The 54,123-nt window shown below is 43.5% G+C and carries 48 protein-coding genes; 30 read left to right on the top strand and 18 right to left on the bottom strand.

Going from position 1 to position 54,123, the window contains the following annotated elements:
* The first annotated feature begins 246 nt into the window (after nucleotides 1-246).
* The 5 genes from DD657_RS13395 to DD657_RS13375 all read left to right on the top strand — a co-directional run bounded on the left by DD657_RS13395 (nucleotide 247) and on the right by DD657_RS13375 (nucleotide 8,296).
* On the top strand, nucleotides 247-954 hold the full coding sequence (locus DD657_RS13395) for a hypothetical protein (RefSeq protein WP_287050352.1): 708 nt from the start codon (nucleotides 247-249) through the stop codon (nucleotides 952-954).
* Nucleotides 955-1,238: 284 nt separating this feature from the next.
* The gene (locus DD657_RS13390; RefSeq protein WP_021989249.1) at nucleotides 1,239-2,423 is read left to right on the top strand and encodes an efflux RND transporter periplasmic adaptor subunit; all 1,185 of its coding nucleotides are present in this window, start codon (nucleotides 1,239-1,241) and stop codon (nucleotides 2,421-2,423) included.
* Complete coding sequence (locus DD657_RS13385; protein ID WP_068691014.1) at nucleotides 2,420-5,581, top strand: efflux RND transporter permease subunit; 3,162 nt, start codon at nucleotides 2,420-2,422, stop codon at nucleotides 5,579-5,581. The genes DD657_RS13390 and DD657_RS13385 overlap by 4 nt, the downstream gene beginning before the upstream one ends.
* A gap of 84 nt (nucleotides 5,582-5,665) precedes the next feature.
* Complete coding sequence (locus tag DD657_RS13380; RefSeq protein ID WP_287050348.1) at nucleotides 5,666-7,024, top strand: efflux transporter outer membrane subunit; 1,359 nt, start codon at nucleotides 5,666-5,668, stop codon at nucleotides 7,022-7,024.
* A gap of 276 nt (nucleotides 7,025-7,300) precedes the next feature.
* Nucleotides 7,301-8,296 (top strand): MBL fold metallo-hydrolase, encoded by a 996-nt coding sequence (locus DD657_RS13375; RefSeq protein WP_021989247.1) that lies wholly within the window; start codon nucleotides 7,301-7,303, stop codon nucleotides 8,294-8,296.
* Between the two features lie 178 nt (nucleotides 8,297-8,474).
* Here the strand turns inward: DD657_RS13375 and DD657_RS13370 are convergent, their stop codons facing one another.
* Together DD657_RS13370 and DD657_RS13365 are read right to left on the bottom strand one after the other, a co-directional pair.
* Nucleotides 8,475-9,002, bottom strand: coding sequence for a chromate transporter (locus tag DD657_RS13370; protein WP_287050344.1), 528 nt, complete (start codon nucleotides 9,000-9,002; stop codon nucleotides 8,475-8,477).
* Complete coding sequence (locus DD657_RS13365) at nucleotides 8,999-9,547, bottom strand: chromate transporter (RefSeq protein ID WP_021989245.1); 549 nt, start codon at nucleotides 9,545-9,547, stop codon at nucleotides 8,999-9,001. The genes DD657_RS13370 and DD657_RS13365 overlap by 4 nt, the downstream gene beginning before the upstream one ends.
* A 176-nt stretch (nucleotides 9,548-9,723) precedes the next feature.
* Here DD657_RS13365 and DD657_RS13360 point away from each other — a divergent pair, with 176 nt between their 5' ends.
* Nucleotides 9,724-11,010: a peroxiredoxin family protein gene (locus tag DD657_RS13360; protein WP_287050341.1), complete on the top strand. Its 1,287-nt coding sequence runs from the start codon at nucleotides 9,724-9,726 to the stop codon at nucleotides 11,008-11,010.
* 106 nt (nucleotides 11,011-11,116) lie between these two features.
* Here DD657_RS13360 and DD657_RS13355 read toward each other — a convergent pair whose 3' ends face one another.
* Nucleotides 11,117-11,662: a cupin domain-containing protein gene (locus tag DD657_RS13355; protein WP_287050339.1), complete on the bottom strand. Its 546-nt coding sequence runs from the start codon at nucleotides 11,660-11,662 to the stop codon at nucleotides 11,117-11,119.
* Between the two features lie 916 nt (nucleotides 11,663-12,578).
* Here DD657_RS13355 and DD657_RS13350 point away from each other — a divergent pair.
* The 8 genes from DD657_RS13350 (at nucleotide 12,579) to DD657_RS13315 (ending at nucleotide 19,554) form a co-directional block, all read left to right on the top strand.
* Nucleotides 12,579-13,259 carry a hypothetical protein gene (locus DD657_RS13350; RefSeq protein ID WP_287050337.1) on the top strand — a complete coding sequence of 227 codons (681 nt, stop codon included), beginning with the start codon at nucleotides 12,579-12,581 and terminating at the stop codon, nucleotides 13,257-13,259.
* A gap of 222 nt (nucleotides 13,260-13,481) precedes the next feature.
* Nucleotides 13,482-13,850, top strand: a complete 369-nt coding sequence (locus DD657_RS13345; protein ID WP_287050335.1) for a 3TM-type holin — start codon at nucleotides 13,482-13,484, stop codon at nucleotides 13,848-13,850.
* Nucleotides 13,829-14,428: an N-acetylmuramoyl-L-alanine amidase gene (locus tag DD657_RS13340; RefSeq protein WP_287050333.1), complete on the top strand. Its 600-nt coding sequence runs from the start codon at nucleotides 13,829-13,831 to the stop codon at nucleotides 14,426-14,428. Before DD657_RS13345 ends, DD657_RS13340 begins: the two co-directional genes overlap by 22 nt.
* A 41-nt stretch (nucleotides 14,429-14,469) precedes the next feature.
* The gene (locus tag DD657_RS13335) at nucleotides 14,470-15,111 is read left to right on the top strand and encodes a DUF6266 family protein (RefSeq protein WP_287050331.1); all 642 of its coding nucleotides are present in this window, start codon (nucleotides 14,470-14,472) and stop codon (nucleotides 15,109-15,111) included.
* A 169-nt stretch (nucleotides 15,112-15,280) separates the two neighbouring features.
* Nucleotides 15,281-15,919, top strand: a complete 639-nt coding sequence (locus tag DD657_RS13330; protein WP_287050329.1) for a DUF6266 family protein — start codon at nucleotides 15,281-15,283, stop codon at nucleotides 15,917-15,919.
* A 10-nt stretch (nucleotides 15,920-15,929) separates the two neighbouring features.
* Nucleotides 15,930-16,115, top strand: a complete 186-nt coding sequence (locus tag DD657_RS13325; RefSeq protein ID WP_287050326.1) for a hypothetical protein — start codon at nucleotides 15,930-15,932, stop codon at nucleotides 16,113-16,115.
* Nucleotides 16,116-16,465: 350 nt separating this feature from the next.
* The gene (locus DD657_RS13320; protein WP_287050323.1) at nucleotides 16,466-18,382 is read left to right on the top strand and encodes a DNA cytosine methyltransferase; all 1,917 of its coding nucleotides are present in this window, start codon (nucleotides 16,466-16,468) and stop codon (nucleotides 18,380-18,382) included.
* On the top strand, nucleotides 18,382-19,554 hold the full coding sequence (locus DD657_RS13315; RefSeq protein ID WP_287050320.1) for an MvaI/BcnI family restriction endonuclease: 1,173 nt from the start codon (nucleotides 18,382-18,384) through the stop codon (nucleotides 19,552-19,554). The genes DD657_RS13320 and DD657_RS13315 overlap by 1 nt, the downstream gene beginning before the upstream one ends.
* Here DD657_RS13315 and DD657_RS13310 read toward each other — a convergent pair.
* Nucleotides 19,487-20,020: a very short patch repair endonuclease gene (locus DD657_RS13310; RefSeq protein WP_287050317.1), complete on the bottom strand. Its 534-nt coding sequence runs from the start codon at nucleotides 20,018-20,020 to the stop codon at nucleotides 19,487-19,489. The genes DD657_RS13315 and DD657_RS13310 overlap by 68 nt on opposite strands.
* 223 nt (nucleotides 20,021-20,243) lie before the next feature.
* Between DD657_RS13310 and DD657_RS13305 the strand changes: the two genes are divergently transcribed.
* The 3 genes from DD657_RS13305 (at nucleotide 20,244) to DD657_RS13295 (ending at nucleotide 22,781) form a co-directional block, all read left to right on the top strand.
* The gene (locus DD657_RS13305; RefSeq protein WP_287050314.1) at nucleotides 20,244-21,371 is read left to right on the top strand and encodes a hypothetical protein; all 1,128 of its coding nucleotides are present in this window, start codon (nucleotides 20,244-20,246) and stop codon (nucleotides 21,369-21,371) included.
* Between the two features lie 162 nt (nucleotides 21,372-21,533).
* Complete coding sequence (locus DD657_RS13300; protein WP_287050312.1) at nucleotides 21,534-22,451, top strand: competence protein CoiA family protein; 918 nt, start codon at nucleotides 21,534-21,536, stop codon at nucleotides 22,449-22,451.
* 78 nt (nucleotides 22,452-22,529) lie between these two features.
* A complete protein-coding gene (locus DD657_RS13295) occupies nucleotides 22,530-22,781 on the top strand; it encodes a hypothetical protein (RefSeq protein ID WP_287050310.1) in 252 nt (83 codons plus the stop codon).
* A 584-nt stretch (nucleotides 22,782-23,365) separates the two neighbouring features.
* Here the strand turns inward: DD657_RS13295 and DD657_RS13290 are convergent.
* Complete coding sequence (locus DD657_RS13290) at nucleotides 23,366-23,596, bottom strand: helix-turn-helix domain-containing protein (protein ID WP_287050308.1); 231 nt, start codon at nucleotides 23,594-23,596, stop codon at nucleotides 23,366-23,368.
* A 173-nt stretch (nucleotides 23,597-23,769) separates the two neighbouring features.
* Here DD657_RS13290 and DD657_RS13285 point away from each other — a divergent pair, with 173 nt between their 5' ends.
* The 5 genes from DD657_RS13285 to DD657_RS13265 all read left to right on the top strand — a co-directional run bounded on the left by DD657_RS13285 (nucleotide 23,770) and on the right by DD657_RS13265 (nucleotide 30,339).
* Nucleotides 23,770-23,991, top strand: a complete 222-nt coding sequence (locus DD657_RS13285; RefSeq protein WP_287050307.1) for a hypothetical protein — start codon at nucleotides 23,770-23,772, stop codon at nucleotides 23,989-23,991.
* Nucleotides 23,992-24,399: 408 nt separating this feature from the next.
* A complete protein-coding gene (locus DD657_RS13280) occupies nucleotides 24,400-27,660 on the top strand; it encodes a SusC/RagA family TonB-linked outer membrane protein (RefSeq protein ID WP_287050305.1) in 3,261 nt (1,086 codons plus the stop codon).
* 4 nt (nucleotides 27,661-27,664) lie between these two features.
* Entirely contained in the window at nucleotides 27,665-29,203 is a 1,539-nt protein-coding gene (locus DD657_RS13275) for a RagB/SusD family nutrient uptake outer membrane protein (RefSeq protein ID WP_287050303.1), read from the top strand.
* A gap of 43 nt (nucleotides 29,204-29,246) precedes the next feature.
* Nucleotides 29,247-29,855: a fasciclin domain-containing protein gene (locus DD657_RS13270; RefSeq protein ID WP_287050302.1), complete on the top strand. Its 609-nt coding sequence runs from the start codon at nucleotides 29,247-29,249 to the stop codon at nucleotides 29,853-29,855.
* Nucleotides 29,856-29,898: 43 nt separating this feature from the next.
* Nucleotides 29,899-30,339, top strand: a complete 441-nt coding sequence (locus DD657_RS13265; protein WP_287050300.1) for a hypothetical protein — start codon at nucleotides 29,899-29,901, stop codon at nucleotides 30,337-30,339.
* Between the two features lie 156 nt (nucleotides 30,340-30,495).
* Here the strand turns inward: DD657_RS13265 and DD657_RS13260 are convergent, their stop codons facing one another.
* The 3 genes from DD657_RS13260 to DD657_RS13250 are packed head-to-tail and all read right to left on the bottom strand — an operon-like array spanning nucleotide 30,496 to nucleotide 31,960.
* Complete coding sequence (locus DD657_RS13260; RefSeq protein WP_287050299.1) at nucleotides 30,496-30,987, bottom strand: hypothetical protein; 492 nt, start codon at nucleotides 30,985-30,987, stop codon at nucleotides 30,496-30,498.
* 11 nt (nucleotides 30,988-30,998) lie between these two features.
* On the bottom strand, nucleotides 30,999-31,310 hold the full coding sequence (locus tag DD657_RS13255; RefSeq protein ID WP_502696228.1) for a hypothetical protein: 312 nt from the start codon (nucleotides 31,308-31,310) through the stop codon (nucleotides 30,999-31,001).
* 59 nt (nucleotides 31,311-31,369) lie between these two features.
* A complete protein-coding gene (locus tag DD657_RS13250) occupies nucleotides 31,370-31,960 on the bottom strand; it encodes a hypothetical protein (RefSeq protein WP_287050297.1) in 591 nt (196 codons plus the stop codon).
* Nucleotides 31,961-32,098: 138 nt separating this feature from the next.
* Between DD657_RS13250 and DD657_RS13245 the strand changes: the two genes are divergently transcribed.
* Nucleotides 32,099-32,326, top strand: coding sequence for a DUF4372 domain-containing protein (locus tag DD657_RS13245; RefSeq protein ID WP_287050296.1), 228 nt, complete (start codon nucleotides 32,099-32,101; stop codon nucleotides 32,324-32,326).
* A gap of 16 nt (nucleotides 32,327-32,342) precedes the next feature.
* Here the strand turns inward: DD657_RS13245 and DD657_RS13240 are convergent, their stop codons facing one another.
* The 3 genes from DD657_RS13240 to DD657_RS13230 are packed head-to-tail and all read right to left on the bottom strand — an operon-like array spanning nucleotide 32,343 to nucleotide 34,979.
* Entirely contained in the window at nucleotides 32,343-32,777 is a 435-nt protein-coding gene (locus DD657_RS13240; RefSeq protein WP_235837439.1) for a hypothetical protein, read from the bottom strand.
* Nucleotides 32,767-33,870 (bottom strand): RHS repeat-associated core domain-containing protein, encoded by a 1,104-nt coding sequence (locus DD657_RS13235; protein WP_287050295.1) that lies wholly within the window; start codon nucleotides 33,868-33,870, stop codon nucleotides 32,767-32,769. The genes DD657_RS13240 and DD657_RS13235 overlap by 11 nt, the downstream gene beginning before the upstream one ends.
* Before the next feature lie 17 nt (nucleotides 33,871-33,887).
* Nucleotides 33,888-34,979 (bottom strand): hypothetical protein, encoded by a 1,092-nt coding sequence (locus tag DD657_RS13230; RefSeq protein WP_287050293.1) that lies wholly within the window; start codon nucleotides 34,977-34,979, stop codon nucleotides 33,888-33,890.
* A gap of 207 nt (nucleotides 34,980-35,186) precedes the next feature.
* Between DD657_RS13230 and DD657_RS13225 the strand changes: the two genes are divergently transcribed.
* Nucleotides 35,187-35,435 carry a hypothetical protein gene (locus DD657_RS13225; RefSeq protein ID WP_287050292.1) on the top strand — a complete coding sequence of 83 codons (249 nt, stop codon included), beginning with the start codon at nucleotides 35,187-35,189 and terminating at the stop codon, nucleotides 35,433-35,435.
* A gap of 93 nt (nucleotides 35,436-35,528) precedes the next feature.
* On the opposite strand, the gene DD657_RS13220 is transcribed toward DD657_RS13225, so the two are convergent.
* From DD657_RS13220 to DD657_RS13195, 6 genes are all read right to left on the bottom strand, one after another.
* A complete protein-coding gene (locus DD657_RS13220; protein ID WP_287050290.1) occupies nucleotides 35,529-36,605 on the bottom strand; it encodes a linear amide C-N hydrolase in 1,077 nt (358 codons plus the stop codon).
* A gap of 17 nt (nucleotides 36,606-36,622) precedes the next feature.
* Nucleotides 36,623-37,405 (bottom strand): 7alpha-hydroxysteroid dehydrogenase, encoded by a 783-nt coding sequence (gene hdhA / locus DD657_RS13215; protein WP_068690976.1) that lies wholly within the window; start codon nucleotides 37,403-37,405, stop codon nucleotides 36,623-36,625.
* 207 nt (nucleotides 37,406-37,612) lie between these two features.
* Nucleotides 37,613-39,097, bottom strand: coding sequence for a metallophosphoesterase family protein (locus tag DD657_RS13210; protein WP_068690974.1), 1,485 nt, complete (start codon nucleotides 39,095-39,097; stop codon nucleotides 37,613-37,615).
* Complete coding sequence (locus DD657_RS13205; RefSeq protein WP_287050287.1) at nucleotides 39,090-39,575, bottom strand: bifunctional adenosylcobinamide kinase/adenosylcobinamide-phosphate guanylyltransferase; 486 nt, start codon at nucleotides 39,573-39,575, stop codon at nucleotides 39,090-39,092. Before DD657_RS13205 ends, DD657_RS13210 begins: the two co-directional genes overlap by 8 nt.
* 5 nt (nucleotides 39,576-39,580) lie before the next feature.
* Nucleotides 39,581-41,788 (bottom strand): HAMP domain-containing histidine kinase, encoded by a 2,208-nt coding sequence (locus DD657_RS13200; RefSeq protein WP_068690971.1) that lies wholly within the window; start codon nucleotides 41,786-41,788, stop codon nucleotides 39,581-39,583.
* 17 nt (nucleotides 41,789-41,805) lie between these two features.
* Nucleotides 41,806-43,044 carry a hypothetical protein gene (locus tag DD657_RS13195; RefSeq protein WP_068690969.1) on the bottom strand — a complete coding sequence of 413 codons (1,239 nt, stop codon included), beginning with the start codon at nucleotides 43,042-43,044 and terminating at the stop codon, nucleotides 41,806-41,808.
* A gap of 626 nt (nucleotides 43,045-43,670) precedes the next feature.
* Here DD657_RS13195 and DD657_RS13190 point away from each other — a divergent pair.
* Complete coding sequence (locus DD657_RS13190) at nucleotides 43,671-43,871, top strand: hypothetical protein (RefSeq protein ID WP_148453324.1); 201 nt, start codon at nucleotides 43,671-43,673, stop codon at nucleotides 43,869-43,871.
* Entirely contained in the window at nucleotides 43,849-44,871 is a 1,023-nt protein-coding gene (locus DD657_RS13185) for an LPO_1073/Vpar_1526 family protein (protein WP_287050284.1), read from the top strand. The genes DD657_RS13190 and DD657_RS13185 overlap by 23 nt, the downstream gene beginning before the upstream one ends.
* A gap of 136 nt (nucleotides 44,872-45,007) precedes the next feature.
* Here the strand turns inward: DD657_RS13185 and ettA are convergent, their stop codons facing one another.
* Nucleotides 45,008-46,696, bottom strand: a complete 1,689-nt coding sequence (gene ettA / locus DD657_RS13180) for an energy-dependent translational throttle protein EttA (protein ID WP_068692285.1) — start codon at nucleotides 46,694-46,696, stop codon at nucleotides 45,008-45,010.
* Nucleotides 46,697-46,929: 233 nt separating this feature from the next.
* On the opposite strand from ettA, the gene DD657_RS13175 reads away from it, so the two are divergent.
* The 4 genes from DD657_RS13175 to DD657_RS13160 all read left to right on the top strand — a co-directional run bounded on the left by DD657_RS13175 (nucleotide 46,930) and on the right by DD657_RS13160 (nucleotide 53,856).
* The gene (locus tag DD657_RS13175; RefSeq protein WP_021989212.1) at nucleotides 46,930-48,372 is read left to right on the top strand and encodes an alpha-amylase; all 1,443 of its coding nucleotides are present in this window, start codon (nucleotides 46,930-46,932) and stop codon (nucleotides 48,370-48,372) included.
* 28 nt (nucleotides 48,373-48,400) lie between these two features.
* Nucleotides 48,401-50,077: a glycoside hydrolase family 13 protein gene (locus DD657_RS13170; RefSeq protein ID WP_287050280.1), complete on the top strand. Its 1,677-nt coding sequence runs from the start codon at nucleotides 48,401-48,403 to the stop codon at nucleotides 50,075-50,077.
* A gap of 285 nt (nucleotides 50,078-50,362) precedes the next feature.
* Nucleotides 50,363-52,087: an ABC transporter ATP-binding protein gene (locus DD657_RS13165; RefSeq protein WP_068690966.1), complete on the top strand. Its 1,725-nt coding sequence runs from the start codon at nucleotides 50,363-50,365 to the stop codon at nucleotides 52,085-52,087.
* A gap of 2 nt (nucleotides 52,088-52,089) precedes the next feature.
* On the top strand, nucleotides 52,090-53,856 hold the full coding sequence (locus DD657_RS13160) for an ABC transporter ATP-binding protein (protein WP_287050277.1): 1,767 nt from the start codon (nucleotides 52,090-52,092) through the stop codon (nucleotides 53,854-53,856).
* Nucleotides 53,857-54,123: the final 267 nt, after the last annotated feature.

The raw sequence follows: 54,123 nt of genomic DNA, 5'->3' as shown, positions 1-54,123 counted from the left end.
ATAAAAACGAACCTTTTAATTGCAGATTTTAAATTGACGATTTGGGACTGAAAGAATTGATAACGAATCAGGTTGTCAGGTAATTTAAAATTTACAATCTAAAATTTACAATTTATATGACCTTTAAAGTTGTTTAGCATTATATGCAGTAGGTTCCGGATATGTGCAAATGGTATTTCCGGCGTATAAAATGAAGTACCGGCATTTGAGAATAAATACGTGCTGAAATAGAAACGTAATATAGTTATGGGAAAAACCATAAAAGGTATGGGGTTGGGTTGGATTCTGGGGGGCATTAGCGTAATCGAATTTGTTTTATGGGATCTGGTGCGCTTGCGCACAGATGTCAATGAAACAACCGAATGGCTTACGCGTGCCGTATCCTTAACTCCGATTGTGGCTGTAATCGGTTTGTTTACGCTTTTGATATATGGGTGGCGGGTTTGGATGTTAGCGAGGGGGCGGCGGATAAGTCCCGAAGAGAAAGCGGTACATATTTACATCGGGATATTGCTGCATATATTTGTATATATCTGGTGGGGTATCGGGGTATTTATTCCTGTGGAATACATATACATAAACACCGAATATTGGTATATACCCCAGGGGCTTATCGTGATAGGATGGGTGTTGCAGAGAATCAGCTTAAAACAGGCCATCCTGTCCGCCAAATCCCAAAGGATGCTCCGGACTGGAGGCGGTAAATTGCAGGGACTCACTTATCTTATAGCCTATCTTTTTGTCATATCATTGGCTTTGTCTTCCGTAATATTTTATATGTTTTCTTCTATCTTTGAGGATGAGGCAGATGTCCAGATTTCAGCTATGATCCGGTCAGCCTGGTTATTGACATTCTTTATAGCTAATATCGTATCTTTCAATCTGGTCATACACAACTGGAAAAATATTTTATCGGTAAGTCGGAGTCCGGCAAAACAGACTTGTCCGTATTGATTTCCGGTAGATATAATTTTGATATTCCCTTGGATAAATTGTAAATTTACGATTCCTTTTTTTGCAGGGAAGGATTGTGAGTATAATCTGAAATCGTCAATCTGCAATTATACAGGTTCTTTTTTTAAGAAAAAATCCACATCTGTGGGGAATTTTTCTACAGTTGCCATTATAACATGAAATAACTAAATATATTTAATCTGCTTGAAATAAGTATATTATCTTCGCAGCTCCATTTTGGCATATTATTTTCAAAAGATAAGGAATTAAACAATAAAAGGTATATGAACAGAAAGTATATGATTGTGGCAGTGGGGATGACTGCCCTTTTGTTAGGAGGATGTAAAAAAGAAAAAGAACCGGAAAAGGTCGTGGTGAAAATGGAGAAAGTGGGGACGGACAATATGGAAATTTATGGGGAATATGTGGGACGTATCCGCGCCAAGCGGTTTGTGGAAGTGCGTGCCCGGGTCGAAGGCTATTTGGAGAATATGCTTTTCGAGGAAGGGAAACGGGTACACCGCGACCAGCCCTTATTTATTATTAACCGTGCCCAGTATAAGGCCCGGGCCGACAAGGCCGATGCCCAACTGAAAAAAGATTTGGCACAGGAAGCGAAAACCGCCAGGGATGTAGAGCGCCTGCGCCCCCTTTATGAGCAGAAGGCAGCCAGCCAGCTGGATTTGGACAATGCCGTTGCCGCTTATGAAAGTGCAAAGGCAAGTGTTGCCATGAGCCGGGCCGATTTGGCTCAGGCAAATCTGGAATTGGGTTATACAACGGTTAAGTCGCCGATTACAGGCTACATCAGCGAGCGTTACGTCGATGTCGGTACCTTGGTCGGACCGGGAGCCAAATCATTGTTGGCAACGGTGGTCGACAGCGATACCGTATTGGTGGATTTCAGCCTTACCGCCCAGGACTATCTCCGTAGCCTGCAACGGAATGTGAAATTGGGCGAGCGGGACACTTCCCGCTCCTGGCAACCGAATATTACGGTAACCCTGGCCGACAATTCCATCTACCCGATCCGGGGATGGGTTGATTTTGCCGAACCCCAGGTCGACCCGAAAACGGGTACGTTCAGCGTACGTGCCGAACTGGGAAATCCCGAGCGGAAATTATTGCCGGGGCAGTTCACAAAAGTGAAATTGCTGCTCGACGTAAGGGAAAATGCGGTTGTGGTGCCTGCCAAAGCCGTTGTGATTGAAAAAGGGGGAGCCTACGTATATGTCGTTCGCCGCGATAGCACAACCGAAAAACGTTTTATCGAAACAGGGCCGGAAGTGGGCAACCGTATCGTTGTAGAACGAGGATTGGGATTGGGCGAGACGATTATCACCGAAGGCTACCATAAGCTGGCTCCGGGTGTATTGGTTATTCAGGAGGAAGCGACGGTGCCCGGTGAGAAAAAAGATTCGGTCGCTGTGGCGGCAGTCGTGAGAAAAGAAGAAGGAGGTAGCCGATGAAGCCTACATTCTTTATCGACCGTCCGATTTTTTCGGCGGTATTATCCATATTGATCGTCATTGTCGGGTTTATCGGTTTGTTTCTGTTGCCGATAGACCAATATCCTCAGATCACCCCTCCGGTGGTGAAAGTATCGGCTTCCTATCCCGGGGCCAGTGCGCTGACCGTTTCACAGGCCGTTGCCACGCCTATCGAACAGGAACTCAACGGTACGCCGGGGATGTTGTATATGGAATCGAGCAGTAATAATTCCGGCGGTCTGACAATAGATATTACGTTCGATATTTCAGCCAACCCCGAATTATCGGCCGTAGAAGTGCAAAACCGGGTGAAACTGGCCGAATCGCGCCTGCCGGCCGAGGTGATCCAAAACGGTATCAAAGTCGAAAAACAATCGGCCAGCCAGTTGATGACCATCGCCCTGAAATCGTCCGACGAACGTTTCGATGAAATCTACCTGAGTAATTTTGCGACAATCAACGTGCTCGACATACTCCGGCGTATTCCGGGAGTGGGACGGGTGTCCAACATAGGCAGCCGCTACTATGGGATGTGTATTTGGGTGATGCCCGACCGTCTGGCGAATTTCGGACTGACGGTGAAAGATTTGCAGAATGCCTTGAAAGACCAAAACCGCGAGTCGGCTGCCGGGGTGCTGGGGCAACAGCCCATCACCGGTTCCGATATCACCATCCCCATTACAACCCAGGGCCGTTTGTCGACGGTGCAGGAGTTCGAGGAAATTGTCGTGCGGGCCAATCCGGACGGTTCGGTGATACGTATGCGCGATGTGGCGCGCGTGTCTCTGGAGGCTTCTTCCTATGCTACGGAAAGCGGTGTGAACGGGGAAAATGCGGCCGTACTCGGAATTTATATGTTGCCCGGGGCAAATGCCATGCAGGTGGCCGATGATGTCAAAGAGGCCATGAAAGGCATCAGCAAGGATTTTCCGGAAGGATTAAGCTACGATATCCCTTTCGACATCACCACCTATATCGCAGAATCCATACACGAGGTATATAAAACTTTATTCGAAGCCCTTGTGCTCGTTATCCTGGTGGTGTTCCTGTCGTTACAAAACTGGCGTGCATCATTGGTGCCCCTGGTAGCGGTTCCGATTTCGCTGATCGGTACGTTCGGGGTGATGCTGGTGCTGGGCTTTTCTCTAAACATGCTGACTTTGCTGGGATTGGTCCTGGCCATCGGTATTGTGGTCGACGATGCGATTGTGGTTGTGGAAGCTGTCGAAAGCTATATGGAAAAAGAGGGACTATCCCCCTATGAAGCCACCAAAAAAGCCATGCACGGACTGACGGGGGCACTGGTAGCCACCTCCCTTGTACTGGCGGCTGTGTTTGTACCGGTAAGTTTTCTCGGGGGCATCACAGGTATGCTCTATCGCCAGTTTGCCGTGACGATCGTAGTGTCGGTACTGATTTCGCTGGTCGTGGCTTTGACATTGAGTCCTGCTATGTGTGCCATCCTGCTGCGGCCTGCCAGAGGTGATAAAAACCGGTTTTTCCGCAAAATCAACGAATGGCTGGCCAAAGGCAATCACAAATACACGGGATTGGTGGAAAAGGCTGCCCGTAATTCGCGCCGTGTACTGGCAGGTTTCGGGATGGTGTTGGTGCTGATCTTTGTCCTGAACCGTGTCGTTCCCGGAAGTTTTATCCCGGAAGAAGACCAGGGTTATTTCAAGGTAGAGCTCGAATTGCCTGAAGGGGCTACCCTCGAGCGCACACGTGCGGTCACCGACCGGGCGATAACCTACCTGCAGGGGCATCCGGCTGTCGACTATGTGTTGAATGTAACCGGTTCCAGTCCGCGTGTCGGGACAAACCAGGCCCGCTCCGAACTGACCGTGATACTCAAGCCCTGGGAAAAACGCAAGGGGGGACGTATGGGGGTAGAAGATGTAATGACCGACGTACGCGAAGAATTCTACCACTATCCCGAGGCAAAGGTATATTTGTCCAAACCGCCTGTAATTCCGGGACTGGGAACGGCAGGAGGATTTGAATTGCAATTGGAAGCCCGTGGCGGCGCTTCGTTCGAACAATTGGTGACGGCTGTCGACACCTTTATGATGTATGCCGGCAAAGAAAAGGCGTTGACGGGGCTTTCTTCCTCCTTACAGGCTGAAATACCCCAACTCTATTTCGATGTCGACCGCGACAAGGCCAAATTCCTGGGCATCCCGATGGCCGATATATTCTCGACCATGAAGGCTTATACGGGATCGGTATATGTCAACGACTTCAATATGTTCAACCGTATCTACCGCGTATATATACAGGCAGAAGCCCCCTACCGGATGCATGCTGACGACATCAACCTCTTTTTCGTGCGTGCGGCTTCGGGCGAAATGGTGCCGCTTACGGCTTTGGGAACGGCCGAATACACCACCGGACCGGGAAGCATGAGGCGTTTCAATATGTTCTCTACGGCTGTCATCCGCGGCAACACGGCCCCCGGATATAGTTCGGGCGAAGCAATGCGTATCCTCGAAGATGTGGCTAAAAAATACCTGCCCGAAGAGATTGGGGTGGAGTGGAGCGGACTCTCTTACCAGGAGAAAAAAGCCGAGGGCCAGATGGGACTCATTATGCTGCTGGTGTTCGTATTCGTATTCCTGTTTCTGGCTGCGTTGTATGAAAGCTGGCTGGTGCCGGTGGCCGTATTGTTGTCACTGCCTGTGGCTGCATTGGGAGCCTATCTGGGAATTTGGGTGTTCGGTTTGGAAAACGATGTTTATTTCCAGATCGGACTCGTAACCCTGATCGGACTGGCGGCTAAAAATGCGATATTGATTGTCGAATTCGCCCAGGTTGAAGTGCAGCGTGGCGTCGATGCCTTGCAGGCTGCCCTGACGGCTGCCAGCTTGCGGTTTCGCCCGATCCTGATGACTTCACTGGCCTTTGTATTGGGGATGTTGCCGTTGGTATTGGCTTCCGGGCCGGGTTCTGCCAGCCGCCATTCCATAGGCACGGGCGTATTCTTCGGGATGTTGGCCGCAATTACGGTCGGGATTGTCATGGTGCCGTTTTTCTTTTACCTCATCAACCGGGCAAAGGAAAAAATGGGGCGTAAAATTCGTCGTCTCGGCCTGAAAGAAAGATGTGAGAACAAAGTAAAAAGTTGGCTTAAAAAATAGCACGGGGAAAGATTCTTGCTCTGTGCCGGGAATGCAATGTTTATCTGATAAAACCGCAGGATATGCGGGAAATAAAGGGGAATTATGATGTATAAATTTATAATGATCGTTTTGTTATCGGGAGTCGCGCTGACTTCCTGCAAAATCGGGAAAGAATATACCCGTCCGGAACTGGGATTGCCGGACCGGATCGAAGCCGGGGTGAAAACCGATTCGGCTTCGGTAAGTGATTTAAAATGGTGGGACTTATACACCGATACAGTCTTACAGGGATTGATCCGGCAGGCGTTGGCTTACAACAAAGACATGCAGATCGCGGTTGCCCGTGTCAGGGAAACCGAAGCCTCCAGGCGGATAGCCAAAGCGGATATTTTTCCGCGGGTCGATGCAAGGGTTGGGGGACAGCGGGATTACGACTATACGCCCGAGAATAATTTTGAAATCAAAGGAATGTTATCCTGGGAAGCCGACTTATGGGGACGTTTACGTTGGGGAAACCAGGCAGCGATAGCGCAATACCTGCAAACCATTGAAGGCCGTCGTGCCCTGCAGATGACCATTATCGCCCAGGTGGCCCAGGCTTATTTCGAATTGAGCGCCTTGGACGAAGAACTCAAAATCGTACGCCGTACTCTGGCAGCCCGTGAGGAAGGGGTACACCTGGCCAAACTGCGCTATGAGGGAGGATTGACCTCCGAAACCTCCTTGCGCCAGGCTCAGGTGGAATTGGCGCGTGCGGCCACCCTGGTGCCCGATTTGGAACGGAAAATCAAACTGAAAGAAAACGATATCTGCCTGCTTACGGGGCAATACCCCGGCACGGTCAGCCGGGGAGAGGGCATCCGTCAGCAGGGATTGCCCCGGTTGCTGCCTGTAGGGGTTCCTTCTGCTTTGCTCGAGCGCCGTCCGGATATCCGTCAGGCCGAATACCGGCTCAAAGCGGCTGTTGCCAAAAGAGGGATGGCTTACACCAATATGTTTCCCAAACTGACCCTGTCGGCCCAGTATGGCTTGGAAAATAACCACTGGGAGAACTTCTTCCAGACGCCTTTCTTTTTCCTGGGCGGACAATTAGCGGCTCCCCTGCTCAATATGGGTAAAAACCGGGCCCAGTACAAAGCGGCTCAGGCGGTGGCCGAGCAGGAAGGCTATGCCTATCAGCAGGTCGTACTCACGGCTTTTAAAGAAGTAAACAATGCGCTGGTATCCAGCCGTAAGATCGAGGAAATCCGGCAGTCGCGTGCCAATCTGGAAGAGGCTGCCCGTTCCTACCTGCAACTGGCCAACCTGCAATACATCAACGGTGTCATCGGCTACATCGACGTGCTCGACGCCCAGCGTGGTTATTTCGATGCCCAGATCGGCCTCAACAATGCCGTCCGCGACGAACTGATCGCCGTTGTCAACCTTTACAAAGCCCTCGGCGGCGGTTGGGAAAACTAAAGCAATTTACGATTGTTGATTGACGATTTACGATTCTCTTTTGGGCAGGGGAAAATTGTAGGTATAACCAACAATCATAAATCATAAATCGTAAATCTACAATCTACAATCATAAATCGTAAATCTACAATTCCCCCCCTGCTGCCAACCGCCCTTGCGCCTGGTTTTTTCCGGCGGGAAAGCTCTTTGTGAGAAATTTAATTTTTTTTATATTGTGATAACTCGGAATACTCCCGTCGGCTGTCTATTTTTGTATCGTTAAATGATTGAACGAAAATGGGGGAACATATATCTTTCCGGAAAAACGAAGGACTGCTTACCGTAAAGCCATATTGGCGGGGAAATCCGGTTGTAAGGGGGCGTTTTGTCAATCGCCAGCACCGGGCTGCAACCGGCATCGGGAACGTCCTCAAATGGCGTTTGTCACTCAATCCCCAGCGCAAGGAGAAGCGCCGCGAAAAATGGGATCCCCGGATGAACTACCTCCACTCCCTCGAAAATATAAAAGGCGATTCGCTGGTGTGGTTGGGGCACAATTCTTTTTTTATGCAGTTCGGCGGCAAGCGGCTCATGTTCGATCCCGTGTTCGGCAACATCCCTTTTGTGCGTCGCCGCAGCAAGTTGCCTGTCGACCCTTCGGTGTTTAAAAATATCGACTACCTGCTTATCAGCCACGATCATTTCGATCATATGGATAAAAAAAGCATTACTCTTCTGTACCGGAACAATCCGGAGATGAAATTATTCTGCGGATTGGGCACCGGCAGCCTGGTAAAAAGCTGGTTCCCGGAAATGGAGGTCATCGAGGCCGGATGGTACCAGCAGATCGAGGACAACGGCTTGAAAATAACCTTCCTGCCATCCCAGCATTGGAGCAAACGCTCTGTACACGATGGCGGGCAGCGCCTTTGGGGGGCTTTTATGTTGCAGGCCAACGGTTTGTCGGTGTATTACAGCGGAGACACCGGCTATTCCAGGCATTTTACGGAGATACCCGAGCTTTTCGGTGCGCCCGATTATGCGCTTTTGGGTATCGGGGCCTACAAACCGCGCTGGTTTATGCAGCCCAACCACATCTCTCCCTACGATTCGCTGACGGCATCGGCCGAAATGAATGCCCGGGTAACGATCCCCATGCACTACGGCACTTTCGACCTGTCGGACGAACCGTTGAGCGATCCGCCCAAAGTGTTTGCCGAAGAAGCCCGCAAACGCAACATCCCCGTTGCTATTCCTGCATTGGGAGAAATTGTTCCGTTGAAAAAAGGATAGGGGTTTTGATGTTGATTTATCATTATTGGTTTGTCCTTATTGGCCGGCAGTCAGAAAAGCGTAGGGTTTGGCAGGTGCAGGGCATTGGAGGTAAAATCCGGCAAACCTTTTCAGGAGTGATTATTCTCTGATCGGCTTCCCCGCTGAAACCGTAAACCAATAACCGCACGCCCTTTTTTTACCAGTACAAAATCACTCCGGCCACTCCGGCCATACAGATCATCAGGATGGGGTGTACCTTGTATCTCCACGTCAGGTAAAAGGTGGCCGCAAAAATCAGGACACTTTTGTAATCGATAAAATTCTCGCCGTTCATCATAATCAGGGCAGCGGCGGCAATCAGCCCTACCGTCATCGGCCGCAGGCCCGTAAAAGCGGCAGCTACGTATTTGTTCTTTTTAAACCTGGCAAAAAAGAATGAAATCAGCAACACCAGCAGGAAAGAGGGGAGGCATACTGCAATCGTGGCGATAACCGATCCCCATACATTGCCTGTCACCGTATAGCCGATGTAAGTGGCGCTGTTGATACCGATGGGGCCGGGTGTCATCTGCGAGATAGCGACCACGTCGGTAAATTCCTGCAACGACAGCCAGTGGTGCTTATCCACCACCTCATACTGGATAAGCGACAGCATGGCATATCCGCCACCGAAGCCGAAAAGGCCGATTTTCAGGTACACACACCACAAATGCCAGTAAATCATCCTTTGTCCTTTCTGATTTTATCCTTGATCCAAAACGTATAGGCCAGTCCTCCGGCAATCCCTGCCAGCACGATATAGGCGGGCGACACCCCGGCCTTCCAGATCAGCACGGCCCCTGCCAGCGGGAAGATGAGTTCCGCCCGTTTCAGTTTTACAGCCTGGGCAGCCGTAATACAGGGCACCAGGATCAGGGCCACCACTGCCGGGCGTATGCCGTTGAAAACCTTCATCACCCATACATTGTCCTGAAAGCGGTTAAAAAACAGGGCAATTGCCAGTATGATAAAAAAAGAGGGCAGTATGGTGCCCAGGGCGCAAACAATGCTCCCTTTCACCCGTTTCAGCTTAAAGCCCACGAATATCGAAATATTCACCGCGAAAATTCCCGGCAGCGACTGGGTTACGGCAAACAGGTCTATAAAATCCTGTTTGTTCAGCCATCCCCGGTTCACCACCTCCCGTTCGATCAGCGGGATCATGGCATATCCTCCGCCGATGGTAAACATCCCGATCTTGACAAATGTTATGAAGAGCCTCCAGTACATGCTGTTTTCTTAAATCCGCCGGTGTATCTGCGGTCGCACCCGATAATGGCGCAAAGATAGGGAAAATGAAGCAAAAGCCCTTGTAAACGGGCGGCTAATTCCTGCCGGATAAAAAAGATGCTTTTAGTTGTTAAAAAATAAAAATACATTTATCTTGCATCTAAAATTCTGATAATATGAAAAATTGCATTATACTGTTTATCTTCGCTTGCCTGGCAGGTTGCACAGGGAGGCAGCAGGCGGATACGGATGTCATCCATCTGACGCTTACAAAATCGCAGGACACGGTTTCGCGTCCGCGTTCGGCCAGCGGATTCCTTTCAGAAGAAAAAAATCCTTTTCCCGGTATTCATCCCGAAACCGTAACACGTATTCCCGGTTGGAAAAATTCGCAATTGTATTATAACGATATCGACTTTCCGCAGCTCCTGTTCCAGGCGTATAAAGCCGGGCGGGTTAGCCAGGAACTCTGTATGGAATATTTCAGGGGATGGGGAAGGGATACCAATTCTTGTTCCCCTGTCGAACGCAAAGGCTATTTCGCCCTGTTGACGGGAGAAGGTGAGGACGGTTTGGAATATGTTGTGGCCGACGGTAATGGGAACTTCGACTTTACCGACGACCGGGTGCAACCCCTCTCCGCTGCCACTTCCCCGGTAAAAGTTGTCTTCGAGCGATTCGACGGCAACCGCCCTGTAACCGATTCGTCCTGGATCCTTCCCAAGCGGCTGTCCGGTGATGAAGCTTTTTTGTACGTACAATACCGGGAAAAAACAGAAACAACCTTCTCTCTGGAGGGGAAAAACTATATTTGCCGGATGATCCCTTCCGGCCTGCAATACGGGGAACAACGCACATCGATCGAATGTGAGTCGTCCGACACCCTGCTTAAATGTGCGCCCAATGAATATCTGAAACTGGGCGATGCCTATTACAAAGCCGACAGCGTCGGCGACGACGGCCGCTACCTTCGTTTGTCCCGCGTAAAGGACACGGCGTCGATGGCCGGCACTCAGGTCGGTTTCCCGCCTATTCCTTTCACCGTTACGGCCACTGATGGGCGCATCCTTCGTTTCCCCGGGGATTTCAAGGGTAAATATGTCTTGCTTGATTTCTGGGCAACCACCTGCGGCCCTTGCCGTGATGAAATCCGGAATGTCTATCCCGCTCTTTACGAGCGCTACAAAGCACAGGGATTTGAAATTCTGGGCATAGCCGCCGACAATGCTGCCGATATTGCCGCTTTCAGCCGCACCGTTCCCCTGCCGTGGCCTGTCGTCGCCGAACGCGACCAGCAGACGAAACCCGGCCGGCTGTACAACATCAACGGCTATCCTTCCCTTTTCCTGATCTCTCCCGGGGGGCGTATTCTCTATAAGGGCGATATCCTCCGGGGCGAAATCCTCAAAATGATTCTGGACAGGATATTTAAACCGGAACAGCCGAAAACCGAACGGCTGTGATAATTTACGATTGCTGATTTACGCTTCCTCTTTTTTGCAGGGAGGGATGGCGGGTATAATCAACAATCGTAAATCATAAATCTAAAATCTTCTGAACGTCGGCAAACTACACCTCTTCATATTTCAGCCCTTTCAGTGCATCGTCCGAATAGATATGCAGGCTGTGGGCGGTTTCGCTCAGGCAGGTAATACGGTGGATGTGGTTGGTAAATTTTCCGGCTTCGCCGATGGCGTAGAGCCCCGATTGTCCGGTGATATGGAGTTGTTGTACGGGGTGGGCGCCTGTTCCGCGGGGTTCGAATATTTCCACCAAAAACTCGCCGTCGGCAAACGTGTATCCGGCAAACTGCGGGTGGCTGTGAATGGCTGTCCGGTTGCCCTTTTTCCAGCACATCACAATGGCTTCCCATCCTGTTCCGGCATCCCTGCCGATATAGTCCCTCACATACGTTTCGTCCGAAAACCGGTTAAACCCGCCCAGGTCGTGTTCCTCCACAAATCCCAGGGCATACGTTTTAATCTGTTCTCCCAGGAGGGCGCCTATCTCTTTACCGTTCACCAGTTGCAACAGCCCTTCCATAAACCCTCCGTATCCGTTGCTCACCACCCGTTCGCCCCCGAAATCTTCCGCCAATGTTTTGTTTGTTTCCATAGATTCTGTTTTTTGTAAAATTACTCCGATTCCACTTTCCTTACAGGTGTATTAATACCTATTTCCCGGGGAGACAAATGCGGATTTTCAAATGCGGAGAGATTTTGTTTGTTGGTGCAAAAACGGTAAAAAGGGATTTTATGTTATATAGAGTTTAAATTTCTTTTGGGGTGGTAATTGTTTTTTCTGTAACTTGTAAAAGCATGCAAAAAATTCTACGCGTCGTGTTGAAATGTTTAACAATTTAATTTTTCCAGTTATGAAAAAAAAGATGTTTGTAGGTTTAGTCGTTATTTTTCTGTCGTTGACTGGTTTTACACTCGAGTCCTCAAGTGAACTTGTAACAGTCAGTGGTTTTTGCCGCAGTGCCGGTGGTTCGGCGATTTCAGGTGTTAACATTTCTATGCAGAACATATCGACCGGAGATGTTTATTCAGCCTCCAGCGATAATTTGGGCTTTTACACTGCGGAGGTAGATGCAAATTCTACTTTTAATTGTACATACACTTGGGGTACAATAACAAAGCAGGTTCGGAATAGTTCCGGGAGTTCCAGTACTTCGTTTCAAGATGTTATTTTCTGAATTTTTTAATTAAGGGTGGTTTAAGCCACCCTTTTAATGTGGTAATCCTACGTTTTCATTCTGCTATAATTTTGAAATTAAGGGGATTTTACACTGAGTGTCGTTTGGAAGGTTGTACAAAAATAGGAGGGTGCCAGAGGCACTTTTTTTATATCTGTAGATTAGGCAACCTTCGCTGTGCGTATACTTATGGTTATATATACAACGTTACAGGAACGGTATTGCTCCGGTATAAGAACGGTCTCCGCCGGAGTTGTACCGGAGTTATACCGGAGTTGTACCGGAGTTAATAAGGCGAATCCCCGGCGAATCTCCGGTTAATCCTATGCGGGAATGTTACTGAAAGCTTTTGATAAATATATCACCGAATTGATGTATGCAGAAGTCTATTTTCCTTCGGCCGGAAATATGCGTGCTTGCGTGTTCAATCGTTTCAGGAGCAGACGGCAATATATTTATTCGTGGTTACAGCTTTCGCAGCAGGTACTCACCGAATTGAATAAAACCGGCCTTCCTTGCCACCATTGGCAGTATGTGACGGTCAGGTTGCAGGAAGCCGGAAAGAATTTCATATCTGAAAACGGGCGGGTAGTATTACATCGCAATATACTTGTTTATCGGTGTGGTGTCGCGGTCGGTGTGGCTGAGCTTGACGTACAATCGCGTCATATTCTGGCGGCTTATCTGTCAGTGCAATATTCCGCATGGGTGGAAATGTGCAGTTTATGCGAATCTTTTTTTTCAGTTTACCGGGGAAATTATTTATGGCAGGGGAAGGAAATCGAACTGCTTGAATTGTGTGATGCCCTTTGGGTGTCAGAGCGTGTACGTCCTTTGGCTGCGGAAAGAACAAAGAAACAGTATTTCCGGCGGCTGTTCGGTTTTTTCAATCTTCCCCTTCCCGACGATCCCTGCCACCGTCTCGGCGAAATTAGTTTGAGGGCCCGGCCTGATTTATTCCTTTCGTGGCTTCGTGACAATTATCTTGTTTACTGGGAAGACCGGGAGGTCTGAAACTGTCAGTTTTTTTCTTTTTTTTCAAAAATCAGTCCTTTATTATGTTTCTTGTTATCGGGGATTGTTTGTATAAAATATTTATAGATAGTGTGTTGCAAAATAGAATAATGTTTTTTACAAATTCGGACAGGACTATAGTCCGATAGGATGGAGGTTGTTGTAATTTACCGTACAGATAAAAATCCCGGGAAATTGGTTAATCATTAAAATCAGGAAATTATGAAACTATTATCAGGATTGGTTGGGGAGATCGGCTCGGTAATCAGTACTTTGTCGGTTTCTTCCAAAGAGAAAAAACAGATCGAAGCCGATCTTATTGCGGCGGTTTGCCGTCAGGAAGAAGAGTTGAGCCGTAGCCGTTCGGCGATCATCCGGGCTGAAGCCGGGGGAAATTGGTTGCAGCGTTCGTGGCGGCCTGTCGTTATGCTTGTTTTTGCGGCTATCGTATTGGTCGGCACTTTTTTCGATCTTCCGATATTGGCCGATACTTCCCGGTTCTGGGATTTGTTGGAAATCGGTATCGGCGGTTACGTCGTTGGGCGGAGTGCTGAAAAAATCACCGGCCATTGGAAGGGAGGCCGCAAATGAAGATCGAGGCCCATCGTTTAACCGGCTGCGGGGTTGAATATCTCCATTGTGCTAAATGCAGCCGTTTGATGGAGATAGTCGATACCATTGTGCTGCATTCTACCGACGGGGCTAATGCCATGTCGTCAGCCCGTTATCTGGCGCGTAGCGATACGTCGGTTTCCGCCCATCTTGTCGTAGCCCGTAGCGGTCATGTTATCCAGCTTTTGCCTTTTAATGTCCGGGCGTGGCATGCCGGAATTAGTGAACACAAAGGACGACGGGGGCTGAATGATTTTTCTGTCGGCATCGAAATCGATAATGCCGGACGGCTTCACCGCCGGGGCAACCGTTTTTTTTCGTGGTTTAACAAAGAGTACCCGCCGGGAGAAGTATTTACTACGGTAGAGAACGGTCATGCGGCCTATTACCATCGTTACACCAATGCACAGGTCGGCATGGTGGCCGGGATTTGTGCGTTGCTTCGTAAACGCTATCTGATTCGCTGGCTTTTGCGTCATTCGGATGTTACATTCCGTAAAATCGATCCCGGGCCGGCTTTCCCTTTTGATGATGTAAAATATATGTCAGGATTTTAGGGCATTTAAAAATGTAAGTTAATAGATTTAATACCACGACAATGGCACATATTAAAAACGGCTTGTTTACACAGATGAAAGGAAGGTTGCGCGATTTGATATTTTTTAACCGGAGAGGCCATACGTATGCCCGTAGCCGTCCGAAAGAAATGTCGAATCCGAATACTCCGTTGCAACGGTTACAGCGTAACCGGATGAGGGATGTCGTTGCCTTCTATATGGTTGTGCGTCAGAGTCCGTTGCTCGTCGTCTGGCAACGGGCCGGGAATGAAAGGGGAATGTCACGGATGAATCTTTTTGTAAAGTTGAATATTGCGGCTTTTGACGGAAACGGTCGGGTAACTGATTATGAAAAATTGCATTTTAGTTACGGTTCTTTACCGCAGGGCGACTGTTTCCGGGCGGTTTGGCAGCCTTCGGACGGCACCATCGGAATCAGTTGGGACAATGCGACGTTGCTTAATGAAAAACGTTATGCCGACCGTTTTATGGCAGTCGTATTGTATGAGGACGACGGATTTACGGTGTTTGCAGGCGGGGAAGGTTACAACAGGCGCGATGGCCGGGCTTGTCTTCGTCTGCCGGAAGGCTGTTTGCCCCCGGCCGGTGTTTATTGCTTTTTTGCTTCCTCCGGCTGTAGGGCATATTCCGGCGATGTTTATTGCCGTTTGGGTCCTGAATGATATATAAATATATCGGTAATAATTACTGAAAGGGCGTATAGGATATAAGAAACTCTACCGGAGAGAATAATCCGCTCAACCGTATTCCGCTCCTGCGGGATACCTGTGAAAATTTCCGTAGTGGGATTACTTTGATAAAATAGGGTAGTAATGTTTAAAACTTTTTATTATGGCTATATTCAGGTCTTTTTTGTTGGGTGATGTGAAAAAATCAGTAGCAAACCTGACGATGTATATTGCAAAGGGGGTAAGCATTGTAAGGGGAAAACCCCTCAATGTCCACAATCCCCGCACCGACAAGCAACGGGTTCAGCGGGCTAAAATGAAGGCGTTGGTCGGATTGGTCAGTGGCTTCGGGCCGGCGCTTCCGGTGGGTTATCCTCAGGTAACGGGTCTTGTCAGCGCTAATAACCGCTTTGTGCAGGATAACATGGAGGCTGTGACGGTCGGTGATGCTTTCAAAGCCACTGTCGATTTTACAAAACTGGTATGTTCGTCCGGACGGTTGAAAGTGCCGAAAGTGACGGTAAGTTTTAATGAATCCGGGCGGCAGTTTGTTTTCACGCAGGCGGTGCAGCAACAAACACTAACTTGTAATCCGGCGGATATTGCCTGGGTTGTGGTGTACGAAAAAGTACAGTGCGAATCCGAGGTTTATCCCTTGAAATCCCGCAAAGAGGGCGGGGAAGTTACGGCCGGCATGCCGGAGGATTGGGCGATCGGCAATTGCGAATTCTACACCTTTGCCCGGAATCCGGAGGGGACACAGGTCTCTCGCACTTCTTACCTGCCATTGACTACAGTCTGAATCTCGCGTTATGGACAGGTTGGTTAATTTTATAACGGGTTGGCTGTCCACCTTTGGCATGAGCAGTGCTATCGGCGGACAGGGCATGGAACTTTGGCGGGAAAACCTGCTTAGCTTGATCGGAGGCATTTGTAGTGCCATCATCATCGCCTGGCTCCGTTGGCGCTGGGAACACCGTGACCGGCAGGATACGTGAGCATAGTGGAATCCTATTGTTTAATCCTCCCTGACAATAAAGGTCGGGGAGGTTGTTGCATTAGGTTATATAAATAACTTCAAGTTTAATTTTTAATAAGGTGGAAGAATTAGTGTTGGCTTGTTTCTAAAACTAAAAGAATATTCTTATATTTTTAGGTATTAATTGTGTGAATTTAATTAATGTGTATGGTGCTAGGTTAGATGATTAATAATATAAAAATGTTTATCTTTGGAGGGGCGTTCATTTTAGGGATAATGTTTGTTGATTATAAAGTTTCAAAATGGAGGAAACTATGGGGTCCCAGCCTAATATTATGGTTATATCTTAAATTTTGTTTGAATTAATTGATGGAGGAAATTGTTTTAATGGAAAATTCTGTTGTAAAGGATGGTGTTGGAAGTGGCATTCCGGTAACTTTTGTGGATCTTTTTGCTGGGGCGGGAGGTTTTAGTGAAGGTTTTTTACAGGCTAGTTATTCCCGTAAATATTTTAAATTTTTATTGGCAAGTGATATAAATGAAAATTGTGAATTAACACATATTGTACGGTATAATAAGCAATTAGGACTAGATGTCAAATTTTTGAGGCAAGATATTACAGAAACGGATTTCTTAGTCAAGTTATTGGCAGATTTAGATGGGCAAAAGGTTGATGTTCTGTGTGGAGGGCCTCCTTGCCAGAGCTTTAGTCTTGCAGGCAAAAGGAGAAAATATGACAAAAAAGATGATCTATTTAGCCATTATTTGGAAGTAATCAAGGTACTACAACCGAAATATTTTGTAATGGAAAATGTAAAAGGGATTTTAACCAAAGAGGGGGGGAAAATCAAAGAGATGATAATTAATAAGATAAACTCTATTGTAGATATAAAAGTTGTGGGAAGATTGTTGGATTTCATAAGTAAGAATAAGGAGGGTATGCATATGGATGGGTTTATTGTAGATTGCTTGGTTAAGAAGATAAATATTGAACGGTTAACTGGTCCAGATGTGGAAAAGGGTAAGGAACTCTATATTAAAGCAGTTGGATTGCGTTTTAAGCAATTGACTCCCAAGATTGTAGCTTATAAGGAAAGTAAGACAGATTGCCGTATTAACACAATAAGGCATGGGTTCTCTTTGTTGGGACGCACAAAGGAACTTTTTAGGTTGCAAAAAGAATTTATCAAGGAGAAAGATCTGTGCAATATTGATAATGATTATTATGTGGATGGGTTCAATGATTTCTTGGATATGTTGGTGCCAGAGGCGATAATTTCCCAAATGGAAAAGGCTTTTAATGACTTGGGGATTGTTGGAGAGTATAAGCAAGAAGTATGGCGTATCATAGAGGCCTTGCATATTTTCATAGGGACTTTTGATGATTGTGTGCGGAAGTTGGAAATTGCGGCGGGGGAAAATATAATTGGGGAATTGGAAAAGCTAATCTCAGGAATTCGGCTTTATAGGATTAAAAAACCTTTTATTGCTAATGCCTCTGATTATGGGGTTCCACAAAACAGGGAAAGGGTGTTATTTATAGGTTGTCGTAAAGATCAACATTTTATAGAAACAATTCCGCCGACAGTCAAAGACAGTGAAAAAGTCAATGTCTTTGAAGCTTTGTATGATTTGGATTTTCTTGGAAATGACGATGAAACTTTGGACTATAAGGCCATTGATCTGGATAGGCAGTATGGAGAAAAGGCGAAAGATATGTATGCTTTGTTGCTGAAGAGAAATGTTGCGGGTAAGCCCTCTGTAAAAGGGAAGTTATTTGCACAATGGGCTAGGGAAGGTAGGCTTGGGGCACGTTATAAAGTCACAGCCCCCTTTTATGTCCGTGATACGATGGCTTTGGCAAATAACCAGTTGAATTACGGCGTATTACATAATCATAAGACTAGTAAGCAAAACGGGGATGTCATAAAACGTTTGGGGATTATTTTGGATAAAGGGGGATATGATGAAGCTCAGGAAAAATTGGTTGCAGAAGGCTTGGCTTCTGATAAACGTAATTATAATGTTTTGAAGGCAGGCTGTTTAAGCCCGACAATCTTGACAATACAGGATGATTATATCCATTATAATGCTCCCCGTTCTTTGACTGTCAGGGAGATGGCTAGGATACAGTCATTTGATGATTCTTTTGTATTCCAAGGGAAACGTTCTACTGGGGGAGAAAAACGCAAAATGGAAATTCCACAATATACTTTAGTCGGCAATGCAGTCCCTCCCTTGATGGCAAAAGCAGTTGCTACGGAATTATTGAAATATATAAAGTGATGAGATCATTGACGAAAACAGAACAAGGACGTTTAGCTTTTTTAACTAGTAAGTCTGTCGCTGTTACTTTAATCCAGCCCACAGGTAATGGTTTAAAAAAATCGATCATGGATGCTACGGCTCCCGTACGTTTATTTTTGAAAAATAATGGGGTACATGATTATGGAATACAGTCGCAAGGTCCAGAAAATAAAGTTAAAGTAGAGTCTTATCTTGTTAGGGAATGGTCAATGGACAAAAGTGTGGCATCATTATATAGGCCTCATACTAAAAAAGGGGACCCACGTATATGGTTTACTGGTTTAAAAAATTATGCAAAGGCTGATGATATATTAGCCATGATGGTATTTGAGGAAAAATTGTATGTAATTAACCTTACGCAACTGCCTGTTGTTGAATTTGTGGAGGGAATATTGGCAACACCATTGAAAGAGGTGGTGGAACAGTTGAGCTATAATGTGAATGCTGTAGCCATAGAGTTATTAAATAAATTGAAATCTTTGGCACATCAGGGTTTTATTTCTTCTCCAGTTGACGCAGATACTGCTGTTGGGCGAGTATTGGAATCAGCCTTGGGTATTCAAATCAATTGTTCAAAAAAGCCTGACTATAAAGGAATAGAACTAAAGGCTTTCAGGGAAAGGAGGACTAACCGTAAAAATTTGTTTGCACAAGTGGCAGACTGGGACTTGAGTAAATTGAAAAGTTCCGAAGAAATATTAGAACATTTTGGTTACAAGAGAGGGAATGAATTTAAATTGTATTGTACAGTTTCTACAATTAAGAAGAATTCCCAAGGGCTTATTTTCCGTATGGACAATAATTTGGCTCAGCTAGTAGAAAATAGTGTTGACATAGGTGATTTTGCCGTGTGGAGACTTGAGAAACTTCATGCCCGGTTGCTTGAAAAGCATAATGAAACATTTTGGATTGCGGCTGAAACGAAGAGGATAGACGGTGTGGAATGTTTCCGTTATAATAAAGTGGAACATACATATAAGCCAATTGTTTCACAATTTGATGTATTATTGGAACAAGGTATGATTACAATGGATCACGTAATAAAACGTTCCCAAGGGAAAGTATGTGAAAAAGGTCCCCTTTTCAAAATCCATCCCCAGTCGTTGAACCTATTATTTCCCCCGAGCAAAGTTTATGATTTGTTAGGTTAATTTTTTTAGCTAAGGAATTCGTTGCTTTGATTTTATAGTCTTCCAAATAGGCTTTATCTAAGAGATCTACAATTCCTTGCATGGTCGTTTGCCGTTGTTTGGGGACTAATTGGCACTCCCATACAACCATTGTGTGCCATCCCATTCCTTTTAATTTTCTCCTGTTACTATTGTCCCTTTCTATGTTCCGGTTGATTTTCTTTTCCCACCATTCTGTCCGGGTTTTAGGAAGATGGGCTATTTTGCAATTTCCATGTCCATGCCAAAAGCAACCGTGAATAAAAATCACAGTCCGGTATTTGGGCAATACTATGTCCGGGGTGCCAGGGAGTTTTTTTACATTTACCCTGAAACGGAGACCTTTACTGAAAAGGTATTTTCTTACCATGATTTCGGGTTTTGTGTTTTGGCTCCTGATTAGGGACATTAGGTAACTCCGTTTTTCTTTGGAATAAATATCTGCCATATTCCTTGTTTGGATGTATCCCAAAGATAAGGAAATTAGTGGAAGTATTGAATAATTTGGTATATTTCTATTGTAATTGTACTTGTTTTTATTTTGTAATGATATAATGCAGTGCGATAGAGGTTGAATAATGATAGATAATATTACTTAATTTTTTATTTATGTAATTATTTATAATTTGATAATAAATTTGTAATTATTTATGGATAAAATTTGCAAACCAATGAATCATATATTTAATAAGAGATTTAACAGGTATGAAGGTGATCTGGAAAATATGTATTTGTCTATTTATGGTCATCAATTTGACATATCTTGTAAATTTAATGCATATATAAAATGTCGGTTGGTTCATAGTATTGATGATTCTGTCATTGAGCCGGATCAAATATTTGTAATGACTTCAGATAAAGGCTTTGTTTGGTTCCAACCTTTTACATTCTTCGCTAATTTGTTGGTGAAAGATGATACTGGAATTCATGTTTTATTATTTGTTGATATTTCTGGTGGACATACAATGAAGATAGTGTTTGATAGTACAGACTGGGTAATGAATTATCTTGATAATTCATCCCTTTTTAAATGTATTGTTTATGGCCCGTCGGGTTTAATGGAATATAGTACAGGTATTGGTTATTTTGAAAATGATATTCCATATTTAAAACTCTATCATCATACGAAGAATGAAGTTAAAGATCTTATTTTGGGAAGCAATAAAATGTTGGCTTCATTTTGGAATATCCAAGGGACAAAAAAAATGAAAAATATTCATTATTGTTATTTTACTTCTTTGGACAAGATTTTAAAACCAATGGATTTGAATCAAATAGCAATGGCTTCTGATGGTATAATTAGATTCTGTGTTGATAATTTTGATTTGCCATTTGTATCTGAAGAAAAAGATTATTCAAAATATCCTGATAAGATTCTGGAGCTTAAAGTTTATAGGGAGAGTACAGTTAATAGAATTGGAACTTTAGAATTTTTTATAGACTCTACAATATTATCTCCAAGGCATTTATGGAAACACATGCCCCAGAATCAGTTATGTTATTACGAAATATGTATGCCGTATATATACAGGATAGGTGTAAAACCCGGAGAGTTTATAAAATTCGGAAATGGAGTAATTAAAAGAACTGCCAATGTTATGGTAATGGATTATCAAATTATTGGCCTTGCTACTAATGTTGATGGGTTGATGGCACCTAATGATGAGGAAAATACTACTTTCATTTTTAAAATGGAGTTGCTTGACAAAAATATGAATATTATTGATTTTTGGTTTAATAATACGAATACTGATCAGTTTAGTAATAAAAATGTTATATTGCAAGAATTTGATAGATAACGGAAATTAGATATACATGGATATTTTAGATTTTTTGTAATTTGGGCTACGAGGTTGGTAAATATTAATGGGAAAAGGAATGGGATTTTGAAAATGGTTTAATGATCAGTATTATATATTCTTTGGTATTTGCAAATTGTCTAAGTAATGTGGAGATAGATTATGAAAAAAGAAATATTATACACAACAGCTCTTGATGAGAATGGACTTTTAATTTTTATAGATGATGCAGAAAAAAAGAATGAATATTTCTGTCCTTCTTGTGGGCAAAAATTCATATTGAGGAAGAGCGGTAAAACAGGGAAAGGCCACCGTCGGCCGCACTTTGCACATAATGAACTGCAGCCTAATTGCACACCCGAAGGAGTCCTTCATTCTTCATTTAAAAAATTGACAATTGAATTTCTTGAGAAATATATTTCAGAAAATAAGCCTTTAAAGCTAACTTGGAATTGTCGTTTTTGTGACGGAAGTTATTCTGGAAATTTGCTTGCAAAGGCTAAAACTGTAAAAGAAGAATATACAGTTGGGAATTGCAGGCCAGATATTGCGCTTTTAGATAAAAGTGGGAACGTTATCGCAGCAATAGAAATTGTAGTTACTCATAAACCTGAAGAACAGGTATTACAATATTATAATGACAACGGTATTGTTTTAATACAAATAAATCTATTGTCAGAAGAGGATTTGAAAAACATAGGTGAAAAATTATCCAAACCTGATATTGTTGATCTTTGTTTTGTTCATCAATGCTTGGGATATAAGAGTACAAAACTGGAGAGAGAGGTTGTTTCTGATAAAATTAGATGTAAACGTTGTCAAAAAGAAATTTTTCGATTTTATATCAGTATTGGGAGTGTATTTGGTATTTGTCGATCGCATAATTTTACTCAGGAAGAAATATTGCGTGTGAAATCAGAAAAACCAAATGTAAAGGTGAATATAAAAAAATCAAATGAACTACCATTTCAATATCCGATAATGCAATGTGGTTGTATGAAAATCCATTATAGGAGATATAAGGAATCAGGATATTATATGACTAAAAATGGAAATTTCAGGAAAAAAAGACGTTTTTGATAAAGAGAATAAATAACTGGGAAGAATTCCTGCAATATCACTTGGATAAGGTTTTTAAGAAATAAAAATGTATTGATTATGAATGAGAAATTGTTGTTTGAATGTTTTATCGATATTTTGGGGCATAATGTAGGGGTTAAAATTTACAAGGATGAAGATATTTATTCGTTCACATTATCCGATTATTTCCAAGATGAAAGCCAAATGGATGTATATAGGCCGGGCAGTGGCTCTTTTGCCGGTTCATTGGATGGGCTATTTTTTAAAATTAATGCTTATAAAAATCAAATTCGTAAAATTGTAAAAATAGAACATAACGATTTGTTTTAAAGATAAAAGCAGAAATACAAAGGATGACTTTTATTGCAGAGGCTTGAATCGTATTAAAATTTGTTGTAACTTGTGAATGTTAACCCAAATAATCTAGAAATGAAAAGGCCGGAGGTTTAGAAGAGTGCCTCCTGCCTGGGATGGAAAGTGGGGATGATGGCGCAGGTTATCTTTCGCGACTCGCTTGTACAATAGCTTCCCTCCTTATTGATCTGCGCCATATTTTTAAATACGAAACAAAATTTTGGAAGTTAAGGAATTTTTAATATATTTGCAATTATCAATGAATTAAATAGTTACAGTACGAAACAGAAAGTAAGTAATAAATAATGAGAAAACCGTTCCTTTTTCAGAAACGGTTAGAAATATAAAAGTAAAAACTTTTGTCATATTAGACTTGTACTGAAAAATCGCCAATTTTTACACCTTGCAAGTCGATAGACGAATAGTTTCATTCCATTTTGGCGTGGACTATGAATTCTATCAAGTAATGCAAGGTCGGTGTTTGGCGATACCTTCAGTACGTGAAAGATAGTTGAAGTAATTCACGCCTTAATCTTTGTAATAAGTTTTGAATTACTTATCTAATCAATAGGGTATTGAGGAAGTAGATCCCATATAGAGCATTTAAAAACTTTTGCAATTTCATTAAGATGATTTATGCTGTACTTTGCTCCTTTTCGACCACCCTCAATGTCACCTATGTAACCGTGAGATAAATTGATAGCATCAGCAAATTCTCGTTGCTTTATATTTCTATCATTTCTCATTTTTCGGACTTTGTCAATTACGTATTGTTCAATGGCTGTACTCATTATATATGAATTATTTACGTGTGCAATTAAGGTATTTTTATGCCTACAATGGTCGTAAATAGCGAGCAAAGAGTGGGAATGATAAAATTTGTAAGTATAGAACAGGAAACTAGTAAGTTATAGAGGAAATTTAAGTCAAATCAATTTATTGATTAACCATAAGAACTAAATCAATGACTAATAACAAAAAGCCTAAAATCAAAACACGTCGTCCTGTCCGTCGCCGGCGGATCATAAGAGGACAACGGCTACTTTACGGAAGCTGTGATTATGAACTATGCCTCCGGCTGATGGGGTGGTGGATGCGGGGCAAAGGGTTTTGCCCGGGCGACAGGATTGTGATCGGTGTGGAACTGGGGCGGCTGTCGGTCTACAAGGAAGAAGCGATACAATAGTAACTTATACGGGCGGCGCCTGTTGCGGGCTGCACATGGCCTTGCCTGTGGCCTTGCTGCGGCAACCTGGCCGTGGACAGGGCCGCCCGTTAACCCTGAACAAAGAAAGGAGGTGGGTTGATTTACGATTTTAGATTTATGGTTTTTGATTGGGTGCGTAAGCCGGTAATTGAAATATTGTAGATTTAAAATTGAAGTTGGCGCTAAGCGTTCCTATAGGGACGGAATCGTAAATCTGAAATCAAAAATCGTAAATAGTATAAGGGATTTTAAATTAAGCCCGGCGGGGCAGATTATTGTCCGCCGGCAGGCAGTACTCAAAAAGGGAGGGCTAACCAAAGTTTGACCGCCGCGGTTAGCTTCTCCCCACCCATTAACATTATTTCTAACATTAACCATTACAAAGCTATGAAAAAAAACGAACGTAGCCTATGGTTTGCCGTCCTTAAACGGCGGCTGACATGCATCCTTTTCCTTTTATCGGTGTTTTTTATCCTGCCGGGACCTTTAACGGCGGGCTTGCCCCAATCACAAACCTACCTTGTCACGGGTAAGGTGACCGACGAAAAGGGCATCCCCCTTCCGGGCGTGACGATCCGTTACGGCAACGCGGGTGCCGCCACTGACAACGGGGGGGCTTTTGCCCTCCGGCTGCCCGGGGAACGCGGGCGCCTTACCTTTTCCTGCATCGGCTACCGTACGGTGACGCTTGACTACCGCGCGGGCGTCCCGCTTGCCGTAACACTCACCGAAAGCACGGAGGAACTGGAGGAGGTGCAGGTAATCGCTTACGGGACACAGCGTAAGGACTTGACGGTAACTTCCATCGCAACCGTCAAGTCCGACGGGCTGAAGGACAATACCTATTCGAACCCTGTCGATAAAATCCAGGGGGCAGTGGCAGGGGTGGACATTATCAAGCCCACGGGAGCGCCGGGTTCATCCGGTAATATCCGTATCCGTGGTGAAAACAGCATTTCCATCGAATCGGGGCGGGTGGGCAGCGCGCCCCTTTACGTGATCGACGGTATCCCGGTGGAGATGAAGGCGGGCCGCCTTTCGGGCGACGACCCCCTGTCTGCGGTGGCCTCTTCGGATATCGAGCGCATCGACATCCTGAAGGATGCGGCTTCTTGTGCCATGTACGGCTCGCGCGCGGCTAACGGAGTGGTGCTTATCACTACCCGGCAGGGGCTTCTTAACTCCCGCTTCCGGGTGACGGCCTCGGTGTCCCATTCCCTTTCGTTCACTTCCGCGCTGCCCGTCTTCACAGCCGGCAACCGCGAACGCCGTTTCCGTATGGAAGCCCTGCGCAATTACAGCGAGTCGTATTACGACCCGGCAACCAATTCGTATAAATATGTCGGTTCTTACCGCGAATCGTATGACCGTTGGCTGCATTACGATTATTTCTGGAATCAGGGCTTCGGGGCGGACCTGCCGGCCTACCAGGACAGTTTGAACCCGTTTTACAACAACCGTACCGACCTTTTCCGTTATTATTTCCGCACGGCACGGGTTACGGATGCCAGCCTGCGTTTTTCGGGCGGGGGCGCTGCCGTGGCATACAATATCGGGCTGGGCTATTTCGGGGAAAAGGGAGTGCTGAGGAATACGGGCTTTACCCGGGTAAGCCTGCTGTCGAACCTCTACTTGAAACCCAATGCCCGTTTTGCGGGCAACCTTCGTTTCTACCTTGCCCGGACGTCCAAAGACCGCGCCGGCAAAGGGCGGGATATGTTTAATTTTGCGGATGCGGGCAGCGGGCTGGAGACCATCCCTGATGCCGTCATGGGTTATTCCACCCTGCTGCCGGGCCCGGGTTCGGCAGCCTTCCGGGAGATGCTGCGGCGTTACGATGCCGCGAAGGAGGTGAATGAGAGCTACACCCTGCGTGTGAATTTCGACGGGCGCTACATGGTATTGCCCGGCCTGGAAGTGAAAAGCCTGTTTTCTGCCGGTTATGTCCAGTACAACAAGAACCTTTCGTTACCCGCCTCCCTGGACGATAAAGGACTGTCGTATTCGGGCGGTTCGGTGGAGAGGCAGCTTTCACTGCTGAATGAAAATCAGTTGTCGTACAGCGCTGGCTTCGGTTCCGGCCACGACCTCGGGATACTGGCCGGTATTTCCTTCCAGACGGATGAGATGAACAGCCTGCATGGCTTCGGGAAGGGGGCCGCGAGCAGTTTGGTGCATTATGTGCCGTGGACAGGGAAAGCCTACGACCCTGTCAGGAACATCCAACTGAAAGACTATGTGTCCGACCGGGAGAAAAGCGCCTTGGTAAGCCTTTACGGGCGCATTTCCTATAATTACAAGGGGCGCTATATGGTGGAGGCGGCTTTCCGCCGTGACGGCTCGTCGCGTTTCGGCCGTGATGTCCGGTGGGGTGACTTCCCCTCCGTGGCTGTCGGGTATAATTTTGTCCGGGAACCTTTTATGGAGGGTGTGCGGGGTGTTTTACCGGTAGGCAAGCTGCGCCTTTCATACGGGCGTACCGGCCGCCAGTTCGAGGATCCCTACCTTGCCCTTGGCGTGGTAGTCCCTGCGGGGCTAACTTTCCAGGGAGGGCAGGCTATGGCTTACACCTCTTTCCCGAATCCGGTGCTGACATGGGAGAAAACCGACCAATACGATGCGGGGATCGACTTGGGGTTTGCCGGTAACAGGGTGACGCTCACCGCCGACTATTACTACCGTTACACCCACGGCCTGCTTTATCCGGTGCGCATACCCGGGAATTACAGCGGGGTGTCGGTACAGTACCGGAATGCCTTTGCCGTTTCAAACCAGGGGGTAGAACTGGAGGTGAAGGCCGATTTGCTCCGGGAAGGCAAGGTGCAATGGACTGTGGCGTTTAATATTGCCCGCAACTGGAACCGGCTTGAAAAGTCCCAAAAGCAACGGGATTTCCTGAACCCTTACTATCCCGACAATATCAGTGTGGCCGGACGTCCGCTTAACGGTATTTACGTGTTCAGGGATAACGGCATCTACCAGTCGCAGGATGAAGTACCTTGGTATTATATGGACGGCCGCCGGATGTGGTTCGGCAGTACGAACCTGTTTTACCGTCCCGGCGACCGCCGTATCGCCGATGCCGACGGTAATGGGGTGATGGGCGTGCTGCCGCCCAACCAGGACGACCGGGTGTATGCCGGGTCGCCGATCCCGCTGGCTTCGGGAGGCATACAGACTACGCTGAAATGGAAGGGTTTCGACCTGAACCTTTCGCTTCCGTATGTGATCGGGCGCCATGTGCTTTATGCGGGGGCTTCGCTTGCAACCGACCCGAACGCGCCCTCCCCTGTTTATGCCGACCTCGGGCGCGTGACGTTCTGGAAGCATCCGGGTGACCGTGCCGATTATCCGGCCAACCGTATGGACCGCGGGTTGAACAATTTCGCGGTAAACCTGCTTTCCAATGTGTACAGGGTAAGCTATATCAAGCTGAAACAGGCCTCCCTGGGGTATACGCTGCCTGAAAGCCTTTCCCGGCGCCTCGGCTTCGGGGCGCGGGTGTATGTGTCGGGGGAGAACCTCTTTACCCTTACCAACTATCCGGGTCCTGACCCGGAGAGCATCGATCCCGTGTCGGGGGTAGATAATTTCAACAATTACCCGCTGGCTCGGAAAGTGACATTCGGTTTAACCTTAAATTTTTGACTTTATGAAAAGACTGATTAATATATTGGGCCTGCCGGTTTTTATGTTGGTGTGTTTGCTGCCGGCAGGGTGCGATGATTTTTGTGACGGATTACTCTCGCAGGAGCCGGAGACGATGGTTTCCGATGTGAATTTCTGGCGTACGGAGGATGATGTCGCTGCCATGACAGCACAGTTGCATGCCCGCCTGCGCAACTGTTTCAGGCGGGTGGAAGCCCGCGCTTACCGCGACCGCGGTCTGCCTTTTGATTTTAAAGGTTACCTGTGGGCCAATATATCGCGCAATGAACTTGAAAAATCGTGGACGCTGACGTCCTCGGTGCTCGACTGGCGGAACGAATACGGCGTCATAGCGGTAGCAAACCAGATTATCGACAATATCCACCGTGCGGGGCTTCCCGCTGACCGGCGGGATTATTATCTCGGGCAGGCTTATGTGGTGAGGGCATGGATGTATTTTTATATTCTCCGGACTTGGGGGGATGCGCCGCTGGTGCTGAAATCCTTTGACAAGGAAGCCCATGGCCGTGCCCCTTGGAGGGAAATCGCCGGTAAGGTGATGTCTGATTTGCGTGAGGCAGCTGTTATGCTTCCCCCTGCGGGTGAGTTGAAAGACAAGGGCGGGGCGAAGGTTATGAGCAAGCAGGTTGCCAGCCGTGGTACGGCATGGGCTTTATTGGTTCATGTGTGTGCCTGGACGGCTGCTTTGAACGATGAGCCTGAACTGCGGAGGGAGGCGCTGCGTGCCGCTGATGAGGTGATCGGCGGTGGCGAGTATGCATTGGTAGGAAGCCCGGCAGAGGTGTGCAGTACGGTTTTGCAGGGTAACAGCCAGGAAGGGATTTTCGAACTGGATTTTTACGATATAGAAGGGGAGGAGAACCTTGCGGGATCGACGCTGGCTTTGTTTTGCGAGACCTGGCCTGTTGTGCCGATCTATACGTCTGCGACTCCCCGGATGAATCTGCGGCTGAGCTTTGAGGCGGTCGACCGGCTTTATCCCGATGCGGTCGACCTCCGGAGGAAAGAATATTTTTATGAGCTGGACAGCACGCGTGATTTCCCTGAGGCGGTAAGCCAGAATTCCGCCTATATATGGAAATTCCGCCGCCTGAAATTCCATGAGAGCGGTTGGCTGGCGGGGTTGCCGCGTATCCTTGACCAGAACGAGATATTGGTGCGTTTGCCGGATATCCTGCTGTTGCGGGCTGAGCTGCGGGAGTTGGAAGGTGACATTGCCGGTGCTATAGCCGACCTGAACACGGTACGCAAGCGTGCGGGGGCGCGGCCCTATTCCCCGGCAGAGGGAAGTCTGAAGAGGGCTATTTTTATGGAGCGTTTGAGGGAATTGTTCTGTGAAGGCATACAAACCTATTTTTTCGACGCCCTCCGTACCGGTTATTATAAAGAGGTGCTGGATGGCCGTTTCCGTACGGTTGCCGACCGTGATGCCCTGTACCTGCCTGTAGGCGTCAATGCTTTTTATTTCAATCCTGTGATGACACAGAATGCTTATTGGGCGAGGAACGGCTTTGCCATTTAATGCCGGTGGACGGTTTAAAGTATCATTTAATAAACACAGAATTATGGAAAAATATATATATTATCTGGTAATGATTTTTTCGGTTTGTGCCTGTACGGACGGGTATGTGGCCGATGGTGGGTTGGCCGATGGCAACCACGATTGCAGTGTGTGGGAATATATGAGGCGCGACCGCGGCAACTGGGATTCATTGGTGGTGGCTGTGGAACATGCCGGGTTGGAGGGGCTGTTCGACGGCAGTGACCCGGAATACAGGGAAATAACGGTTTTCGGGCCTGTAAATTACAGTGTGATGAATTTGCTGTTCAACAGCGGTGGCAGGTATAATTGTGTGCGTGATATCCCTGTCGATGCCTGCCGGCGCATGGTGATGTCGCATGTGTTGCCGGGGAAGCACCTGAAGGAGAGTTTCGGCTATGAAGTGAAGGGGACGCTGGAGGGCGGCACAGTAGTCGGGAACTTACTCGGCGGCAAGCTGCGTGTTTACCGCATCCGCACCCCCTACCTGGATGTCCCTGATATCGGCCCGGAAGGTTTGGGAGTGCATGCTTTGGGCAGCGGTTTTATGACGAAAGTTGCTTCGGCCGATATCCGGTGTACGAACGGCGTGGTCCATTCGCTTAGCAATACCTACAAATGGACGGAATGGTGATATCAGGCCACATACGGATAATTTTTATTAAAAAACAAAGCTTATGAAAAACATACGGATATTATTATTGTTATTGCCCCTTTTATTGTTTTGGGGATGTGAAGACCGGGAAGGTTACCTGGACGCCCTGCATGCCCGTTATATCCCTGACAGTATGACGGTGAAAAGCGTGCTTCGGCCGGAGGAAAATGCCGACGATGCGCGGCGGGTAAAATTCCGGATCCCGTGGCAATCTCCGGTATTGCAGGGAGTGGAAGGGACTAATCCGCGGTCATACCGGATATACATGGTGGAGAAGGAAAGCGGCAAAGCCGGGGAGGCTATCGCACAGCAATTCCGTTTGGGGGTAAGCGGCATTATCGAGTTGGCCTGGGACCACACCGTCCCGCCCGGTTGCTACCGGATCGGCCTTGAAATTTCGAACGCGGGCGGTAAAAACAAGTACTGTTTCCCCGGGATATTTACTGTCATAGTAGAACCCTGAACCTCCCCGATAACGGAAACATCATCCGGCATCCCGATACAATTTCTCATACACACACCGCCGGATGACCGTTTCCTTTTTTAGTCAGCTATTTTAGGCTGAAGAGGCCTGCCGAATCCGGCAGGCCTCTGTTTAGTTGTGTTTATTCGGAAAGATTCACCAGCAATAATAATCCACTAACGTTAATTTATTGTCTGAAAAATTAAAGATCCAATATGGGAACTCTTCAATATAAGGTAATTCTTCGCCTGTTTTATAATTAAATTGTTTCTTTTTTGGAGTTATAGTGAAAATATTATTGGGATTACAACCATAAACAAAGAAATAGTAATTATTTAAAACAAAATACCCCATTGCATTTTCATCAATATATGGTTTCTCATCGGCTTCCATGCCTATTTCATAAATACATTCGTCATTCTTTTTTTCAATTTTCATTATGAAATAACGATATGTCATATCTTTAATTTTGGGGCATTTTTTCTCAAATACTAAAGAGTCGAATGTTGATAAAAAAGAACTATCTTTAATTATCAACTCATTAATAGTATATGAAAAATGTTGTTCCGGTATAATTAAGCTCTGTGATTGAGCTATAAAAATAAAATTTATGAAAAAAAAGGCCAGATATAAATTTAAATGTTTCATAAATGTTTGTATTAAAAAGGTATTTTCTTTTTTGTAGGTACGTGATATATATTGTAAGAGGGGATTGGCATGCCTTTTGATTTCAAATAGTTGTTTATACTCTCTTTAAAGCCTAAATCTCCTTTTGGTTTTGGCTTATAATTACCACTTGGAGTTTTCCCCCGTGGATGACTATGATTTAATTCCCGGATTGTATATCCATGTAAAAGTTGTTTTTTAAGTAATTCTGTCATTCCGGGTTCTTTTGCCCTAATATGTCCGGTTGTAACAAAATTCAATCCTTTATTTCCTGCAATACCGGTCATTGCTTGGCTGATTTCCACATCGGTCGTACTGCCTGTGACATTATCAGTAGCACTTTACCCCCGTCCCTGGGTGCTTATTAAAAAGATTCCCGATACCAATTGGTATCTATTTTTTTATATGTTTTGGTTTTTTCCTTGAATATCTTAATGTCTGCGGGGTTGTCAGTATACGTAAAAGCAGAATAATGATCCAAAAAACCTCGGTCGATGTAAAACCTGATTGTGAATTTTCCGTCTTCGGTTTTATAAATGACAATCTCATTTCCTCCGTTTGAAATAGGAGGAATATTCCATCGTTTTAGCTTACAGATATTTTTGTTATATGATGAATTTGGCTGTAGCTGATTTGTTTTTACTAATGCAACGATTTTATTTCTTGTACTTTTTCGCAAATTCCAATCTATTTTTTCGATGAGGATGTGCCTGAAAAATAACGATAAACTTCCGATTACAATTGTCGATATAAGTCCGGCTTTTTGTATGCCGGTTATAAGCTTTTTTTTCATTAAAACAAAGGTTAGCCCAAAGGTTAATGCTGCACCTATAAGTATATAAGGAATGAAGAAAAGGCTGGTTAAGCCGGAGGTATAGTAATAAATTAACGGAGCCTGAAAGATTGCCATTAATAATACGATACCAATTAATATATTGTATCTGTATTTTCTCATAGATTTAAAGATAGTAGTGGTGCGATAAAAATCTAACCACTGTTGTTAAAATATTAATTTATAAACAAATACGATCGTTCTTTGATTTTTTGATTTGAAAGTGATTTATTAGTCTTGTAGTTTCAATACATCAAGATTATGAATCAGGGTAAATATGTATTCTCCCAAATCATCGAGTTTATATCACATTACCAATTTGACAAGTTTGTAAAACAATATAAAGGGGATTGGCATGTCAAGAATCTAAATAGTTATAATCACCTTCTTTATCTGCTTTTCGGGCAGCTGACAGGATGTGATTCGCTCAGAGATATCTGCCTTTGTTTGGTAGCACTTTATCCCCGTCCCCGTGTGCTTTTGGAATAACATTTCATTTGCATAGCTATTTTGTATAGTTGATAGAAATAACTATCCATCCCTTTTGACGTTTCTCTAATCCATAAGTTATCATTTTAATATTCGCTTTTTTATCTTTTGCTTTGAAATAAACTTGTGCATTGTTGCCTTTGATCGTTTCTTCTATATCATAATTTCCATATCCAAAAGCGTTTGAATTTTTTTTCCCCTTACCGAGGTTATAATGAAATTTAATCATTTTTATCCAATCCTCTTTGGGATTTTTTGAGCCTAATTTTGAATATACCTGTTCTACATCTATATATTGCATCGCGTCATCTAAATGCATAGATTGTTCTGCATCTATCAGTTTTACAACAGTAACAAAAGGCGTTTCCAATTTTATCGTTTTACTGACAGAGCATGAACTCATAGATAATATTAAGAAACAAAACAGGGATGAGGTAATTTTATTTTCCATAATATTGTAAATAAGGTTTGGCGACAACAGATTTTGGACCTTTTATATTCTTAGCACCAGGTAATGTCATTACTGCATTATAAAGATTATTCGGTGCTGTAATTCTTGTATTATGATACATCACATTTAGTGGAAAAGGAACTTTTACATATTGGCTTGCATCCAAAGTTGAAAAAACAGTTTTTAGAGAACTTTCCGCAAATGTTGAGCAATTGAAATTACTTGCATTATATGCTTTATCTGAATTAGCTGTTCTGGACGTATAACCTTGAATTTTTAAATCTTGATCATAGGTTGTATTAATTTGAACAATCCCATCGGCTGCCCGTCCTTCTGCACTGACATTCCCATTCCTCGATCCTGTAGGATCTTTCGTTTTTAAGTCTTCTAAATTGTCGATTATTATTCCTTTTGAATAATCAGGTTTTACATTACTTTGTAGTTCTGTTTTCCCTATTGGACTATTGGGCCATAAATCATAATACGTCATAGTTCCGTCTTTAACCATTTCATAAGTAGTGTTTCCTTTACTATCTAAAATAATATTTCCTTTTCTATCTCTGGCTTCTTGTCGTTTATAATTATCTATTGCAATACCTGCGTGGCCTGTTTCGTTATTTTTCGAAAACCAAATTAACAAATAACTATCTCTGCCATCGGGGTCAATAACATTTGTCGGGTTGTTCCAGCAATAGTTGTACGGACTCAAATCATAATATTTTTCACTTAGGGGATCAACGGAGAGCCATCTTGCCTTTTCTTTGGTGTCGAGTTGTTTTTGGGTGAGGATTTTGCCGTTTTTATCGAATAAGGTTGCAATCCCCGTTTGTGTATCCAGTTCCAGTTTTGTTAAAGAACTTGTTTTATCTTTGTTTGTGATATTGAGTTTGTACTCTCTTTTCCTTTCGTATTCGGTCGTTAAGAGTATGCCGTCACTTCCAAAGATAGAATAAGGATTTTGATTTTGCAAAGTTGTATTATACAATTTGTTTTCGGTGAATGTAATTTCGGAAGATTTATTTTTCCGAATGATTGTAAACAGGCAACAACAAATGCCGATTGTTATAAGTCCCATGTAGATTTTTGTTTTCATTGCATTACGGTTTTAATTTATAGTTTACTGTCAGTATTGTTTTGTGTGCGTTGCTTGTTTTTTTCAGCTTCCATATCGTTCAGCCATTTTGAGTATTGTTGTTCGGTCATTTCGCGATATCCGAGGGCTTCTATCTTTTTCTGTGTCACTTTAAATTCTTTGTGGTTTGCCCTTAAAAATTCATCTGTTTTTTCCCCGTTTTTTTTGATATACTCCAAACCGATCGTACGGAGTGCATTGTGTTTTTCCATAAGGGCGGGTAGGTTGTGGGGGTAGTACTGAAGTGATTTATTATAGCATTGTAGTACAAACGGAGTGTATCCGTATAAATTTTCATATCCGTTGCCCAGTTCATACAAAAGGAATGCTATGTTTTGTTTTTCACTCATGGCATCCATATAGATTTTATTTCGTATGGCTTCTGCGGAAATGTTCATGGAGGAGATGATGTAGGGATCGGATGCGAAATGGCCATTTGTCAGCTCAATGTTTACCCATCTGTTGTTTTCTCCCGGATGTTTTATGTAAAGGTGGTTCGGGGCTTGTGCCAGATAGGCCTCGGAGCCGATTTCATCGGCAAGAATTTTATAGAATATGGGCAAAGACCGGCATTGTCCCGTATGGGTTTGCATGAGTTTTGTAATGAATATTTTAGTATAGTCTTCCCGGCCGGTAAAATCTTCAAAATCGTAGGTGTAGGGTTTGTTCCCGTTCATCCAATTTGGTTTTGTGAAAAACTCAAACAGGGCATAGTTTCCGGCTGTCCGGTATTGGCCGATACCTTTTTGACGGATAAATCTTTTTAAGTTATCTGCATGTTTTGTTATCTCGGTACAAAATTTTTGGTAATCCGGTTTTCCGTTTAAATAGGCCCATTCCAGGAGAAATACGGCTCTTTTGAAACTGACAGGTGATTTTTCTTCAATCATCCCCAATATCTCATTGTAACTGATTTTATATAATGAATCCTGTGAAACAGGAATCGTGTCGGCCTTTGGCATTTTTCCGTAACCGATTGTGTTTTGTTTTTTGCTGTTTTTACAAGATATCATAAAACAGGAGAGGTTTATGATCAGAATCAGAAACAGGTATCGATGTGAAGATTTCATAGGTATTGTTTTTAAGGTTTTGCTGTTTTCTTTTAAAGGTAGCGGCGATTTTTTTATTATACAAAATAAAAACCTTATCACTGCTATTGTAATGCGTTGATAATCAATCGCTGTTTTTGTAAAAACCTTATCATCGTAAAATCACTCTGTTTTTGCCCTGAATAAGAAACGGAAAGACGGGGATAAACGGAAAGATTGTAAATACGGATGGTAAGAACAAGCGTTGTTTTTCGGTGTATATTCGTGGGCGGGAGCAGAAAGGCGAGTAATTGGTTTATTTCAGTAAATTACGGGATGTCCGGGGAATGTGAACGCCGGAATTGTGAGGTAAACCGAAAGGCAGAAAGCCGTTATCAGGTAAGTAAGGTGGTTCTTTGGGTTATTGATGCCGAATCCGGAAAATGGATGTATCAATTGGAGTTCTATATAAAGCGGGAATGTTTACCGGAAATCTAGGTAAGTGCTGTTTTCAGAAAATAGCACTTTAGCCTCGTCCCCGTGATTAAAGAATCGGGGTGGTTGGGTCGGGGATTGACGGGGAGCTTGATACTATTCTACTTGCAGGTATTCAATGGGTTGTTGCCGGGTTTTGTCCAGAGGAAACGATTGGTAGCGAACTGTGTTGAAATCGATATTTTTCAGGTCGATGCAGCGGATGGTTGAGTTGTAGGCTGTTTTGTAATATATTTTACGGTTGGTGAGATCGATGGCGGAGGTCCATTGGGTGGCACTTGGGAGGTCGGGGGATTCGCCAACGGGATGTTCTATACCGATAGGGATGTCGAAATTATTGAGGATGTGGAAGCATTGGAGGACAGTTTCAAAGCCGGTAGGCTGCTGGGGGGCTGTTGCTTTATAAAAACTGATCCGGACGAAACGGGAAGGCGGGGTCACATCTCCGGGCAATCCTAAAAATCCTGATCCAGCCCCTAAAGCAGTCAGAGTGAGGTTGCTTAAAGTGTGTGGGGCAACACCTCCCGGAAAAAGGTTTATGTAATTGTTCAGGTTGGTGAGGTGCCATTCGAATCCGGGGGAGTTGGTTAATACTCCTACGGGGTTATCGTAAAAATGAGGAATGCCGTCTACAATTTCCAGTACCGCCTGTTTGCCGGTTGAATCGCCTATGCGCCAGTGGACGGTGGAAGTGGAGCCGGGCTCGTCTATGCCGATAATCCGGATGGAGTGAAGGGCTGTTTTAACTTCGTCGACAGAAGAGAATTGTGCAAGCATCCAGGTTACCAGTTGCAGGTCGTTTACAGTACGGAGGTTTTCTGCCGGGTCGTAGGCTGAGTAGCTTCCGTAGCGGGGGAAATAGAAAAGGCCCGCAGAAAGCCCTGCTTCATTGAGCCCTTCTGCAATGAATTCTTTTTGTATGATGGCCAGGCCGGCTACGCCGTATTTCGTTTGGAAGGTTGCTCCGTTGAGTCCTGTCGGGGTATAGGTTTTTATTTGTCTGCCTCTGGGGATAATGACGTATTCGCTGGGTAGGTAGCTTTCTCCCCACTCGATGGTGCGGGCCTGGATATAAGCCCCGTCTTTGGCTTGCAGGGAAAGCCCGGTGCAGGCCTGTAGTGAAAAATGAATGCTCAGTAAGAAAGTGAGCAGGCTGAGGGTTAAGTATCTCATAAATGATAGGTTTAAAGTTAGGTGAAATCTGCGACGGTTGGGTTGTGGATGGTCAGGCCACCGTCTGCTATGAGGGTTTGACCTGTGAGGTATTTTGCATCTTCTGAGGCTAAAAAGGCTACAACAGAGGCGATGTCTTGTGGTTGGCCAAGGTAAGGAAGGGCGTTGTGTCGGGCAAATATTTTCCGGGTTTCTTCCGGGAGATTGCTTAGTGCTGCGGGGGTCAGTACCAGACCGGGGGCAACGGCATTACAGCGGATGTTGTGTTTTCCCATTTGGGTGGCCGTGTAGCGGGTTAAGTTGATGATCCCTGCTTTGGCAGCTCCGTAGTAAGTGCCTCTGAAATCTCCAGTGATCCCTCCGATAGAGGCTATATTCACGATATTTCCTCCTTTTTGCCGGATCATTGCCGGGATGACGAGCTGGCTTAAATAGATTGCACAACGTAGATTGATATGGAAAGCCTGATCAAAATAACTGATGTCCAGGTTTTCGATATTTTTATCTTTTTGCAGATCAGTGCCTCCGACATTGTTGACCAGAACGTCTATCCTTTGGTATTTTTCAAGTGTCAGTTCGGTCAGTGTCCGGCAGCTTTCGAGATTTTCGGCAGAGAAATAAACCGGGTAAACTTCGTTTTTTTCTGTTTTTAAGTCCTGTGCCAGAAGTGCTGTTTTTTCTTTTGCAAAATCTGCCATTACAACTGTTCCGCCTTCAGACACGATGCGCCGTGTGGTAGCTTCTCCTATTCCGGAAGCTGCCCCGGTGACGATCACAACTTTATCTTTAAATCTGTTCATTTCAATCTCTTGTTTTCTTTTATAACGATTGTGAGGGAAAATGGTTGGCAGGGTGTGTTGTGATTATTTTTAAAGCCCTCTGGAACTGCTTTCCGTGCTATAAAAGCCTGTTGTATTGTGTTATTTAGTTCTATGTATGTGGAAAATTGAAACCAGAACGCCGAAGGATAAATGAATCAAAATCTCATTCATAAACTGAATAGCACTTTACCCCCGTCCCCGGGTGCTTATTGAATCCTGGATTATGGATGTATTTAATTCAAGTCCTTTCTTCCAGTCTGATTCTGTGCTATCAAAAAAAATGGGGGTAATTTTTAATGATTTTAGTTCTTTTGTGTTAGTTGGAGATATTTTGATAATATTAAAACTTCTTTGACGGTCGTTTGTTGGCGCATATCCGCCGGTTGTATTGGTACAAATAGAAGTTATATGACGTATTTCTGAGTATCCTTGATAATTTAAACAAGAAAAAGATAAATTGAAAAAATTGGAAAAATGTGAATGTCCGGTAAGTATCAAGTTGCATTTGTATTTTGTAAGTAAGTTAATAATCAATCCTGCATTAATTAATCCTTCATTGGTATCTAAATTGTTGAGGGAAAAATTAGGAAAAATATTATGATGAAAAATAGCTATTCTTAATTCATTAGGCAGTGGTTCTGCTTTTGCCCAATTGCTATTCTCAATATATTGTATGACATCATGGCTTATCATCCCAATACCTTTGTTGTGAGGATCTAAAAATACTGAATTTAGTCCCAATATTTTTATTTTACCTTGATTGAATTCTTGAGTAAAACAAAATGAATCCAAAGTAGACTGGTTAAAATTTAATTTAGTGTAGCCCACTAATTGATGAATAAAGTTTAAAGAATTATCAAATACTTTTTTATAAAATTCCTCAAGATATTTACCTGGAATCTGAGAGGTTTCTCCTTTTGAAAAATTGTTCCAATATGCATCATGATTGCCAGGTACTATTAAAAGTTTATCAAAATCATTTGTAGTATTCTTGACTATTTCCCTAAGAATTTCAGCGCAACCTGATAAATCTTTTTCTGGCATTTTACTCGCATAATCACCTGAAAATACGATAAAATCTATTGGGGATGAATTATTTTCTTTTTTTAGGAAATTTATAAGAGTGGAAAATAATTTTTTTTGTTGATTAGCTTGTATCTCGTTTAAGGTAGAATCATAATGAAAATCGCTTAAATGCAAAATTGTCAGAGGTTTGAATTGTGATATTGTGACAATATCTTTGATAAAATCCTCATCTCCTTTACTTGCTTTATCGTAAATGCCTATTAAATTGTTTTTGTATTGTTTTTTGATGGTTCTAAGATCATTTTCATATGGTTTTCTTTGGCTGGTATATATAACAAATGGAACACCTTTAAGAGAAAGACTTTCAATTAAATCTGTGTATCTCTGTTCGTCTGGATCAGTAATGTTTTTAAATTGTAGATCAATTATTATCAAGTCATAATGTTTGTTGTTATCTGTATTATTATTGCTTTTATCATTACTCCTGATAATGGCAGATAAACCTATTCCAATATTAGATATTGTTTTTATTTTTATATCTGGGTTTCCTCTTTCCAGTTCATTTTTAATTATGTTTAGAGATTTATATGATGCAGATGTTGAAACCCAATCGTCATCAATCCATAAAATATTGAATTCATTCATATCTCCAGTCGATTATAGTATTAATATTTAGTTTTTCGATAATTTTATTATGAATTGCATAAAGATCATTCTCTGTTTTTGTTTGGTTACAGATATCCACAAAGAACCATTTTGCATTTAAAGAGTTTACGATTTCGATTATAAAATCTGCAAATGCCAAAGCATTAATTTTTGTATTTCCTATCTTATTTTGAAAGACATACCAAGTCCAGAGCCCATCAAGTAAAATTGCACAATTGGGACAAAATTCGTATATCTGTTTTTTTATATTATGAATATCTTCTTCCAAGTTGAAAGATAACTCTATTGTGGTCCACTTTTGGCTTCTCCTTTTTCTGTGTGATATAATTGTATTGGTATAAATTTTAAATTGTGGTAGAGTTGCAATATAAAATAGTTTATTAAAGTTTTCCATCTTTTGCTCTACAAAAACTGATTTTCCACAATTTCGTGGTCCAATGTGAAATTCAATATTCATTATTATTATATAGAGTTTGTTAAAGGAATTGTTAACGTTTTCTTTTCATCATCACCTTCGAGTAGCCATGGAGCTTTTTGGGTGTAAATATCTAAGAATTGTTTTAGATTTTTTAAACCGTTTCCACCATTAGTTGGATCCTTAAGACTTTTCACTTTTTTATTTGTATTAAGAGAGTTGATTACTTCTTTAAAATTGTAAAACTCTCTTGTATTGTCACTATATATTAAATATGTTTTATTATGGTTTTGAGTACAACTTATTTTAATATCAATAGGGGCAATTTGATTTCGTTTACCAACTTCTTTCGAATTTTCGATTAAATTCCTTATTAATTGAACTGTTAAAGTGGAATGAAACTTTGCTATAATTGTTTTTCCCCGAGTGAAGGTAACATTAATATGTTTAGGAATGGTCCCTCTGATTAAAGTAATATAATTATTAATTATCTCATTGAGATCCGTGATTTCGGCTGGTTGATTTAATTTTTCAAAATTGATATTTAAACTTTCATCAATGATGAGATTAATGTTTTTAATTTCTGATTTAGCATCATTTAAATTTTCAATTAAATCGGCTGTAGGTATAAAATTATGGATATTCCCGTTTTTAGAAAAATTTTTAACAAATAGTTCAATGTTGTTAATTGATCTTTCAATATTATTTGTTGCATTGCTGAGATCATGCATTATAATTTGTTTTTGTTCCAATACAATTTCATTAAAAAAAGACATTCGTAATGATTGTATTCTACTGATACTATCCATATAATTGTTCAAGACATTAATTAGTTTGGCGTAATCTAGTAATAACGAGGATTTTATGTTCTTTATTTCTTGAGTGGTTAAAGCGACAAATTCTTTCGCAAAAGGAGATTTTTTCCCCTTTTGAATATAAGAATCAATATGTTCTTTATCTGTATTTAATGCTTCTGTGAGAAAGGAAATATATTCATAAAGTTTTTGATAATATTTTAATGCTTCATCCCAATTACTTAATTTAACATGGGATTCTGCTAGTTCCTGTAGTATATTTGAATATATTTTATTGATGATGGTTTTTTTATTTTCGGAAAATAATGATAAACCTTTTTGCAAAGAATTTATTGCATTTAATGTTTTAGTTTCTTCTGTTTCACCTTTACTCCAATAAGACTTTTCAAGATAGGCTAAAGCCATATGTTTTTTATCTTTATAAATTTGCGCTTCTTCAATACAATTATTAAGTATGAATTCAGCATCATCGTCTTTTAATCTATTTATTTTATATTTTAACCACTTATTTTTAGAGTAATCTATATTTTTATCAACTTTACGTAATAAAGATATAAAAATGATTTTTCGAATATATTCTGCTTTAGGGTTTTGATTTAGTCCGCTAAGGAGTTCCTCATAATTTTCTAAATTTTTTTTTAATTTTCTAATTTTTTTATTATTGATAGAATCAATAATGTCCAATTCTAATGATCTGAATGAAATTCTTTGATAACTTAGAGGATGGATTGATTTCTTTGAATTTAATAAATTATTGTATATTTCTATACTTTGTTTTGGATTAATTTTTCTAATTTCCTTAGCATAGGTGTCTAAACATATTTGGACCCAACGCTGCTTGAGGTCTGGAGGATCCGACAGTCGTGAGAAACTGATTTGACTATATTCAATGCATAGTCCATCACGTTGTAAATAATCAGAATCTAATTTAGATTGCAGTGCAAATGTATATGAAGTTTTTGCTAATTTTTGAGAGATTCTTAAAACTTCTCGAAAACATTTATTAGCTTCTTCAAATTTGCTTTGTCCTTTTAGATATTTTACTAAGCCTTTGTAGTAATTGAACCTGTCTTCGTTATTTTTTATTTTTTGTATTTTTACGTCAAATAATTCAAAAAGTCCATAGAAACCATAATAATTAATGGCATTAAGGGCCTGAGTAATTTGGTTTATGTTTAGTTTATGCCCAATAAGATAACTACCAATAATTATTACAAGCCAATCTAAAGGAATCACTTCGGTATTTTCTGACATACCATAGGTGGATAAATTTAATCTTTCTTTTAATATATTAGGTTTAGGAATTTCTATTTTTGACCAATCAATATCTTTTCTCAGAGAAGTTTGAAATTCATTAATTTCTATTGTCAATTTGTTACTGTGCTGAAAATCGATAAGTTTCTCTTTGATTACAGCAAGTAAATGATTAAATTCATTCATAATACGAAATATTGTGATTATGATAAATTAAAATCCTTTTGGCTAATTTGTTTGCTATGATGTAACATCCATATTTCTCTTGTTTTGTACAGAAGTAATGCATATAATTTATCTTCATTTAATTGTTCTTCAGGTATTGGAAGATGATGATTTTCATATAATTTATATGTTTCTAAAGATTTTATGGGATTTTGCTTATCAGAAAATATTATACAATTATTATCTATAGTGTAAATGTTAGATAAATGATTAAATCTGCAATTAATTAAATTTGGAGAAAACATGGGTTTACTAATATGAGTTTTTCCATTGCCTATAAGTAATTGAGGGGTACAATTGTTATTGTGATAGTTAATAATCCATAATTTAGAGTGATTATATAAAAGTAATAGATTGAGTCTGAAACTAGATATGTGAGGTGTAATATTTTGAGAATCAATATAAAATGATTTTATGCCAACTATTTTTTCGGGTAACTTTATTTTTTGAATTTCAGTGTATTTCTTTTTTATTTCTTTATATTCTAATATATGTAATGTGTTGGTTTGGCTATCATAAAGTGCTAATGTTGGTATGTCTAAGTTTTTGATGACACAAAATGAATCTGGTGAGTATTTTTGTTTTGTCAAATCATTTAATTTATTACTAATGACAAAATTCTTTTTAGAGCTTCTATAATTGCCAATATATATATCTTTTGATTCCTTTAAAAAAAAGTATATAATAGATTCATATTCATTTATAGTAAATATACCTAATTCTGCATTTTCAATGTTTAAACTTTTATGAGGTAACTTGATCTCTTGGACATCTATTTTCTCTCCAAAGCCATTGATTGTTAGGTAAATGTTAAGAAAATAGTATTCGTTTTTTGCTTTAGCTAAAGCAAATAAGTGTCTTTTCGTACTTACTATTTGCAAAATAGAATATTCTAATTTATATTCTTCGTATGTATCATTTCGAAATTTTTCTTTAGCAATCTCTACAAATGATTTTACAGAATTGGCTTTATTTTTAGATGCGTCAGGGAAATATTGTGAATAGATTGTGTTTGATATATTATTTTTTAAAAAATATACACGTTCGTTATAAAGTACATAAGATAGTGTTGATATTTTCTCTGTAATTGCTAATTCTGAAATAGGAACCCAATAATTATTAATTGAATCCTCTTCAGATTTTTGAATTTGAAAACTATTTGATGAATATGCCAAAGGCCAATATCGATAATTTCCAATGAAATCTTTGTTATTCATGAAAAATATATTTAAAAATGAATTTTTATGTACAATTATATAAAATAATTTGTATAAATAAAAAAATGTAGTAATAAAATTTATTGATTACATTTTATTTATTTAATAGATAAAATCATATTTGAATTTAGATAAGAATTACATATAGTTACTTAAAGGATGTTGATTCAGAAATTATAGATTGTTGAAAACACATGTAACATAAGGAGGGAGTATATTTGTGTTATTAGATGAAAAGGTATGTGGATACGGAATTATTGAAAGTTCCGGTTTTCTTGTGCCTGTTATTTCTGTATTGTCAGATCAGGTAACAATTGTTTATTCCAAATCCCATTCGATACCGTAGCTTGTATTTTCTTCGAATTTGTTATCCATTTCTGATATTAGTGTATTTTTATTATGATGTTTTATTAACCTCGGAAGCAAAATGATGTTTTTAATAATGTGTTTTGTTTTTTATCCATTGGGTGTAGGGCGGCTTTTATTTGTTGTTAAATCCGGTTTCTTTGTTTTAAGCTTAAAGTTTGGTTTGTTGTAATTTATGATATTCAGTAGGGGAGCGGGGGGTAGTTTTTGTGGCTTATTTATTATTTTTGTGAATCGGAATGTTTCTATTTGAGAAGATTATGGACGGATTTGTTGATTTTTTATCGGAAAATGCGGTTTGGCTTGTACCTGTTACGGTTGCCGTTATCAGTGGTATATTCGGGGTTGTAAAATTCCGGATGGGCAAAAGGAGGACGGTCAGCCAGAAAGCAAAGACGGGAGACCGGAGTCATATTATTCAAATCGGAGGCGATTATCATGCAGACAAAACAAGAAGCTAAGGCCGGAGAAAACGCTACAATTATTCAGGTAAACGGAGATTTTAACCAGGGGCTGACCGGCGAGGATGTCCGTCGGATTTCATCGGAGGTAATAAGGCGGGAACTGGATATACTGGCCAGCGAGGCCCGTCAATTGTTTGAGGAGAGGGTGGAGCAGTTGGCCGGGCGGCTTATTGAGTCCGTGTCGAAAAAGGATCGTTTATTGTTCAGAAGGTTTAACGAGCCTGCTATACAGTTGGCGTTGCACGCTATTTATTGTGAGTATGGGAAAAGTGGCGATGAGACATTGGGAGAGGGGCTTATAGAACTCATGCTTGAAAGGTTGGGAACGACGGAAGGAAACCGGCGGCAATTGAGTCTGGATGAGGCGTTGGTGTTATTGCCGAAATTAACGAAGCCGCAGGTTGATTTTCTGGCTTTTTTTTGTTTTGCAAAAGCTCATAAAAATCTGCCTGCCGATCTGATGGTTAAAGTGATCGATGCGATGGCCGGTGTTATTCCGTCTGTCTCGGGTTTGGATTATAGGGACATGTCCTATCTCCTTTCGGTTGGATGCCTCCACCCTGTTCCCCGTTTCAGGCGGACGATCCCGATAGGAGAAGAGTTGACATATAGCTATAACAGGCTGTATCCGAATGGGATCAGTGCCGGGGTTTTGGATCAATATACGGGAGGTTTTCCCCGTGATCAGGTAAATTTGATGTTCCGGTTTGATGAAACCGTCGGTTTATATTATTTTGTTAAGGGTAGCTATCAGGAGTTGGTGGATGCGGCCCTTGTTCCGGAACGTATTGCAGGGTCAAAGCAAATTCAGGATTTGTACCATCGCTTTACGAAACAGCGGGAAGATGTCGAACGGTATTATATTCAGAGGAATCCCTTGTGGAGAGATATTTTTGAAATGTGGAAAAGATGTTGCCTGTCCCAATATGATCTTTCTTTACCGGCAGATGATATCGCCGGCCCTGCTTTAATGCGGATGCTGAAAGCTGCTCTCTGACTCCGGGAAAATCGCAATGATGGATTTTATGGGTGTGAACGGCAGTGATGGCCCGGTAATATCCGGGCAAAGAAAGGATAAGGGGATGCTGGATGAAGGGGACGGGAGACACGGCGGGATGTTCCCGTCCGCCGTGTTAGTCTGCAGTTAGTTTCCGGTAGCGTACCCGCTTGGGTTCGACATTTCCGGATAATTTGCGTTTGTGTTCTTCGTATTCGGAGTACGAGCCTTCGTAAAAGACGACATCCGAGTCTCCCTCGAATGAAAGGATATGGGTGCATATACGGTCCAGAAACCAACGGTCGTGTGAGACGACGACGGCACATCCGGCGAAGTTTTCCAATCCTTCTTCCAGTGCCCGGAGGGTGTTTACGTCGATATCGTTTGTGGGTTCGTCGAGCAGCAATACATTCGCTTCTGCTTTCAGGGTGAGTGCCAGATGGAGGCGGTTTCTTTCTCCGCCGGATAGTACGCCACACGGCTTTTCCTGATCGGCTCCGGCGAAATTGAATTTAGAAAGGTAAGCACGCGCATTGATTTCTTTGCCTCCGACACGGATAAGTTCCTGTCCGCCGGAAATAACCTGGTAAACGGTTTTTTTCGGATCGATGTCTTTGTGGGTCTGGTCGGCATAGCCGATTCTGACTGTTTCACCTACTTCAAACGTGCCCTTGTCGATGGTTTCCATGCCCATGATCATTTTGAACAGGGTGGTTTTTCCGGCTCCGTTCGGACCGATCACACCTACGATGCCGTTGGGCGGAAGTATGAAATTCAGGTCGTCGAACAACAGTTTGGTGCCGAATGCTTTTGCAACGTGTTGCGCTTCGATCACCTTGTTTCCTAACCGGGGGCCGTTGGGAATAAAAATTTCCAGTTTGGCTTCACGCTCTTTCTGGTCCTCGTTCAGCAACGTTTCGTACGAGTTTAACCGGGCCTTACCCTTGGCTTGCCGGGCTTTGGGAGCCATGTTTATCCATTCCAGTTCGCGTTCCAGTGTTTTACGGCGTTTGCTGGCTTGCTTTTCTTCCTGAGCCATCCGTTTGGTTTTTTGATCCAGCCAGGAGGAGTAATTGCCTTTCCAGGGAATTCCTTCGCCCCGGTCGAGTTCCAGTATCCACCCGGCAACATGATCCAGGAAATACCGGTCGTGCGTGATGCAGATCACCGTGCCTGCGTATTGTTGCAAATGTTGTTCCAGCCAGTCGATGGATTCCGCATCCAGATGGTTGGTCGGTTCGTCGAGCAGCAATACATCCGGTTGCCGGAGTAACAGGCGGCATAGGGCTACCCGGCGCCGCTCTCCTCCGGAAAGGGTATCTACAAGCTGATCTTCGGGCGGACAGCGCAGTGCATCCATGGCACGTTCCAGCCGGCTGTCCAGGTTCCATCCGTCGGCAGCATCGATCTTGTCCTGCAATTCTGCCTGCCGGCTGATGAGGGCATCCATTTTTTCCGGATTATCGAGTACATCCGGGTCGCCGAATTTCTCATTTACTTCTTCAAATTCTTTCAGTGTGTCGACGATGTCTTGTACGCCTTCCTGTACGATTTCCTTGACCGTTTTGCCGGAAGCCAGTTGCGGATCCTGTTCCAGATATCCAACGGAATAACCCGGAGAGAAAACGACTTCTCCCAGGTAATCTTTTTCGATGCCGGCAATGATTTTCAACAGGGTTGATTTACCGGAACCGTTCAATCCGATAATACCGATTTTAGCTCCGTAGAAAAAAGAAAGGTATATGTTCTTTAATACTTGTTTTTGAGGAGGGAATGTTTTGCTGACTCCCACCATGGAAAAGATGATTTTTTTATCGTCTGCCATAATTGATGTATTTTTTATGATTGGTTGACTGCCTTGTCCGGAAGTGCAGGTATGCAAAGATATAATATTTCCGGTGATATTGAGCATTCGCCGGGTTCTGCGTGAAGATACCGGTCGGTTTCCCGGGGCTGGAATTTCTTTTTTTGTTTTGGTTCCGGTTTTTTTGAAGAATTGCCGGGTGATTGTAACCCTATTGTTTTTTTGCCCGTTTTATTTGAATAAATACAAAGAATATGAAGAATGGAGTGATGATGCAATATTTCGAATGGAATATGCCGAATAACGGGAATTTATGGAAGGAACTGAAGGCGGATGCTGCCCATTTGCATGAAATCGGTGTGACTTCTGTTTGGATACCGCCAGCCTATAAGGGGTTGAAGCAGGAAGACGAGGGGTATGGAACGTATGATTTGTACGATTTGGGCGAATTCGACCAGAAGGGAACGGTACGTACGAAGTACGGTACGGTGCAGGAATTGAAAGAGATGATAGCGGAACTTCACCGGTATCAGGTCAGTGTGTATCTGGACGCAGTCATGAACCACAAAGCCGGGGCGGATTATACGGAGAAGTTTCTGGCCCGGGAAGTCAATCCGGAACAGCGGGAGGATGCGGAAAGCGATCCTTACGAGATTGAAGGGTGGACGGGTTTTAATTTCCCGGGACGCGGGGATAAGTATTCGGCTTTCAAATGGCACTGGTATCATTTTTCCGGGGTGGATTGCGACGCATCAACCGGTAAAGAAGGGATATTTCAGGTTGTCGGGGAAGGCAAGGCATGGAACGGAGGAGTGGACGGTGAAAACGGGAATTACGATTTTCTGATGTTCGCCGATCTTGATTTCGATCATCCGGAAGTGGTCGGGGAAATGAAAAACTGGGGTGTTTGGGTATCCCGGGAACTGAATCTGGACGGGATGCGTCTGGATGCCATCAAACATATCAACGACCAGTTTATCAAACATTTTCTGGAAGCGGTAAGGGCAGAACGGGGGGATCGTTTTTATGCCGTGGGTGAATATTGGAAGAATGATAAGGAGTCGCTGGATGAATATCTGGCTCAGGTGGAATACCAGGTCGATTTATTCGATGTACCTCTGCATTACCATATGTTTCAGGCCTCACAAAAGGGACGTGATTTTGATCTGAGTACACTGATCGAAGGTACATTGGTGGCCGATCATCCGGATCTGGCCGTTACTTTTGTGGATAATCATGACTCACAGAAAAACAGTTCACTGGAATCTCAGGTGAAGGATTGGTTTAAGCCGATGGCTTATGGTTTGATATTACTGATGAAAGAGGGGTACCCCTGTATTTTTTACGGGGATTATTACGGGGTGAAAGGCAAGAAATCCCCGCATCGGCTGATTCTTGATATTTTGTTGGATGCCCGCCGTAGATACGCTTTCGGAGAACAACATAATTATTTTGATCATCCGAATACGGTCGGTTTTACACGGACTGGAGACACCGAGCATCCGGGATCCGGTTTGGCTTTGCTCATTTCCAACGGAGAAGACGGGCATAAAACGATGGCTGTCGGCCAACATCATCGGGGCGAGTACTGGTATGAGATCACCGGCAACCGGAAGGAAGAGGTCATGATTGATGAAAAGGGGGAAGGGACATTTCCGGTGTCGGGCGGAAAGCTGGCGGTATGGGTAAAACGGTAATGAATATACAGATAAAAAACAGGGAGTTATGAAGCAGGCAAAAAAGCGGACGGATTGGTGGAAAGAGGTCGTCGTATATCAGATTTATCCCCGGAGTTTTATGGATAGCAACGGGGACGGGATCGGCGATCTCCGGGGAATTATTTCCCGGTTGGGTTATATACGCAGTCTTGGGGTGGATGTTATCTGGCTGAGTCCCATTTATGCTTCTCCGAACGACGATAACGGATATGATATCAGTGATTATCGTGCAATTATGAAGGAGTGCGGGACAATGGAGGATTTTGACGAATTGCTGAGGGAAGTACATAACTGCGGGATGAAGCTGGTGCTTGATCTGGTGGTCAATCATACGAGTGACGAACATCCGTGGTTTGTGGAAGCCCGGAAGTCCCGCGAAAATCCCCATTATGAATATTACCATTGGTGGCCTTTGGAAAAAGGGCGTCCGGCTTATCGTCCCAGTTATTTTGAAGAGAATGCCTGGCGTTATAATCCCCGTACACGTTCCTGGTATTTGCATTATTTTTCCCGGAAGCAGCCTGACCTGAACTGGGAGAATCCCGGGGTTAGGCATGCTATTTACGATATGATGCGTTTCTGGCTGGATAAAGGTATCGACGGTTTCCGGATGGATTCAATTCCGCTGATTGCAAAAGATACGGCATTCCCGCCCATTGATAGGCGGAAGTATCCCGATGTGTTTTCTTATTATGCCCACGGACCGCATTTACACGATTACCTGCATGAAATGTATACGGAAGTGTTGAGCAAATACGATATCATGACTGTCGGGGAAGGTTCGGCATTGGGGTATAGGGATGTTGCCGGCTTTGTCGAACCGGAACGGCAGGAGTTGGATATGCTGTATGGGTTCGGGCCGTCAGAGGTCCGAAATAATACCGTCCCGGATACTCCGGATTCCGGTATACCCTATAGTTTGCTGGCTTTAAAAAAGATGTTCGGGGATTGGGATAAGGCCGTGGGGAACGGTTGGCCTGCGATATATATGGGAAATCACGATCAGCCGCGTATGATTTCCCGTTTCGGGAGCGATTTACCCGAATTCCGGGAGGTGTCGGCCCGGATGCTGATCATTTTTTTACTGACAATGCGGGGAACTCCCTATTGGTATGCCGGGGATGAGATCGGGATGGTGAATGCCGGATTTAATCATATCGGGGACTACAGGGATGTTGCCGTACTGAACCAGTATAAGTCGTTCAGGAAACACCGTAAGGATATGACGGAATTTATGGAACAGCAAAAGCAAATTTCCCGGGATAATGCCCGTACCCCTATGCAATGGGACGATACGCCGAATGCCGGTTTCTCATCTGTAACACCATGGCTGAAGGTCAATGCCGGCTACAGGAAGGTGAATGTTGCGGTGGAGGAAAAAAATCCGGATTCGGTGTTAAATTATTTCCGGAAGATGATTGCTTTCCGGAAAGCAAATCCCGAACTGATTTTTGGTACCTGGAAGCCGGTCGACCGGAAGAACCCCAAGGTGTTCGCCTATATCCGGGACGGAGGAGAACGTAAATTCCTGGTTATATTGAATTTTTCCTGCCGGGAGGCAAGTTGTCGCCCGGGTATCTGTCTGACCAGGGCAGAAGCCCTGCTGGATAATTACAATGACTGTCCTCCCTTGGGCAAAGAGATCCGGCTCCGTCCTTTCGAAGCCTTGGTGCTGATCCTGTAAGTTGCGGTGTCTGTTTATTCGATGTCAGAACGATGTGTTGAATTTATTTGTTTGTAACATAGGGATACAGATATAATGACATTTTATCCGAAAACTGTAAAATGATGTTGAAGATGTTGATTGTTATTATGGGATCATGACAAGCGGATCGGTTTAGTTGTGATTTTGGAAATGAAAAGTTTACTTGTTTTAAATTCAAAAGTTTTGTACTTATATGCTAAACACAACATAAATTTTGTTATTTTCGTTACAGCTTTATGGGTTTTATGAAGATAAGCGGGAATTATGTATAGGTATTGGCATATACTGCGCAAGTACAGGGGCAGCCTGGCGGTTTGTCCTTTGCTGGTGTTGGTTACGGTGTGGTGTGAGACCGTGCAGCCGATGTATATGGCCGAGATTATCGATCAGGGGGTGATGAAACGCGATCTTTCGCTGATTGCGGAGAAGGGTACTTATATGGTGTTGATTTCGTTACTCGGATTGGCTTTCAGTGTGGCGAATGTATGGGTGGCTTCCCGGACCTCGATCGGTTTCGGTACTGATTTGCGGACAGCTTTGTTCGGGAAAATCCAGCAGTTGTCTTTCTTTGATCTGGACCGTTTCGGTACGTCTTCTTTAATTACGCGGCTCACCAATGATATTGCACGGATTCAGCAGGTGGTGCTGATGTCTATGCGGATGATGCTTCGCTCGCCGTTTATGCTGGTGATGGCGGTGTTTTTTGTCATCCGGATCAATGCACAATTGGCGCTTATTCTGGTGGCAGCTATTCCGGTGCTGGGAATCGCCGTTTTTGTGATTCTGAAAAAGGGATTTCCTTATTTCCTGAAGGTACAGCAGAAAATCGATCAACTGAACGGTGTGGTCCGTGAAAATCTGATCAATATCCGGGTGGTAAAATCGTTTGTGCGGGAGGATTTCGAAACCCGGAAGTTTACCCGGAGCAGCGAAGAATTGAAGGATACGGTTGTCCGGGCTTCGGATATTATTGTAACCGTTTTTCCCGTGATGCAATTGGTGATGAATCTGTCAGTGATCGCTATATTGTGGGTTGGGGGATATAAGGTGATGGAGGGAGAGTTGCAGATCGGGGAACTGATTTCATTTGTGAATTATCTGGCGCAGGTGCTGATGTCGCTGATGTTGTTATCGATGTTTATTATGACGACGGCCCGGGCTTCGGCATCGTCCCGGCGGATCAGGGAGGTATTGGATACCACGCCTTCTCTTGCCGATACGCCTGAAGGACTGACAAGCCGGTATAAAATAGAGCAAGGGGATATCAGGTTCGAGCATGTCGGTTTCCGATATGGGGACGGAGAAAATGATGTGTTGAGAGACATCAGTTTTCATATCAGACCTGCGGAGACCATTGCTCTTGTCGGTGCTACCGGATCGGCCAAAAGTTCTATGGTACAGCTGATCCCCCGTTTGTACGACGTGACTGCCGGGGAGATCCGGATTGACGGGATTCCGGTGAAGGCGTATAACCTGCGTGAGCTACACGCCTGTATCGGGATGGTGTTGCAAAAGAACGAGCTATTTACCGGGACGATATTGGAAAATCTGAGGTGGGGCAAGCCGGATGCTTCCCTGGAAGAAGCGGAAGAGGCCTGCCGTGTGGCACAGGTACATGATTTTATTATGGGGTTGGGTGAAAGATACGATACGCTGTTGGGGCGCGGAGGTATTAATTTGTCCGGCGGACAGAAGCAACGGATTTGTATTGCCCGGGCTTTGTTGCGGAAACCGAAGATATTGATTCTGGACGATAGTACGAGTGCCGTGGATTCGGAGACGGAACTCCGGATACGTGAAAATCTGAACCGGATGTTGAAGGATACGACAGTTTTGATTATTACCCAGCGAATCAATACGATGCAGTCGGCCGACCGGGTGATCGTGCTTGAAGACGGTGAGGTAGAGACGATCGGTACGCCTGAGGAATTGCTGGCCACGTCCAGAGTGTATCAGGAGATTTACAGTTCACAACAAATTCCGGATTAGTTATGGCACACGGAGATCATTTGAAATATCAGGCGAGGCCCAGGGCCGGGAAACGGACTCTGATCCGGTTGGCGGCTTATCTGGTGTGCGACCGGATGTTGCTTGTCGTAATCGGTGTCCTGATTGTAGTTAGCATAGCCGCTAATCTGGGAGGATCTTATTTGCTGCGGCCGATCATCAACGAATATATTCTGCCCGGAGATTTTGCCGGTTTGGTAAGGATGTTGGGGATACTTGTGGTCATATACCTGGTGGGGATTGTTGCGGTGTATGTGGAGTATCGGTTGCTGAATAAGATCGGACAGCAGACAGTGGCCCGGATGCGGGCGGATTTGTTCCGGAAGATGGAGCATTTGCCGGTAGGTTATTTCGATATGCATCAGCATGGCGACCTGATGAGTCGCTTTACGAATGATATGGACCGTATCAGTGATGCCCTGACCGACAGTTTGTCGGATATGCTGTCGAGTGTTTTGACGGTAGTGGGTATTTTTTGTCTGATGTTGGTGATCAGTCCGATACTGACATTAGTTACATTGGTGACTGTACCTTTGATGTTTTTGGGTGCCCGGGGTATTGTCCGGAAGAGCCGGAAATATTTTAAGGCACAGCAGGAGTCGTTGGGGAATGTCAACGGTTATATTGAGGAGATGATCAGCGGGCAGAAGGTAGTTAAGGTATTCGGGCATGAACAGAAGGCGGAGGAAGATTTTGGCGACCTGAATCAGGATTTGAATACCAAGTCGTTGAAAGCGCAGTTTTATTCGGGGTTGATGATGCCTGTGATGCAGAATCTCGGTACCCTGAATTATGTATTGGTTACCATTGCCGGGGCTTTGCTGGCCATATTCCGGGGTTTTGATGTGGGAGGATTAGCGGCATTCCTCCAATATTCGCGGCAGTTCGGCCGGCCTGTCAATGAGTTGGCAAGTCTTTATAATAGTATTCAGGCAGCATTGGCGGGAGCAGAACGGATTTTTGAGGTAATCGATGAAAAACCGGAAACTCCGGATTTGCCGGAAGCGGTGGAGTTGGAAGGGGTGAAAGGCGAAGTGATGATGAAAGGGGTATGGTTTGGTTACCGTCCGGAAAAGATGATCCTGAAAGGCATTTCTTTCGAGGTTCCGGCTGGGCGGAAGATTGCTCTGGTGGGAGCAACCGGCGCCGGGAAGACGACGATTCTCAATATGTTGCCTCGTTTCTTTGATATCCGGTCAGGAGAAATCCGGATAGACGGGGAGGAAATCCGTACGGTACGGAGAAGGAGTTTACGTAAAGCGATGGCTATTGTTTTGCAGGATACCCATTTGTTTACCGATACGGTGCGTGAGAATATCCGTTTCGGCCGGTTGGAGGCTACGGATGAAGAAGTCGTAGCAGCGGCTAAGTTGACGGCGGCCCATTCGTTTATCAAGCGTTTGCCCCACGGATATGATACTTTACTTGAGAATGACGGTGCCAATTTAAGTCAGGGACAGCGGCAATTGCTGAATATCGCCCGGGCGGCTGTTGCCGATCCTGCTATTTTACTGCTGGATGAAGCAACCAGCAATATCGATACCCGGAGTGAAATATTGATCCAAAAGGGTTTGGACCAGTTGATGCAGGGCCGTACCAGTCTGATTATCGCTCACCGTCTTTCTACTATTCGTAATGCCGATATCATCCTGGTACTTGAACATGGGCAGATTGTCGAACGGGGCACACACGAGGAACTGCTCCGGATAAAAGGGAAATACTTTACCCTGAATCAAGAACAATTCCGGTGAAAGACTGTGTTTTATGATTTAAGGTGTGGTTGTTTAAGTGAGGTGTTTTTTTCGATAAAATGAAAGATTATTATTAAAACGATAGTTTGTATTTTATTATTTATGTATATATTTGTATATATTGATTAATAAAACTCAATATTTTTTTATGAGAACTTATCCTTTTAGGGATAATTACAGCTAATGAAATAATTTTGGGAAAAATAGAACAGATTGGTTAGAGTACCAGAAAAAACGAATAAACGATAACTTAATATTATGGATAAT

It is taken from the genome of Culturomica sp. (assembly GCF_003524185.1).
GTDB classification, from domain to species: Bacteria; Bacteroidota; Bacteroidia; order Bacteroidales; family Marinifilaceae; genus Culturomica; species Culturomica massiliensis.
Note: the sequence above shows the minus strand (reverse complement) of the source record. Positions and strands in the feature narration are given on the sequence as shown.

Bases quoted from the DNA above. Each gene is read 5' to 3' on its own strand.
- DD657_RS13335 (WP_287050331.1), top strand. From the start codon at position 14,470: ATGGCACATATTAAAAACGGCTTGTTTACACAGATGAAAGGAAGGTTG.
- DD657_RS13280 (WP_287050305.1), top strand. From the start codon at position 24,400: ATGAAAAAAAACGAACGTAGCCTATGGTTTGCCGTCCTTAAACGGCGG.
- DD657_RS13365 (WP_021989245.1), bottom strand. From the start codon at position 9,547: ATGTACTGGAGGCTCTTCATAACATTTGTCAAGATCGGGATGTTTACC.
- DD657_RS13305 (WP_287050314.1), top strand. From the start codon at position 20,244: ATGAATCATATATTTAATAAGAGATTTAACAGGTATGAAGGTGATCTG.
- DD657_RS13355 (WP_287050339.1), bottom strand. From the start codon at position 11,662: ATGGAAACAAACAAAACATTGGCGGAAGATTTCGGGGGCGAACGGGTG.
- DD657_RS13375 (WP_021989247.1), top strand. From the start codon at position 7,301: ATGGGGGAACATATATCTTTCCGGAAAAACGAAGGACTGCTTACCGTA.
- DD657_RS13220 (WP_287050290.1), bottom strand. From the start codon at position 36,605: ATGAGATACTTAACCCTCAGCCTGCTCACTTTCTTACTGAGCATTCAT.
- DD657_RS13330 (WP_287050329.1), top strand. From the start codon at position 15,281: ATGGCTATATTCAGGTCTTTTTTGTTGGGTGATGTGAAAAAATCAGTA.
- DD657_RS13285 (WP_287050307.1), top strand. From the start codon at position 23,770: ATGACTAATAACAAAAAGCCTAAAATCAAAACACGTCGTCCTGTCCGT.
- DD657_RS13225 (WP_287050292.1), top strand. From the start codon at position 35,187: ATGGTAAGAACAAGCGTTGTTTTTCGGTGTATATTCGTGGGCGGGAGC.
- DD657_RS13200 (WP_068690971.1), bottom strand. From the start codon at position 41,788: ATGAATGAATTTAATCATTTACTTGCTGTAATCAAAGAGAAACTTATC.
- DD657_RS13275 (WP_287050303.1), top strand. From the start codon at position 27,665: ATGAAAAGACTGATTAATATATTGGGCCTGCCGGTTTTTATGTTGGTG.
- DD657_RS13345 (WP_287050335.1), top strand. From the start codon at position 13,482: ATGAAACTATTATCAGGATTGGTTGGGGAGATCGGCTCGGTAATCAGT.
- DD657_RS13170 (WP_287050280.1), top strand. From the start codon at position 48,401: ATGAAGCAGGCAAAAAAGCGGACGGATTGGTGGAAAGAGGTCGTCGTA.
- DD657_RS13260 (WP_287050299.1), bottom strand. From the start codon at position 30,987: ATGAAACATTTAAATTTATATCTGGCCTTTTTTTTCATAAATTTTATT.
- DD657_RS13160 (WP_287050277.1), top strand. From the start codon at position 52,090: ATGGCACACGGAGATCATTTGAAATATCAGGCGAGGCCCAGGGCCGGG.
- DD657_RS13290 (WP_287050308.1), bottom strand. From the start codon at position 23,596: ATGAGTACAGCCATTGAACAATACGTAATTGACAAAGTCCGAAAAATG.
- DD657_RS13385 (WP_068691014.1), top strand. From the start codon at position 2,420: ATGAAGCCTACATTCTTTATCGACCGTCCGATTTTTTCGGCGGTATTA.
- ettA (WP_068692285.1), bottom strand. From the start codon at position 46,696: ATGGCAGACGATAAAAAAATCATCTTTTCCATGGTGGGAGTCAGCAAA.
- DD657_RS13315 (WP_287050320.1), top strand. From the start codon at position 18,382: ATGAGATCATTGACGAAAACAGAACAAGGACGTTTAGCTTTTTTAACT.
- DD657_RS13265 (WP_287050300.1), top strand. From the start codon at position 29,899: ATGAAAAACATACGGATATTATTATTGTTATTGCCCCTTTTATTGTTT.
- DD657_RS13250 (WP_287050297.1), bottom strand. From the start codon at position 31,960: ATGAGAAAATACAGATACAATATATTAATTGGTATCGTATTATTAATG.
- DD657_RS13325 (WP_287050326.1), top strand. From the start codon at position 15,930: ATGGACAGGTTGGTTAATTTTATAACGGGTTGGCTGTCCACCTTTGGC.
- DD657_RS13175 (WP_021989212.1), top strand. From the start codon at position 46,930: ATGAAGAATGGAGTGATGATGCAATATTTCGAATGGAATATGCCGAAT.
- DD657_RS13195 (WP_068690969.1), bottom strand. From the start codon at position 43,044: ATGAATAACAAAGATTTCATTGGAAATTATCGATATTGGCCTTTGGCA.
- DD657_RS13235 (WP_287050295.1), bottom strand. From the start codon at position 33,870: ATGAAAACAAAAATCTACATGGGACTTATAACAATCGGCATTTGTTGT.
- DD657_RS13395 (WP_287050352.1), top strand. From the start codon at position 247: ATGGGAAAAACCATAAAAGGTATGGGGTTGGGTTGGATTCTGGGGGGC.
- DD657_RS13185 (WP_287050284.1), top strand. From the start codon at position 43,849: ATGCAGACAAAACAAGAAGCTAAGGCCGGAGAAAACGCTACAATTATT.
- DD657_RS13245 (WP_287050296.1), top strand. From the start codon at position 32,099: ATGAATCAGGGTAAATATGTATTCTCCCAAATCATCGAGTTTATATCA.
- DD657_RS13270 (WP_287050302.1), top strand. From the start codon at position 29,247: ATGGAAAAATATATATATTATCTGGTAATGATTTTTTCGGTTTGTGCC.
- DD657_RS13350 (WP_287050337.1), top strand. From the start codon at position 12,579: ATGTTACTGAAAGCTTTTGATAAATATATCACCGAATTGATGTATGCA.
- DD657_RS13205 (WP_287050287.1), bottom strand. From the start codon at position 39,575: ATGAATATTGAATTTCACATTGGACCACGAAATTGTGGAAAATCAGTT.
- DD657_RS13295 (WP_287050310.1), top strand. From the start codon at position 22,530: ATGAATGAGAAATTGTTGTTTGAATGTTTTATCGATATTTTGGGGCAT.
- DD657_RS13300 (WP_287050312.1), top strand. From the start codon at position 21,534: ATGAAAAAAGAAATATTATACACAACAGCTCTTGATGAGAATGGACTT.
- DD657_RS13310 (WP_287050317.1), bottom strand. From the start codon at position 20,020: ATGGCAGATATTTATTCCAAAGAAAAACGGAGTTACCTAATGTCCCTA.
- DD657_RS13240 (WP_235837439.1), bottom strand. From the start codon at position 32,777: ATGGAAAATAAAATTACCTCATCCCTGTTTTGTTTCTTAATATTATCT.
- DD657_RS13320 (WP_287050323.1), top strand. From the start codon at position 16,466: ATGGAGGAAATTGTTTTAATGGAAAATTCTGTTGTAAAGGATGGTGTT.
- DD657_RS13370 (WP_287050344.1), bottom strand. From the start codon at position 9,002: ATGATTTACTGGCATTTGTGGTGTGTGTACCTGAAAATCGGCCTTTTC.
- DD657_RS13380 (WP_287050348.1), top strand. From the start codon at position 5,666: ATGATGTATAAATTTATAATGATCGTTTTGTTATCGGGAGTCGCGCTG.
- hdhA (WP_068690976.1), bottom strand. From the start codon at position 37,405: ATGAACAGATTTAAAGATAAAGTTGTGATCGTCACCGGGGCAGCTTCC.
- DD657_RS13360 (WP_287050341.1), top strand. From the start codon at position 9,724: ATGAAAAATTGCATTATACTGTTTATCTTCGCTTGCCTGGCAGGTTGC.
- DD657_RS13190 (WP_148453324.1), top strand. From the start codon at position 43,671: ATGGACGGATTTGTTGATTTTTTATCGGAAAATGCGGTTTGGCTTGTA.
- DD657_RS13230 (WP_287050293.1), bottom strand. From the start codon at position 34,979: ATGAAATCTTCACATCGATACCTGTTTCTGATTCTGATCATAAACCTC.
- DD657_RS13165 (WP_068690966.1), top strand. From the start codon at position 50,363: ATGTATAGGTATTGGCATATACTGCGCAAGTACAGGGGCAGCCTGGCG.
- DD657_RS13210 (WP_068690974.1), bottom strand. From the start codon at position 39,097: ATGAATGAATTCAATATTTTATGGATTGATGACGATTGGGTTTCAACA.
- DD657_RS13390 (WP_021989249.1), top strand. From the start codon at position 1,239: ATGAACAGAAAGTATATGATTGTGGCAGTGGGGATGACTGCCCTTTTG.